Below are 57,017 nucleotides of genomic sequence, written 5' to 3'. Positions count from 1 at the left end.
CGCTATTGTGCGCACCTCCCGGCTCAGGTCGTCTCGACGGATAGGCGCGATGACGGTCCAGGCGGCGGCTGTGCACGCCGCCGCGACGCCCAGACACATCACGGCGTACCACAGACTGCCGATGGGATCCCCCTTGGCGGTAACGCCATTCGTTGCTCCGAAGTAGCCGGGTAGTGCGGTGGCCCACAGCAGCGTCATCACCGCCAAATAGACCCCGGCGTAGATCAGGATGGCCGGATGCGTGGTATAGCCGTTCGTGCCGTTGCGGCGCACAGCGAGCCACTGTGTGATGAGCACGGGCACCGCCACCGCCACCAGCACGATCAGCTCCAGCGCGTACACGACGCCGACGACGGTAGTGCTGCCCGATACCGCACCGGCAATGGTCGCGGGCAGTGGCAGCACCGCGGTACCGATCGAAGCAAGCACACCGATAACCACTGTGCGCCAGACAATCTGACCGGGAGTGAAGGAACGTCCTTCGTCCACGTGGCGGCCCACAAACAGCTGCGCACACAATGCCAGGGACATCGGCCACAGTGCCGCGAAGACCACGACACTACCCATCGGCACCGAATCGAAAAACGGTTTGTTCATCGGATTGTCCAGAGTCCATTCCCACCAACGCAATTGCGGGCCTAGGTGGTCGAAGATCTCGTAGAACGCATGATGCACCAAACCAACGCAGGCCGCTCCGGCCAACGCGCCATGGCGGCGAAAAACCCCGAGTGTCCTGACAATTTCAAAGGCCACGGTGGCCATCATCGGGTAGATCGCGATGATGTAGAGCGGTAGTCGGCCCCACAGAAAGTCCACCGTAAATACGTTGTGCGCGAACATCGTGTCCACGTGCTCACTGATGCCGAACGGCCCGGGGAAGTACAGCGGCGGCTCGATGATCAACAGATAGGCGATCGCTCCGAACCACACCACAATGTTCGTGGGATCGTGGTGGCGCCGTAGCCGGATGATCGCGTACACCAGCGCCAAGAGGGCTCCCGCGATCACCGTCAGCTCCAGGACCGGCAGCGTCCAGTTCTCGAGCGCGAATGGACTGCGCAACGCGGCGACCCCACCAGCGGTGTCACACGAAAATCCCAGCCGCGCCGCGAGATCGGCAAAGGTGGGCGCACACAGATCAGACATGCTCAAACGCCCACCCGTCCCGCTCGGTCGGCGGTGTACCACTGCGTGACTTCGTAACCGGCCTCGTACCGGGCGAACCATTCGTCGGCCAGCGCGGGCAGTTTCTCATGCGCTGGATTATGTCCCGGGATCTGACTGCGCACCGCTCCCGACATTGCCACCATCACCTCCCGTATCGGCAATTGACTGAACGCGTTCTCGATGGGCCCGTCGTAAGGCGCATCGATGAACGAGAGGCGTTGCAGCAGAGCCTTTTTACGCGCCTGCATACCGAACATCGACAACGCGTCGATCTTGCGATCCTCGAGGGGAACATGCTTGTTGAAGCCTTCGCAGGCGATGCGCAGCACCGCCCAGACATGCCTGAAGATCGACGGCGCCACCCGCATGCGATACCAGGGATCGGCGGCCACCGCGTCATAGATGATCAACGCCGAGCTGCGATGCTCTACCTCTTCGACGAAGTGCCACAGGAACAACGACGCAACGCGATCGTCACCCGGCGCGAACAACGTGTCGTCATGATCGAGCATCAGCTTGAACACCGGCGTGAACGTCGCCTCCAGGTCGGCGGTGTAGGCCAACCGGTACTTCAACGGCTTGTTCGCGGTCAGATCGTCGAAGGCGGCAATCACCTCATCCAGGGTCTCCTTGAGCCCCGGATAACTCTTGATCAGACCCTTCGCATGCTGGCGATGGCCCATGGAGTGCTGGCCCTCTTGCCGAACAAATGCCTCTGCCTCGGCGGCGATCTCCGGATCGGTGATCAACGGCATGGCCTCGGGGATCATCTGGCCGATCATCTTCTCGAATGCGATCGCCAGGAAGGAAACCGCGTTGGCCATGCTCGAAAACGCCGGGTTGGACTCGTTCCACAGGAACGGGACGTGGTGGTCGGCGAACGCAAACCGCAGCTTGCGCACGATGAGTTCGGTCATCGGAAGCACCTCGCTTAAACATACAATAAGACAGGTAGTTGTTGATCCGTATGATTACTGGAATGAGTCGCCGATGTCAACGGCGATATGCTGCATAGATGCCGGCGGCCGGGGAGTTCAGCGATGGCGCGTAGGCGAGGGTGGGACGGTCAACCCCCCAGCAGTGACCAGGAAGCTTCCGAACGGATCGTCGCCGCAGCGGTGAAGCTGATCGGCGAAACCGGGAAGGCCGTGAGCCTCGCTGATGTGGCGGCCGAACTCGGTGTCATTCGACAAACGGTCTATCGGTACTTCCCCACGGCCGACGCACTGATGCATGCCGCGTCCCTTGCGTCCGTCGACGGCTTCCTCGACCGGCTGGCGGAAGTGGTGCGCGGCATTACCGATCCCGCCGAGGCACTCACCGAAGGGGTGCTCTACACCCTGGAAGAGGTCACTCGCACACCGCATTTGGGCATCATGATGTCCGAACCGTATGCGCACTCACACACCAGCGACATGACGTCGGATGAGGCGCAGGCGTTCGGTCTACGCATGCTCGGCCGATTCGACGTCGACTGGGATCAGTACGGATACGACGATGGCGCCAAGCGTGGGCTCGTGGAGTTCGCGCTGCGCGTCATGCTGTCGTTCTTTGTCTCCCCCAATGAGGCCACGCGCTCTCGCGATGAGCTGCGCCGCTTCCTCCGACGGTGGCTCGGCGGCGCGGTGCTTGCGCAACCCGCTAATTAAACGCATTTTCCGTTTTAAATAATCGATTCTATCGTCTTTCGCAATCAGTTCTGACGGTCCTACCGTCGACTTATGAAGTCAATCAATCGACGCACAGTGCTCGGCGGTGTCGGCGTCGCGGGGGTCGCGGCCGCTGCCGGTGCCGGCACCGACTGGGCGTTCTCGACGCCCCGTTCCCACGACAAACCAGAGGACGTGACCGTGACCGATGATGCCGCCCGCTTCGGCGATCCCCGCATCCCCGCCGAGCTGAACACCGCACAGCCGCATCTGTTTCACCTCGGCGCGCTGACGCCACAAACCTTCGACGGAGGCGACCTACGCCAGGCCCACGAGGGCAACTTCCCGATCCTCACCGGACAGCAGGCGAGCATCGTCATGGTTACCTTGCAGCCGGGCGGAATCCGGGAACCGCACTGGCACCCCAGCGCCTGGGAGATCAACGTCATCACCAGTGGCGTGGCGAAGTGGACTCTGTTGGATCCGGAGGGGCATTCGGAGACCTTCGACGCCCATGTCGGTGATGTCGTCTTCGCGCCCCAGGGATCGCTGCACTACTTCGAGAACAAGGGCACCGAAGACCTCAAGCTACTGATTGTGTTCAACGCCAGTACAGCGGAAGGCAAGGACGACATCGGAATTGGCGCTTCGATCACCAAGTTGCCACCCGACGTGCTGGCCGCGGTATTCGGCGTGCCGACCGAAACCTTCTCGAAGTTCAAGAAGATCAACGAGTCCGTCACCATCCTGCGCAAACCGCAGACGTAGGCCCCCATTGCGCGGCCCACGGCGCTAGCGTTACTCCGCGTGCGGCGGGTGTCGTTGAGAACCAGACGCGCTTTGGTGTTGAGCCATCGCTGGATCGGCCTTGTCGGTGGACTCCTGGTGGTGATCGTCAGTACCAGCGGCGCTCTCCTCGTCTACCAGCCGGAACTGGTCCGGGCGCTACACCCCGAGATGTTCCACACCACACCGAGCGACAACCCGGCCGGTTTCACTCAGGCGATCGCCGAAGTACGGTCGCACTACCCCGAACTACAGCTTGCGAGTGCATCTCTCAAGGACGGGGTGTACCTGCTGCGCGCGTCCTCGGAAACGCATGACACGTTCTTCGTCGATGCCGGGACCGGTCTTCTCAACGGACGGCTCGATCTTGGCGCGGGCACACTGGGTTTCTTGGTCAACATGCACGATTGCGGGTTCACCTGCGAGGGCTACAGCGGATACCTGCCATTCCTCGCGCAGCCGTGTCCGCTGGCACAACTGGGTGCATTCGCCGGACTGTCGTGGGGTTCGGCGCTGCTGGCATTCGCAGCCGCCGTCCTACTCTTGTTGGTGATTCCCGCACCATTCATCTGGTGGAAAGCAATCCGTAAGCTCAGCAACGCTCTTCGCATCCGGTGGTCCGCGGGCCGGTTCGCTCGCGATTTCGATCTGCACGCCGTCATCGGCATCGTCGCCACCGTACCGCTGCTGGTATGGGCAGTGACCGGGTTGCAATTCGAGGCACCCGGGCTCACCAACCTCTGGTACTCATTGACTGGCGGACAACCTTCCGAACGGGCCTTTACCGGCGGCCACGGCGATGAGGACGTGACCGTCGAGCGCGCGATGGCCGTGGCGGAGAGCCACTTTCCTGGATCCGAGGTGACCTGGATCGGCATGCCCGACGAGGACAATCCGTACTACACGGTCGATCTACTAGACCCCGAGAGTGCTGACCTGCGAGCGCACAGCCTCAACTATCACGGGAACCGATCCATCGGTGTGGACGCCCACGACGCCGGCCATGTGCAAGTCCTGCGCGGAAAGCCCACGAGCGCATCGAACGCCATCGCCGACGAATGGGCCGGTCCTGCTGCCCATTTCGGCCTTGCTGTCAATGGCTACTGGCGTGCGATGTGGTTCGTCCTCGGGATGGCTCCCCTGCTGCTTGCACTCACCGGCCTGAGCACCTGGCAATGGCGCCGCAGGGCCCGGCTACGGACACGCGTCAGGAACGTACAGATTCCCGCGGCGGCCGGGCCAGCACCCGCGTCGGCCACCAGAACCACGTCCCCAGCAGCCGAACAAGTGAAGGCACGATAAACGAACGCACAATCAGTGTGTCGAGCAGCAGACCGATGCAGACGGTGGTGCCCACCTGACCGATGGTGCGCAGATCACTGGACAACATGGCCAGCATCGTGAACGCGAAGACCAAACCGGCCGACGTCACCACGCCACCGGTACTTCCCAGTGCGCGAATAAGTCCGGTGTTCAGCCCGGCGTGCGTCTCCTCTTTGAGCCGGGCAATCAACAGCAGGTTGTAGTCCGAACCCACCGCCACCAGGATGATGAAGGTCAGCGGCAGGATCAGCCAGTGCAGGGGTAGTCCCACGAGATGCTGCCAGATGAGCACCGAAAGGCCGAACGCCCCCGCGAACGAGAAGGCCACCGTTCCGATAATGACGAAGGGAGCCACCAGACTTCGCGTGATGACCATCATGATCAAGAAGATCAGGGTGAAGGCCGCGATAGCCGCGATAAGCAGGTCCGAGGCGGCGTACTCCTTGATGTCCTTGTTGTTCGACCCGGCGCCACCGATGTAGACCTTCGACCCGGCCAACGAGGTCTCTTTGAGCGCCGTCGTGATGGCGTCGGGGAAATCGTTGACGTGCTCAATACCTTCCGGCCCCATGGCATTACCCATATGGGTGACGATGAACCGGGCCGCCTTGCCGTCCGGAGACATCATCAGCGTCATCCCGGTTTTGATGTCTTCGTTGTCGAACGCTTCGTGCGGTATGTAGAAGAAGTCGTCGCTACGCGAGGCGTCGAAGTCATTACCGACGTTGATCAAGTCGTCGAAGGTCTGGTCCGTCGCCGTGGCCTGCAGATTCGTCTGACCGTAGGTGTTGACGATGAGCGCCTGCAAGGCATCCTGGTCATTGGCGGTGAGCTTCAGCAGCGCCACCATCTGCGGTAGCAGCCGGTCCACGACTTCCAGGGAGCCCACCGCATCCTTGATGTCGGCGGCCAGCTTGTCGATGCTGTCCAGCATGTCGAACAGGGATCTGAAGGACAAGCAGACCGGGATGTCGAAGCAGTGCGGTTCCCAGTAGAAGTAGTTGCGCAGTGGACGCATGAAATCGTCGAGGTTCGAGACCTTCTCATTCATGTCCTGGGTGACCTGCTGCATGTCCTCCATCGTGACGACGGTGTTGTGCATTTCGTCCGCCAGTTTTTGCGTCAGGTCGGTGGTCTGTCGCAGGACCGCGACGGAGTGCGCCATGATCTTGGCTTGCTGATCGGTATTGGCGTTCTGCGCCTTGGTAAACGGAAGCTGCTGACCGTTTCCGCTTCCCTGGGTCGTGAACAGGTACGGCAGGGACGCATGTTCGAGCGCGCGCCCCATGGGCCGGGTGATACTCTGCACCATCGCGACACCGGGAAGCCGCACCAGGCTCTTGGACACTCGGTCCAGGGAGATGAAGTCGGCCGAGTTGCGCATATCGTGGTCCGACTCGACCATGAGCATCTCCGTGAACAGCTTGCTCGGCGGGAAGTGTCTGTCTGCCGCCGCGAATCCTTCCTTGGCGGGAGCGTCCGACGGCTGATAGGCGCGGTCGTCATAGCTCACCTGGTAGGTCGGCACGAAGACCGCACCCACCAACACGGCTGCGGAGCTCGCCACCAAAATCGGTTTGGGCCAACGCACTACGCTCGCCCCGATGCGCCGGTACAGATGCGCCCTGGCTCTCTGCTTGGGATCGAAGAGGCCGAACAGACTGCCCAGGTGCAGCATCGCCGGCCCGAGGGTGAGCGCTGCCGCGATGGTCAACAACATGCCGATCGCGACCGCCGGGCCCATGGTGTGGAAGTAGTTGAGCCGCGCGAAGCTCAGGCACAGACCGGCTCCCGCGATGGTCAGGCCCGAGCCGATGATGACGTGTGAGACGCCGCGGTAGGCCGCGTAGAAGGCGTCCTCGCGATCCAATCCCGAGTTCCGTGCCTCGTGATATCGCCCCAGCAGGAAGATTCCGTAGTCGGTTCCGGCACCGAGTGTCAGCGAGATGACGATGTTGACGGCGAACGAGGACAGCTCGATATATCCGAAGTGTCCGAGAGTGGCGACAACTCCTCGCGCCACCAGCATTTCGACCAGAACTCCGAACAACGGCACCAGCATGGTGGTGACCGAGCGGTACACCATCAGCAGCATGAAGATGATGAGGAAGATCGTCACGATGGTGATGTTGTTCAGGCTGGAGTTCGCGACACTCAAGGTGTCCGAGGCGAGCGGCGCCGCGCCGCTGACATAAACCTTCAGCCCTGCTGGCGGCGTGTCCTTATCGATCATGTCCTTGACCGCTTCGACGGACTTGTTCGCCTCCATCTGGCCGATATCGCCGGCCAAGCGCAGCAACACAAAGGCGGACTTGCCGTCGAGACTCTGTGCCCCGGCCGCGGTGATCGGCTTCCCCCACGTATCCATGACGTATTGGATGTGTGCGGTGTCGTTCTTGAGCCTGCGCACCAGTCCGTCGTAGTACTGGTGGTCGGCCTCGCCGAGCGGCCGGTCCGCTTCGAGCACCAGCATGGTCAGGCTGGTGCTCGTGGACTCGTGGAATTTCTCGCCGATCTGCAACATCGCGCGCTGCGACGGGGCGTAGTGCGGAATCATCGGCCCGGCGAGTTCGGCCGCAACGTCTTCCACGTGCGGCACAAAGGTATTCGTCGTCACGGCGACGATGGCCCAGAACACGATGATCGGCACCGCAAAGATGCGGACCATCCGGGGAACGAAGGGACGCTTGACCTGATGCTCGCTCATGCCGACTTCACCCTGCACATCACGTTCGCGTCCGGATGATCATCGGACTGTTCGTCGCGGACAACGTCGTTCACTCGTATCCGGCAGCCGATCTGGCCTCCGTGTACCTGCGCCGAGATACTGCCGGACACCACGGTGAGAGTCGTTGTCTCCGTGTGAGACCACGGAAGCACGCTCAAGTCGACCTGGTGCGGATGACCGTCGATATCGATGTAGCTCAACATTCCGCCATTCCCGACCGAACCGAATACCTCGTACGTGAGCGTCTTGGGGGTGAACTCCGGAGGCGCCTGTGGCGGGTTCACGGTGAGCACGGGGCCAGGCGCGGACAATTCATGCACCTTGAACATCGATCCGCCGGCCACGCCGAGCGCGATGACGGCGACCAGCGGCATCCACGCGCGCGCCAGGACCGTTCTGCCAACCGAACGTGGACTCACCCGGCCACCTTTCCCCGACCTCGCGCCGCCCGTATGTCAATGAAGCTGACATGAGTACGGTGCAGAATGCTATCAGCAAAACCTGGGAATGCGAGAGTCAACTTCTCTCGCGCTACAAGTCCGTTAGGTGGTCGTCAGGACACCCGCGGCAGTCGCCCTTTCAGGCGTCTCATCCGGAGCACCTGCGCGGTGATGTTGATGGACGAGATCATGGGAATCACCCCGAGGAACGTTCGCTCGGAAGGCGTGGCTCCATGCAATTGCTCAAGACTGCCGAGCACGTAAAAACAGCCCAGACTGAAAATAGTGGCCGGGATGGAGAACGCCCACAACGACCCCCGGTCGGCAATCGCCTGACGGGCGAAGTGAAGTTCCTCCACCGACATCTGCTCACGTTTACGGACCTTCTTCAGCACAAACGGGTACCCGCCCACACTGTCGGCCAGCGGCGATGCCGTCTGCTTCCTGAGACGCGTGGTGTACACGAACATGCACGTGGCGAAGACCAGCAGTGCCACGAAGGCCAGGACCGCCAGGCAGCCGAAGAGGCGCCAGTTGTGCCCTAAGAAGTTCCAGTTCATTGCGCCGTCCCTTCGCCTCACTATCGAGGAATTCCTGTGCAGATATTCGGGGTTTCCCGGGAGCAAGTCAAGGTCCCTGACACTATCGACGACTCGTCAGGTATCTCGAACACCGCGTTGTGGGTGTGCTGTACTGGCGTGATGGCCGAGTCTGGCGAGCTCAACGAGGTGGTTGACGCGGCGCTCGAACGGGCCTTGCTCGGCGGCCCGCGCAAGTACACCCGCTCGCAGGTCTCCGAGCTGTCCGGGGTACCCGTCGAACGCGCCCGGAAGCTCTGGGTGGCACTGGGCTTCGCGGCAGCCGAAAGTGACGACGAGGTGGTATTCACCGACGCCGACGTCTCTGCTGTCCGCACCTTCTCGGCGCTGGGCACATCGGCGGCAGTCAACGAGCAGAGCCAAATTGCCGCGGCCCGCACGCTCGGGCAGGCCATGGCACGACTGGCCGAGTGGCAGGCGGATCTGCTCACTCGCGTAGTGGGAGAGCGCATCGCGGCGGAAGGGAGGGACGCGACGGCCAAGTCCAGCGCCGACGCCGCCGCGCAGACCATCTCGACACTGACGGCGATACAGGACTACGCGTGGCAGCGACACTTGGCCGCCGCGCTCCATCGAGCGAATGAATCTGGTAGCACCACAAGACAATTACTTGTCGGGTTCGCCGACATGGTCGGCTACACCCGCCTCTCGCGCCACCTGGATCCCGATGAACTGGCCAATCTGCTGGAGGCATTCGAGACCGCCCTCACCGAAGCGATCACCACACACGGGGGCTGGGTGATCAAGAACGTCGGCGACGAAGTCATGTTCGCGGCGCCGAGCGCGGACGCAGGCGCGCGGATCGCGGTCGCCATGAACACCGCGATTACCGAAGCCGCACAAACCATCCCGGACATGCCCCAGATACGTATGGGTATGGCGTACGGGCAAGTGCTGAGCCGCTACGGCGACCTTTACGGCACCGTGGTCAACGTCGCGGCGCGATTGACCGGCGTGGCCCGGCCGGGAACCATCCTGCTCGACGACGGTGCGGCCGAGGCTCTGGGCGACGACGGTGAGTTCGCCCTGCGTCACCTGCGCGGCGTGCGCGTCAAAGGCTTCTCCCGATTGGGCTCACACGCGTTGCGCGTGCGAAAGCGCTGACCTGTCCGGAACACACTGAACGGATACGAGAGGACATCACATGGCTGAGTACGTCGAGGAGACGGTCTTCGAAGCGCCACGCGACACCGTCTATGAACTACTTGCCGACCGCGAGGGGTACAACGAGTTCCTCCCTTTCACCGTGAAGCTGGTGCGCCCCGGCGCCACCGAGCGGCAGGGCGTCGGGGCGATTCACCGCATCGGCGTCGGCCCCGTCGGTGTCAAGGAAGAAATCATCGAACTCGTTGCTGGGGAGCTCATTCAGTACCGCGTGGTTGCAGGTCTGCCGGTGCGCTCGCATATCGGGACCATTACCCTCGCCGATCACCCCCGCGGCACGGCGGTGCGCTACTCGATGGAGTCCACTCCATTGATTCCGGTACCCGATGCGGTGATGGTCTGGGTGCTGCGTAAGTCAATGGCAAGCCTTGTTACCGGGGCGCGGCGTGAAGCGGCACGCCGCGGCTGAACCTTCAGCCGGCCGGGCTAGAGTCGCGGCGTGCCCAGGATCAGCGCCTCTTCCGTGGAAGAGCACCGCGAGCAGGTGCACCGTCGGGTCTTCGAGGCGTTCGCCCATCTGATGTCTGAGCAGAGCTTCGATGCCATCACCATGGCGAAGCTGGCCACCGCCGCGGGGATTGGGCGCACGGCGATCTACCACCACTTCGCCGACAAAGAAGCCGTCATCGTCGAATTCGCCTCACATGAGACGAGCCGCTACCTCGAAGGTTTACGCGCCGCGCTGGCCGATATCAGCGATCCGGCACAACGGTTGAGTATCTACATCCGGCACCAGCTTGAAACCGGCCAGCAGTTCCATATGGGGTTGGGCAACCAGCTGTATGGCGCATTGTCCCGGGATGCCGCGGTGGCGATCCGAGAGCATGTGGTCGCCGTCGAGGAAGTGCTGCTCGAGATCCTGGCGGAGGGGGTGGCTGCCGGGGCTTTCGTCGTCGAGGACCAGGCCGCGACGGTTTCCCTGATCCACGCGTGCCTGGCGCCACGGCATCTGCCGGTCGCCGCGATTGAACGCTTCGTGCTGCGCGCCTTGGGCGTGACCCCGTAGGCCCCACTTCCCCGAGTAGCCATGCTAGGTTTCTGACATCTTGTCAACATGATCTTGACAAGTTGTCACGTAAATCTCGAGGTCAGGAAGTCCGCCACATGACCCTCAGCTCTCCAACGGTTCCCGACGCCGCCGAATCGCTCTCGGTGGCGATGCGTGATGGTTCGCGCGCCGAACACGATGCCGCCGAACAATCGCCATTCCTCTCCGAATTGCTCGCAGGCAAGGTCAACGCCGCCGGCTACATCGACTATCTGCTGCGGCTACAGGTTGTCTACACCGCCATCGAAGACGCCGTGCGGATACATCGCGACGACCCCCTGGTCGCGGCGATCTACGACCCGGTATTGGAGCGGCATGACGCGCTCAACGCAGACTTGGAACACTGGGCACCCGGCGCGTCGCTGCAGGTGAATTCTCCTGCAGCGCAGGCCTATCAGGATCGTGTGGCCGGCTCCGACTGGAGCGGGGCCCTGTTGGCGCACCACTATGTCCGATACCTGGGTGACCTCTCCGGAGGCCAGGCCATTGGCCGCATGCTCGACCGCGCGTTCGGCCTCGGCGGGGCCGGGCTGTCGTTCTACGACTTCCCGATGCGGCCGAAGCCCTACAAAGACGCCTACCGCGCCCGCCTGGATGAGCTGGGGCTGAACGCACAGGAACGGGCACGGATCGTTGGCGAGGTCAAGGTCGCATTCGGTCTCAACCAGGCAATCTTCGACGAACTGACGGCCAACCTGAGCGCCTACCGGCGCTGAGTGGGCCGCCGCGCCCACCTCGACGCATTCGTCGCGCAAATTTGAGTAATGGACAATACATAATTCCGGCCAATAATTTGCATATGCAGTTCTTATTACACGCCTTTACTTAAGCGTACTTTCTTGACCGCGTTTATTGCCCATAAGAGGCTTTTCTCGATACACGAGGCCCGATTCGTACGCCACAAGAAGCTCGGTATGAACACATTCCCATCACGGTTGCATATCACCGAAACAAGCGATCAGTCGTAACCAGAATCCCCTTCTGAACTGGCAGTTAACAATAAGAATGCGGTAAGCGCGCTGGGGTCCCAAAACTTCTTAAGTCACGGACGCAGCCCTTTTTCCATATCAGCTTCATAACCTGCCAGATCTCGTCTGGACCCAATTTCCGGAGCGCTATAAAGTTCAACCAGAGAATTTCACCCGCGTGATTTACACGCACAAGCTAGGGAGTCGGGTCGGTGGCGATCAACTTCGATCGAGTAGTTATTCAAGTAATTGCCGGTGCTGGATTTGGCGTGGCCGCCGTAGTGCTGAGCCCCTACGCCACCGCAGCCCCGGTAATCGGCGGGCAGTACTCCATAGAGGACGGCGCTGGTAGCTCCGGTAAGGGTGCGCTAATCGGTGGACCCGCCGCCGGACCGGGACCGGTGGCCGGCGTGCCGATTCTGCCGGGGCCTGTCGCGGCACCTGCCGCACCCGTCGTGCCGGCCGCTCCCGTCGTCCCCGCCGCACCGATTGTCCCTGCGGCGCCAGTGGTTCCGGCCGCACCCGCTGTCGTACCGGCGGCGGCGCCCCTCGACGGTGGAATAGCCGCGGGGCCTGTTGGCGGCAAGGGTGTACCCGTCGCTTCTACGGTGCCGGGTGGTCCGACGCCGGGTGTACCGATTCCGGCCGGCCCGGAAGGCTACTAACCGCCAGATCCCACTCACGGACGATGCCGAGGCTCCCGAAAGGAGCCTCGGCATCGTTGCTATTTCAGACCTGGAGCGACGCATGCGCCACGCAGGAGTTGCCCTGCCTCACGGGGCGTGCGGTTACTCCTGCACAACCACCGGGTCGCCGACGTTGACGTTGTTGAAGTACCACTCGGCGGCCGCCGGAGCCAGACTGATGCAACCGTGGCTCACATTCTCATAGCCCATCGCCGGCACCGCCCACGGAGCCGAGTGCACAAAGAGGCCTCGGTTGGTGAAACGTACGGCATTCTCCACGTCGATCTTGTATCCGTCGGGAGCTGAGACGGGAATGCCAACGCTGCTGGAATCCATCAACACCGAGCGTTCCTTGCCCAAGACCGAATAGGTCCCCAGCGGAGTCGGATATTCCGGCCGGCCCATTGAGGCAGGGAAGACCCCCTCCTCACCCATCCGGGGAAGATGATGGGGCGCAGGCAATCCCGCACCCTCCGCGGGGTTCCGCCACACTCCTTCATAGGACACGGTGAACGTGTGCCGCGAAATGCTCGCGATGCCGATGAGGGCCGGACCCGTCGAAATCTCCGCGGGCTTGCCACCGACCATCAGCTTCACCGTGCTGTGTGACGGCCAGAATCGGTCTGGAATCCATTGCACGACGTTGTTATCGAGCCATTCGTACTTACCCGTCATGGGAGGCGTCGACGTGATTCCCAATGCACGCTCGGCGGCGTGCCGGTCGGCGATGGGACCATTGAATGTCACCACCACGGGGTGCGCGATACCTACCGGCTTATCTGGCGCCGGCGCAATCGATCTGACACTCAGATCAAGCGGCAGGCTGACTGCTGTCGTCTCGACGCCGACAGCGTGCCCGGCGAGTGTCGCGCCGACAACAGATACCGCCACAACTATGTGAAGAACTGCCCTCATCGGCCCGACCCCTCTGGGATGACTACTTCGTCATGAACGATGTGATCGTAAGTACGGGTCAACACCCGAAGTAGCGGGCGCGCTTACTCTTTCGGTAACGCGTTCCCCACGTTTTGATAACGAAAATGTCGGCCGATCGGTCCCGCTAACTGATCGCGCAAAGACTCCAAATTATGAGGCCTCATCAGGCGTTTTCTCCGGAAATGAGGGCGGTCAACAACGGGGCCATCAGCGCGACAATCTCGTCGTCGCTGGCGGCCGCCAAATCGGGCATATGCAAGAGATACCGCTGGCTTGCGATGCCCATCAACACGGCGCTCAACAATGCCGCTCGCAGCCTCGCGTCGGGCCGGTCGATGGTGGCCGCCACGGAGCTCACCGCATGGTCGGTTACCTGCTCGCGCAACAACTTCAGGGCATCCTCGCTGGTCATGCTGTTGCGCAGCAGCACGGCCATGGGGCCGTCCGGCTCGGCTGCCCATCCGGAAAGCAAGCCGCGTAGGTAGTTCTCCGCTGTTTCCGCAGGGTCCTCCACGGTGAGGTCATCTACCGGGATTCGCCAATGGACGGCTTCGCGAAAAAGGTTGCTCTTGCTCCCGAAGTACTGGATGACCGACGACTTGTCCACGTCGGCCGTGGCCGCGATCCCCCGAATCGTGGCCTTCTCGTACCCGACCTCGGCGAACACCTGCCGGGCCGCCGACAAGATGCGTTGCCGGGTCCGCTGTCCCTTGCGCTCGGGTGCAGGTGAAGACATAGGGACATCCTCGCAGGAATAAAAGTAGACAAGCGTTTAGTTATTGTGGTCGAGAGCATCGATACGAAGAGACAGAAGAATGACACAGGTAATCGACTGGGACGGCGCCTACCGCGAAGAGGACCAGCCTGCGTGGAACATCGGTGAACCCCAGCCCGAATTCACCGCACTCATCGACCAGGACGGCGTCGTACGCGGCGAGGTGCTCGACGCCGGCTGTGGATACGCCGAACTGGCACTGGCCCTGGCCGCGCGCGGACACACCGTCGTCGGGATCGATCTCACCCCCACCGCAGTCGAGGCCGCCACCGCCGCAGCCGCCGAACGTGGTCTGCACACCGCGACGTTCCAACAAGCCGATATCAGCTCGTTCACGGGCTACGACGGCCGATTCTCCACCATCTTCGACAGCGGCCTGCTACATGCACTACCCGCGGCACTACGGGACGGATACCTACAGTCCGCATATCGCGCGGCCGCGCCCGGCGCCTCGTTCTACATTCTGGCGTTCGGCACCGGCGCCTTCCCGGATCACGACGGGCCGGCGCCCACCCAGTTCTCCGAAGACCAGTTGCGCGATGTCGTCTCGAAGCACTGGCACATCGAGAGCATTCGCCCCGCGCGTCTGCAGGCAGGCACCGGACAGGCAAGTGTGCAGCTGCCCGGACATCTCGTGACGGCCCGCAAGGTCTGAGGCGGCCCGGTATGACCTTCACCCCGAGTGAACAGGAATTCCTGCGCCAACAGCCCATCGGTCGCCTGTGCACCGTGGGGCAAGACGGCGATCCGCAGATCAGGCCCGTCGGTGTACACCTCGGCACGGACGGCGCGACGATCGAGATCGTCGGTCACGCCTTGGCATCAACTCAGAAGTGGCGCAATGTGATCGGCAATCCGCGGGTGGCCTTCATCGTCGATGAGGTGGTATCGGTGAAACCTCCGCGGGCGCACGGCGTGGAGGTCCGTGGGACCGCGGAGGTGCTGTCGGGCCACGGCAGCACCGGCGGCAGGCTGAGCGGCGACATCATCCGCATCACACCGCACCGGATCATCTCGTGGGGAATCGACCACCCGGACACACGCGCCCGACACGTCTAGACCGCTCCATGTACTTGCCGCACGCCATCGGCCATGCTCTGCGGTATGCCTGTGACGATCGAGAAGCACGACCGGATCTGCGTGATCCAGCTGAACCGGCCGGAGAAGCGCAACGCCATCAACCCCGAGATGACACTGGCGCTGGACGCCGCCCTGAACGAGTTCGAAGACGACGACGACCTGTGGGTGGCGATACTCACCGGCTACCGCGAGGGATTCTCTGCGGGTACCGATCTCGCCGAGTCTTCCGGCCCACGCACCGAACGCGGCGGGGAGTACGGAGTGATCCGGCGATCGCGCCGCAAGCCACTGATTGCCGCCGTCGAGGGGATGGCCCTCGGCGGCGGGATGGAGATCGTGCTCGCCTGCGACCTGGTGGTGGCGTCGGCGGCGGCCACCTTCGGGCTTCCGGAGGTCCGCCGTGGGGTCATTGCCACCTGTGGCGGACTATTTCGCGCACAGCGCGCACTGCCGCTGAACATCGCGCGACAGATACTCCTCACCGGCGAGCCGATATCAGCTGATCGCGCCTACCAGCTCGGTCTGGTGAACGAGGTGACCGATGACGGCGCGGCCCTGCCATCCGCGATAGCACTTGCTCAGCGGATAGTGCTCAATTCGCCTGTGTCCGTAAAAGAGAGCCTGCTGGCGACACACAAGGCATTCAATGACGCCGACACCGCCGGCTGGCGCGACACCGAGACCGCATTGGCGGCAGTGCTGCGATCCGCGGATATGACAGAAGGAATCTCAGCGTTCTTCGAACGACGTCCACCCGAGTGGAAGGGAAAATAGCCCGCTACCTAATGAGCCGCGTTACGCGCCAGATCGATCGCGTACTGGTTGACGAAGGTGCCAGCCCGCGGGTCCCCACGATCACAGGAGCCGTCGGATTCACCGGGACGCTTGACCCACAGGTAGGCATCAACATTCGGGTTGCCGGTGGCCGTGGTCGGCGGGGTACCCAATGCACGACCGCTGGGGTTGCACCAGTAGAGCGCGTCAGCGGTGGGGCCGGCACCGTTGCGCGAGGTATCGATCACATAGTGCGCGCCATTGGTCATTCCCGAAATCGCGTCGCCGTAACCGATCTCCTCATCGGTGGTGAAGAAGTTCGCGGTGTTGAGGCTGAAGCCTCGCGCCTTGCTCACCCCGACGTCGTTGAGCCTGGCGGCCATGGTGTCGGCGCTCACCCAGCGCGAGTGACCGCCGTCCACGTACAGGGCGGTGGCCGGATTACGAGTCAGCGTGTCGACGGCGTAGCGCATCAAACCGAAGCGTTCCTGGCGCTGGTCCGCCGACAAGCAGTCGGCCATGGCCAGTGCGTCCGGCTCCAGGATGATCACTGCCGGACCGGAACCCACCGCGGATGCGACACCGTCGATCCAGCCTTTGTAGGCATCGGCCGACCCGAAGCCACCGGCGGCGAAGCTGCCACAGTCGCGGTGTGGGATCGCGTAGAGCGCCAAAACCGGTGTGGCACCGGAGGCCTGCGCTGCGCTGATGTACTTGGCATCGACGCTCGGGGACGAGACGTTATCCATCCAGTACGCCTGCGGCGTATTGGCGATGGTGGTCAGTTCGGGGCTCCCCGCACCCTGCGCTGCCCGCATGGCCGCCGAGTTGGGGTTGACGTAGAACCCCTGACCATCCAGCGGGTTGTCGGCCTTGGCCACCGGGCCCACCAGCACGCCCAGGCACATCGCGGCCAGGCAGGGGGCGATCCATCGGACTACAGCACCAACAGCTGAGGAAATCACCTCAGAAAACTAGCGGCCGCCGTCCATGATCGCCAGTCGCGTTGGCGTTACCTCAGCATGGTGTGCGCGGGATCGTCTACTTCCTGCTGGTCTTCACAAGCGCCCAACTCATTGACGAGTACGCAGTCATCTCCACCGTTCTGCATGCCGGGCGGATCCTGTATGCAATCACCGATGGCGTTCTCCTGCTCGCACATGACGCGGATCTGCGGCATCGCCTGCGCCGTGGGCAATGCGACCTGATAAGTGCTTGCCATTGCTATTGCAAAGGCCCCTGCGACGATTCCTCTAATAACAGTCACCGTGGTGCCCTCCCTTCTTTCCGTGGGCACAACCCCTGCCAACGATTTCTCGACAGCGGCGTGCGCGGGAGTCGGTGGTCAACGGTCTGACTTCGAGTTTACGACTCAACCAGCACGACGGAATGTGATCTCGATAATCCCGCCGATGGGTTCCCGTCACACCTGAGAAACCGTGTGTTTCCTCCGGTGACGCGAGCAGAGCGCACGATGCCAAAGCCGTCAGGGCGGTGCCGAAAGAACGGGAGATGGAGGACTTCATGATCGTGAAGTGGAAGCACGCCCTCAAGGCGGCCCCGGTGGTCGGCGTCGCAGCCCTGGCTGCCTACGACCTGACTCAGAAGCCGCACGCGTTGCTGCGGAACTTCCCGGTGCTCGGGCATCTGCGCTACCTGCTGGAAGAGATGGGCCCCGAACTGCGCCAGTACATCGTGACGAGCAATGACGAGGAACGTCCCTTCAGCCGCAATCAGCGTCGATGGATCTACGCGTCGTCGAAGCTGCAAAACAACTACTACGGCTTCGGCACGGACAACAATGTGGAATACACGCCGGGCTATCCGATCATCAAGCACCGGACGTTCGCCGATGTGCGGCCCGCCGCCGAACGCTCGTCCAGCGCCATCCCGTCGGCGAAGATTCTGGGCGGATTCCGGGGCCGCGCCAACGCATTCCGGCCGCGATCGGTGGTCAACGTGTCGGCCATGAGCTTCGGGTCCATGTCCGGCAACGCTGTCGAGGCGATCAATCGGGGCGCGGCCGCAGCCGGTTCCCTGCACAACACCGGCGAGGGCGGTTTGTCTCCGTACCACCGCAACGGCGGCGACCTCATCTTGCAGATCGGCACCGCCTACTTCGGCTGCCGCGATGCCCGCGGACACTTCGATATCAACAGGCTCAAAGATGTCGTTGCGTCCGGCCCGGTGCGGGCGATCGAGATCAAGCTCAGCCAGGGCGCCAAGCCGGGTCTGGGCGGCATGTTGCCGGGCGCGAAGGTCAGCACGGAGATCGCGCAGATACGCGGCATCCCGGAGGGTGTCGATTGCGCGAGCCCGTCCCGGCATAGCGAGTTCCACGACGTCGACAGCATGCTCGACTGGGTGGAGTTCATCGCCGCCGAGACCGGCCTGCCGGTCGGCATCAAGTCCGCGGTCGGCAACATGGACTTCTGGGATCAGCTGGTCGCGCACATGGCCTCCGGATTGCGCGGCGTCGACTTCATCACAGTCGATGGCGGAGAGGGCGGCACCGGAGCAGCGCCACTTATTTTCAGCGAATCGGTGGCCTACCCCTTCCGGATCGGGTTCGCCGAGGTGTACAAGCGCTTTGCCGCCGCGGGCATCACCGATGCGGTGACATTCATCGGCTCGGGCAAGTTAGGGCTGCCGGACAACGCGGTGGTCGCCTTCGCGCTCGGGGCCGACATGGTCAATGTCGGCCGCGAGATCATGCTGTCGATCGGGTGCATCCAGTCCCAGAAATGCCACACCGACACCTGCCCGACGGGTATAGCCACTCAAAATTCCTGGTTGACAAGGGGACTCGACCCGACGCTGAAATCCGAGCGGGCCGCCAACTACATCAAGACACTGCGTCGTGATCTGCACAAGGTGTCGGAGGCCTGCGGTGTGGAACACCCGGGCCTGATCACCACCGACGACCTGGACATCCTCGAAGGTGTCGGTTCCAAGACACCGCTACGCGAGGTCTACGGATATCGGGCCGACTGGGGCCTGCCCTCGGTAGCGGACCGGGCAGCGATCATCGCATTGATGAAGGGAAGCGACAGCAACCTCGTTCCAGCCCCGTTCTGACGAGTACCCGGAGGCAGCCGGCAACAGCGTCCATAACCGCAGAGCCGGCGCGCTAATGTGCTCTGGTCGACATCAGCGAACATGTCGATAGAAAAGTTGGACACATTCATGACTGCACCAGTAGACGCGTCGGCTCTCGAAGCACGAGTCGGCCACTACTACCAAATGGACGGCCCCTACCTGGTTGGCCGCGAAAAGGTGCGCGAGTATGCCCGTGCCGTGCAGGACTATCACCCCGCGCACTGGGACGTCGCTGCCGCCGCGGAGCTGGGTTACTCGGGAGTGGTGGCGCCGCTGACGTTCACCTCTACCCCCGCCATGGCCTGCAACCGTCGCATGTTCGAGTCGGTGGTGGTCGGGTACGACACCTACCTGCAGACCGAAGAAGTCTTCGAACAGCACCGCCCGATCGTCGCTGGTGACGAGCTGCACATCGACGTGGAATTGACGTCTGTGCGCCGAGTCGCCGGCCGAGACCTGATTACCGTGACCAATACCTTCACCGACCCGGCCGGCGAGCGGGTGCACACCCTGCACACCACGGTCGTCGGCGTCACCGCCGACGAGATCCATCCTGGAACGATGGCCGCCGTGCAGAAGGCGATGATGCACGATGTCGACTTCTCCGGAATCGGCACGTCCGAGGACGGCTACGTGAAGACGGTGCGGCCCGAGGGTGAGGTTCGGATCGCCGGAGACACCGCCCGCACCCCGGGTACGCCGTCGTTCGACGAGGTGAAGGTGGGCGACGAGCTACCGGTGCACCACACCCGACTGTCCCGGGGCGACCTGGTCAACTACGCCGGCGTGGCCGGCGATGCCAACCCCATTCACTGGGATGAGGAGATCGCCAAGCTGGCCGGCCTGCCCGATGTGATCGCACACGGGATGCTCACCATGGGGCTCGGTGCCGGATTCCTCTCCGCCTGGTCGGGCGATCCCGGCGCGGTCACCCGCTACGCGGTGCGGCTTTCCGCACCCGCGATCGTCTCGGCCGCCGAGGGCGCGGACATCGAGTTCGGCGGCAAGATCAAATCGCTGGATCCGGAAACTCGTACCGGCGTCCTCATCGTCACCGCGAAGTCCAACGGTAAGAAGATCTTCGGCCTCGCGACGATGAACGTCCGCTTCGGCTGATCTGACGGGCCCGAGCCTTCCGTTAGAGCTCCACAACACGGCCGTTGTCGACCATCCAGGAACGGTCTACCCGAACGTTCTGCAACATTCGACGGTCATGCGTCACCAGCAGCAGTGCGCCGTCATAGGTTTCGAGCGCCTGCTCAAGCTGCTCGATGGCGGGCAGATCCAGATGATTCGTCGGCTCGTCGAGAACCAACACATTCGTGCCACAAGCCTGCAGCAGCGCGAGTCCCGCACGGGTGCGCTCACCCGGCGAGAGCTCGTCGACCGGGCGTTCCACATGGTCGGCACGCAGCCCGAACTTCGCGAGCAAGGTCCGCACGTCGGCTGTCGACCAGGACGGCACCCGCTGCTCGAAACGATCGACCAGCCGGTCGGCACCGGTGAAATCGGCACGCGCCTGGTCGATCTCGCCGACGGCGACGTTGGCGCCCAGGCTCACCCGCCCCTGATCGGGCTGCTGTCGCCCCAGTAGCAGCCGCAGCAACGTCGACTTTCCTGCCCCATTGGGGCCCGTGATACCGATCCGCTCACCGGCGTCAACCTGAAGCGAGACCGGACCCAGGACGAAATCGCCTTGCCGCACCACGACATCGTCCAGAGTCGCGACGACAGAACTGGACCGGGGCGCGGCGCCGATGGTGAATTCGAGCGTCCATTCCTTGCGGGGTTCGACAACCTCCTCGAGGCGGGCGATCCGGCTCTCCATCTGACGCACCTTCTGCGCCTGTTTCTCGCTGGACTCAGAGGACGCGCGACGCCGGATCTTGTCGTTGTCCGGAGCCTTACGGATTGCGTTACGAACACCCTGGCTTGACCATTCGCGCTGTGTGCGGGCGCGTGCCACCAGGTCGGCCTTCTTGTCGGCGAACTCTTCGTATTGTTCGCGCCGGTGCCGACGCGCGACCGCACGCTCCTCCAGATAACTCTCGTATCCGCCCCCGAAAACGGTGGTGATGTTCTGAGCCAGATCCAGCTCGAGAACATGAGTGACACTGCGCGCAAGGAACTCGCGGTCGTGACTCACCAACACCACGCCACCGCGAAGATCCCGCACAAAATCCTCCAGCCGGGCAAGCCCGTCGAGGTCAAGATCGTTGGTCGGCTCATCGAGCAGAACGATGTCGAACCGCGACAACACCAGCGCCGCCAACCCGACGCGCGCCGCCTGCCCGCCCGACAAGGACGTCATCAGGGTCGTCTCCGGTCGCACCGCTTCCGTGCCGAGGCCCAGATCGGCCAGCACCGTGGGCAACCGCTCCTCGAGATCGGCTGCGCCCGAGGCGAGCCAGCGATCAAACGCGGCGGAGTACGCGTCGGCCGGATCAGAGGAGTCTTGAGCTTGGTCGGCCAACGCCGCGGCCGCCGCTTCCATGGCCAGCGTCGCCTCGACACATCCCGTACGGCGCGCGATGTAGGCGGCCACCGTCTCCCCCGGTATGCGTTCATGCTCCTGCGACAGCCACCCGATGAACGCGTCCGCCGGGGCGGCACTGACGGTGCCCTCGAGCGGTTCAAGATCTCCGGCGAGGATCCGCAGCAGTGTGCTCTTGCCGGCGCCGTTGGCGCCCACGACTCCGATCACATCGCCCGGGCCGACGGTCACATCGAGCCCCTCGAAGAGGGTGCGATGGGCGAAACCCCCAGCCACATTCTTCGCGACAAGCGTTGCCGTCATCGGTCCATCGTCGCATCACCCTGGGGCGATTGAATCCACGCACACCGGAGCCTCGAGCCTTGTTAGCATCACGCCGTGCACGACTCGTCGGCGTCCGATCAGCACGGTGCAACATCCTTCGTATCGCGACGTGACGCGCTCCGATACGCCTTGGCAGCGCCGATACTCTTGGGTCTTCCGATTCTCACCGCGCCGCGCGCCTCGGCGGACGGACTGCGGCTGATCGATTTCACCGAGCGGCTGGTCACTCCGGATCAGATCAAAGAGGCGGGTTACGCCGGTGCTCTCGTCTACGTATCCGAGCTGCGGCCGGGTGCGACCTTTGACTTCAAACCCGTCACCCGTGAGTACACCGACGGACTACGCGCGGCCGGGCTGCACGTCGTGAGCTGCTATCAATACGGCAAGCCGGGGTGGCCCACCCCGTCGGACTTCACCCGCGGCTACGACGGCGGTGTTGCCGATGCGCAGACCGCGCTACGTCTGCACGGCGCCGCCGGCGGTCCGGCGTCCGCGCCGATCTTCTTCAGTGTCGACGAGGACATCGACGAGAAGGCCTGGAAGACCCTGGCGGTCCAATGGTTCCGGGGCATCAACTCGGTACTGGGCGTTCGCCGGACCGGTATCTACGGGCACGCGCGGGCCTGTGCCTGGGCGATCGGCGACGATGTGATCGGGCATTCGACGACTGCCGGATATCGGTGGGCCTGGCAGACGCGGGCATGGTCGGCTGGGATGCGCGAGCCGGCCGCGGTCCTGTATCAAACCGCGGTCAACACCGAGGCCAATCCCGGGCCGCTCATCGACGACGTACACGTTGACGTCGACGATGTTCTAGCAACTGATTTCGGACAGTGGTCTTTGCCTCGGTGACGCACAAGGGCGCAGTTCCGGCCCGCCAGCGCGCCAGCCTCAGAGGAATCCGGCTCGAGTACCGCAACTAGATCAAAAGCGCCCTCACAGGGACCTCACAATTTGAAAGAAGGTTACGCTAACCTACATTGGCTGACCCGATTTCATGGCGCGGTCGGCGAGCACTGGAGAGGAGACGCCAGGTAGCCCGTCCGTGGTCCTGGAAACCGGTCAATGATGACTAACGAAATTGATTCCCGCACAGTCGATTCGATGGGCGAGGCGGGCAACGAATCATGACGGCCCCGCTGTGGATGGCAGCTCCTCCTGAAGTGCATTCGGCCTTGCTCAGCAGCGGCCCCGGCCCCGGATCGCTCTTCGCGGCGGCAGACGCCTGGCGCTCACTGAGCACTGAATACTCCTCGGCAGCAAACGAACTCACCACCACACTCGGTACGGTGCGGGCCGGCTCCTGGAACGGACCGAGCGCCGAGCAATACCAGGGCGCACATGTGCCCTACCTGAGTTGGCTGCAGCAGACCAGCGCCGTCAGCGCCGGGGTGGCCGCCCAGACCGAGACCGCGGCAACGGCCTATAGCGAAGCACTGGCCACCATGCCCACCCTCGTCGAACTCGCCGCGAACCACGCGACGCACGGCGCGCTGGTGGGTACCAATTTCTTTGGTATCAACACCATTCCCATCGCCCTGAACGAAGCCGACTACATCCGGATGTGGATACAGGCCGCCACCGTGATGAGCACTTATCAGGCCGTCTCCGAGACCTCGTTATCGTCAGCGCCGCCAACGACTCTCGCGCCACCCGTGCTCACGCCGGAGAGTCGTACCGTCGCACGGGCCGCGGCCCAGGACGCAACGAAGCCACCACCGATCGTGCCCGATCCGAACGATCCCATCGAGATGTTGCTGAAGAACTCGCAACACTTCCTGGGCATGTATCGCGCGCTCAAGGGACTGATCACCGACCCCGTCGGCACGATTGTCCGGATCATCATCGATTTCTCCACCAACCCGGCGGCAGCCTTGGTTACCTGGCAGCCGCTGTTCTTCGTATTCGCCTACGCCGCAACATTCGGCGTGATGGGAACGCCTCTCTACGCGGCAGTCTTGGGCCCCGCGGCAGGGATAACGCTCCCCCTCGCCATCACCCTGGCCGGACTGTCCCAGATGCCCGAAGTCCCGCCGGCCGATGTGCCGGCCGAGGCTGCCCCCGCGCGCGTTGACCAGCCGCACGCGGTCGCGATGGGCGGTGCGCCGGCGGCACCGGCGAGCAGCGCCGCACCCACCCCGAGCTCCACATCCACGGTGACGCCCAGCTCTGCCCCGGCGCCCACGCCACCTCCCGCCGGTGCCGAAGGCCTGGGTTACGCCGTTCGAGGCGACGGTCCCGGATTCGGGTTCGGACCGACCATGGGTCAGAGCACCGGGGCCACGGCACACGCGCCGAGCAGTGCCGTCGCGGCCGCTGCCGCACTGGCCTGCAACCCCGGAATGGCCAGGAGCCGCAGGCGACGTCGCAGGACCATCGAGGACCGCGGCTATCGCCACGAGTACGCCACCATGGACGACAACATCCCCTCCGGCCCTGACGATTCCGTCTCTGTCACCGCGTCCACCACCGGCAACGGACGGCTCGGCTTTGCGGGCGTCCACCCAACATCACCGACCATCGAGGCCGCCGGCCTGTCCACCCTCAGCGGGGACGTGCACGAGAACCGGACCATCCCGATGCTGCCGGGAACCTGGGACGCCGCGGACGGCGACCACGAGACACGCTGACAGCGCAAACACCAGTGTCTGGGCCGCCGGCTCATCCGCGGTAGCTCAGATGTCGGCGAAACCCATACCGCACAGGACGGTATCGACGTGATCGTCGTAGAGAGCATCGCAATCTGCGACAAGCTCCCCGAGGCTGCCGAATACTTCACCGGCGAGGTACCCAGTAATCGACGCCCACGCAAAGATCCCGATACCGACGATCGCCGGGTCGACCGGCAGGGCAGCGCCGTCACCGAACATTGCGGCGAGGAGCGGCCCCGGAGCCGACGGACGGAATCTTGTCCGATGCGGAACTGCCTCGCCTGCGCCCACCGCGCTGAGGTAAGCATCCATAAAGGATGCAATCACCCTCATTGCGGCAGGACCTGTTTCGGACGGTTGCGCGGCAAAACCCGGTATGGGGGTTCCGCTCAATAGTGCGAAATCCCCGGGGTATGCGAGCGCCCAGCGGCGCGCCGCCGTGAATGCCCCGCGCAATCTCGTCGCCGAATCTGCCTCGGGCACGGTCTTTTGGCCGTCGCTCATCGCCTCGGCGAGAGCACAATTGGCGTCAACGCATAGCGCAGTGATCAACGCCGCCTGCGTCTCGAAGTAGCGGAATAACGCAGCGGGCGCCATGCCCATCTCCCGCGCTATCCCCCGCAAAGACAGAGCGCCCGTCCCACCGTCCGCGAGCTGCTTTCGTGCGTGCGCCTTGATCTCGTCAGTTGTCTGCACGCGTTGTCGGGCCCGCCTCGTCGCAGGCACATCCGCAGCATTCATCCGGGTCGACACATCAAATCCTCACGCCGTGCTCACTTGTCTCCAAGCCTAGAGCGGAGTACGTCCATTCCTGCACCGGCGAGCTGAGCCAACGCGCTCGGGCGGCCTCCTACTGCCATCACAATTGCCTCGCCGGGACCGTAAACCTCAGGTCCGCTGCCGTAGGTCCACTCCACGTCAGTAGCAGCCCAGCGCAGTCCCCTGATTCGCCGCTTGGAATGAATGAAGGGGTCCGGATTGTCCAGCACTGTTCGCAGCGTGCCCTCGGGTACCGTGCGCGGACGATTCAACGGGCGTCGGATGTCTTGGTGATGAATGAGCAGGTCGGCAAGGACCAACTTTGGTTGGATCTTCGCCGAATAGCTTCTGTCGATGGTGGATTCGAAGATAGAGAGCAACACATCCGCCGACCATTCTCGCGCTCGGTCGAGGTAGAGCTGATTCAGCTTGTCGGCCGAGCCACGCACTCGAATGACTTCATAGGCGTACTTGGGCAACGGGGTTCCGTCATACAGCACATGGGCCACCACGTCGCGTACCCGCCAGCCCGCGCATAACGACGGCGACTCCCATTCCTGCGGGGACAGCTCACGCAGAAGTGCCGCGAGATCACGCTTCTCCTGCTGAACCATTGCGTACACTTCGGCGCGAGACATCCATACCTCCTGTTATCTCGTCACTCAGCGGAATCGCACTCGGATGAAGTTGCCCAGCCCATTTCGTCGCCAGCTGGAAAGCATCTTCGGCGTCGGCAGCCAAAATCGCTCCGGTATGGGTAATCCCGAACGCGTGGTGCGGGCAAGGCCCATCTCCCGCAGCCGTCGCACCAACGTCAGGACCGGCAGTGTGGGTTGATAGTCATAGTGGTGACGCCCCTGCGCAATCGAACCGGTTATCAGGCAAGCCATTTCCTCGGGTGACCGCGTGATTCCATCGATTCCGGGGTGTGCCGCTTTCCACTGGATTGCCGCATCCTCGGAGGCAAAGAAGCTGTTGTAGTCGCACCAGCCGACTACCCGATGCGGCATCTCACGAACCGGATATCCCAGGTGCACTCGCAGTGAATGTGGCTCGTAGTCCACGAGGAGACCATCGCGTCCGATAAGCCGCACAGGCTGTTTCGTCTGCCGGCACACGGAATCCACAATCACCTCGGCACCAGGGAATTGCCCCGATATCGCGCACGCTTCGACCGCGCATTCCGCATACCACTTCTGCTGGCCCGCAACGGTGATCGCGTAGTGGTTCTTGAATGTCGCGAATGGCCGGGCATACACCAGTTCGCCAAGCGGCGGCTGCGGCTCGGCGAGCACCTCGTCCTGGAATGTCACGGCGTCTGCGTGTTCTTCATCCTGGCGTGCGAGGCAGATTGCTCCCTCTAAGTCGCGCAGCAGCGGAGCCAGTTCCTTCTCGGGCATTGCGAACTCGGCGAGCAGCTCAGCGATTGTCGGCGCGGTTCCATGGCTCCGGACTTCGGTCATGACGCGCTGACGAACCAACCGTGCCCGGTCACTGAGTACTGCCACGTGCACCTCCATCGCAATAGTGAACACTGATCACTTTTCAATCACTGCACACAGTAGCGGCGCTTCCCCCGTTCGACAACCCCGCCTGCGCGACCACCCTTGAGACCTCTAATATGACCGTGTGGTCATATTGAGGCGCATGACCGTCACCACTTGAGAGGGAACCCGTGTCCGTTCGCCGTGCTGTCCAAGAGTTCGCCCAGCGCCGCACGCTGCTTCCCGACCGAGTCGACTCCATGCTTTCCGGCCCGGGCCGTGATGTCAGCGAGCTCACGGTTGTGATCACCGGAGCCTCCGCCGGGATCGGCCGAGAGAGTGTCACCCAACTGCGTGCTCGCGGAGCCCGGGTCATCGGCGTGGCCCGCCGTGTCGACGAGCTGCAAAAACTCGCGGCAGAGACCGGCTGCGAGTGGCGCGCCTGCGACCTGTCCGGCGAGGATGAAATCGCCCGACTGCTAGAGGATCTCACTGACCAAGACGTGGATGTATTGGTCAACAATGCCGGGCATTCGATCCGCCGTCGCATCGTCGATGCGTCCGGCCGGCTGCACGACTACCAGCGGACCATGGCGCTGAACTACTTCGCGGCCGTGCAGCTGAGTCTGGGTTTGTTGCCCGGAATGATCGAGCGCGAACGGGGCCAGTTCGTCAACGTCTGCACATGGGCCCTGCACGCCAACACATTTCCGCGGTTCTCCGCATACGCCGCCTCAAAGAGCGCGCTGGCCATCTTCGGACGCAGCCTCAACGCCGAGCGGCCGCACCCCCACGTGCACGCGACCAACGTGCATTTCCCGCTGGTCCGCACCGAAATGATCGCCCCTACAGCCGAATACGATGATGCTGCGGCATTGTCGGCCCACGAGGCCGGCCGCTGGATCCTGCGGGCGATAACCCATCAGCCGGTAGAGGTCAATCCCGCCGTGTTACGCGCATTGCTACCCGCAATCGATCTGCTGTCCCCGGCGGCTTCGGATAGCACCATCGCCTCGATTACGTAGGCCGGGCCGTGCGGCACTATTTCGCGCAAAGCAACAGTGTCGAATAGCCCTTCGAAACCATTGGTGCGCAATAGATCGCGCTCACGCCGGATGACTATCCGTCATGTTCTCGACTATTTGACGCTCTGCTCGGGAACTTCGCAGGCGATCAGGCTGCGGGCGTGTTTCAATTGCCTCACGCGCCGCGCGAGCGAGAAGGGGATTTCGTGTTCGTTATCCATCCCGCCCTTGTGACACGGCCCCTATGATGGACTGACGCAAACGGTCAAAAGGCCAGGCCGGTCGAATACTTGGGCACATTATGGATGCCGTTGGTGGCGCTCACTGTCATCATGGTCGTCGGTTTCGGAGTGAAGACCCGGCCCGGCATACCTGACAACTGAGGGATATCACCATGGCGCGCATCGACACCCATCACCACTGCATCCCCACCATGTACCGCGAGGTGCTACGGAACGCAGGTATTGACGAGGCCGGCGGACGAGCCCTGCCCGACTGGAGCCCCGAGGCATCTCTTGAGACGATGGCCGCGCTGAACGTGGCCACGGCGATACTGTCGGTGTCCACCCCTGGTACCACCTTCTTGCCCACCGCCACCGACGCCGCGGCACTGGCCCGCGACCTCAACGACTACACCGCGGCCGTGGTCGCCGATCACCCCGATCGGTTCGGCTTCTTCGCCACCGCTCCTATGCCCCACATCGCTGCCGCCGTCACCGAAACCATTCGCGCACTGGATGTTCTGCATGCCGACGGGGTGGTATTACTGGCCAACAACGACGGTGTGTACCTCGGCCAGAACGGGCAAGACGATCTGTTCGCCGCCCTCGACGCCCGCTCAGCCGTCGTATTCATCCACCCTGCAGACCTACCCGGCCCCGCTGTCGATGGCGTGTTGCCCTTTGCGGCCGACTTCCTCCTGGACACCACGCGCGCGGCATATCTTCTGGTACGCAACGGTATTCGCAGGAAATACCCAGACATCAGATTCATCCTCAGCCACGCCGGCGGATTCGTGCCATACGCCAGCCACCGCATGGCCGTCGCGATCACCAGCGACACCGGTGCAAGCCCCGCCGACTGTCTTGAGGACTTCGCCGGCTTCTACTTCGACACCGCGCTGTCTTCCAGCCCGGCAGCCCTGCCGTCCCTGCTGGCCTTCGCCGACCCCGGCCACGTGCTGTTCGGGTCGGACTGGCCGTTCGCACCACTGCCTGCCTCGCAGCTGTTCGCCGCGGGCTTGGAGAACTACCCGCTGGATGCCTCAACCCGCGCCGCCATCGATCACGGTAATGCGCTGGCGTTGTTCCCCCGGCTGGGCAGCGCGCCCGCTAGTGCGCCGCAGTCGCTGGCGGGAACCCTCCGGAACACCGTGCGGCGCACGATGATGCGCGGTGTCGCGCGTCTGATGGCGTCGCGGTGAGCCGCTATTACACCTCGTCGTTATCCGACGACAGCACCGAACCGCTCTGGTCGTGATCGCAGCCGACGCCCTGGTCTTCACATTCCATTCCGGTACCACTACTCGGCGCCTTTGGCGCAATGTTGGTCTTGTCCGAGTCATACGGTCCACTGATGTCCGAATCCGGGTTGTTGGGCCCGGAGTCATTGCTGGCCAATACAACTCGTGTTGGACTGACTGGATGATCCAAGCTTGACCCCAGCCCCATCCCGCCAACAGCGATAAACGCAGGGGCAATCACTGCCGCCGCCAACCAGGCGCGCCTCGACGGAAGACCCATGGCCCACTCCTCTCACAGATACCGCAGATTCGCGGTGTTAGTGAAAGTCTTCGGGAACTGAGGGGGTAAAACATCGCTGCTAACGGGTGTTCTGCTCTACCTGCTAACAGGTAGAGGATGGCATGGCATCCCGCATATCTGCGGGCCACATCGCGGGCCAGCCCGCACCGAATCACTCCTTCCTTCAAGACACCGATTGACCGCCATTCGGCGGATGGTTTACTCCCTCGCGCTGCGGATAGCGGCCGAGGACAATGAAGGTCATGTACGTGCCCCGGAACTTCGCGATGCGGGCTGAGGAGACGGCTGCCGCCCTCGCCACTGTCGATCTGGCCCACCTCGTCACCCATGACGACGACGGATACCTGGTGACGCCGGTTCCACTGCTCTACCGAACGGCGACCAACACACTGGTGGGTCATGTATCGCGGGCCAATCCGCATTGGCGGCGAACCGGCCCGTCCGTCGCGATATTTGCCGGGCCGCAGGCGTACATCTCGCCCAGTTTCTATGTCACCAAGATCGAGACCGGCAAAGTGGTGCCCACGTGGAACTACGAAGTCCTCACCGTGCATGGCACGCTCACCGCTCATGACGACCCGGACTGGGTGCGCGCCCTCGTCACCGAACTCACCGACCGGCACGAGCAGGGCCGGGATTCGCCCTGGGAAATTGACGACGCACCCGAGGCATTCACAAACGCGCAGATCCGCGCCATCGTCGGGATCGAACTGAGCATCGATCTCATCGAAGGCAAGGCGAAGATGTCGCAGAATCAGCCCGAACGCAATCGCGCGGGCGTCATCGAGGGATTGCGGCGGTCCGACGCGTTCTCCGACCAGTACATCGCTGAACGGGTAGCGGACCTGAATTCCGGGAGCTAGTGCACGTGGAATGCATCAGAACGTGCGACGATATGCCGGTGATTGAGGATCCGTCCGTGGCCCAGGCCCGTGTGCTGCTGACGTCTCTTGATGAGCACATCGACACGCTCACGCAGTCCATCGGCAAGGTCGAGCAGCGGATTCGGCATACCCCTCAACACACGGCGTCGTGGCGGCATCTGCGCCAGCGAATGGCCGCGATGCGTAAAGATCTGCACGAGGCCCACCGGATGGTCGACGGGCTACACCGCCGGTTCCCGGCTTCTCGTGCCACCCGCGTATCGACCAGCCATCCGCGCGATGTCACACACGTCTAGACCCGCATCACGTTTCTTGTTCAGCGGACCGCTTTGATCGGAAGCACTGCCAAACCGCCGAGAACTGACAACACCATTGACGCGATATAGAGGATGCTGAAATCGCCTTGAGTGCTGTGTAATCCGAGTAGCGCTGTCGCCAACAGGGGCACCAGCAGCTGCGGCAGCAGATAGGCCATTGCCACCACGCCAAGATCTTTCCCCGACGACTCCGTCTCAGGCAGCACCTCGGTCATCAGCGCCAGATCCACCGCGGCGTAGGCGCCCTGCCCTGCACCGATGATCGCTGCGCCAAGCAAAAGAGCATGGAAGTCCTTGAACAGCAGGAGAGTCACCAATCCGACCGCGGTGATGAGACAGGAAGTCCAGACGATGCCCTTGCGTCGGCCGGTGCGGTCCGACCACCAGGCAGAGACCGCCGCGGTGAGCATATTGGTGATCAAGAATGCGCCGATGATGACGCCGTATTTCGCGGCTGCCTCATGCTCGGACAACCCCAGCGTGCCCGCCACGATGTACAGCATGTAGACGGTCACCAGCAGCACCGACATGGTGACGAAGAGGCGGCAGATCCACGCCCACCCGAAATCCTGGTGCTTCCTTGGATTTATCCAATAGCTAGAAAGGATCTGTTGCCAATTCCGGGAGTCACCCTGCGTGCGGACCGTGTCGCGCAACACAACGGCGGCCGCGCCGTTGAATATCAGCGCCAGCACCGCCGGCAGACCGAACCACCACCGCGGATCGTTGGGTAGGACGTTGATGAAAATACTCCCGACCACCGGCGCCAGACTGGTCGAGATGCCGAACACTGCCGCGACACGTGCCCGAATCGCGACAGAAATCTGGTCCGCCAGCAGTGCGTTGAACACCACAAGCGTTGCAGCGAAACCCATCTGGGTAATGCACCAGCCAGCCACGACGCCCCCGACGGTCGGGGCTGTGGCCAATGTTGTCAGGCCCACCGCCCCCACCAGCGTGCCGCCGACCAGATATGGCCGGCGGATCCCGAATCGCGATGTCGATGTGTCGCTGAGATGCCCCAGCGGAGGCGTGACTACGATGATCGCAATTCCGCCGAGAGCCATGGTCAACGACAGTGCCTGCGTTTTGTGCCCTGGGTCGAGCTCGGCGAGCCTCAGTGGGATGCTCACGCCACCGGCGGCCAGGAGCGCGACCGCGGAGGCGAAGTAGGCGAGCAGGAAAACAGGCAGGAAGGCGCGCGGTTGCGCAACGCGGATGTCCGCCTCTGTGCGTGTATCAGGCGTTTCCGTGGCCATACAGTCCTCTCGAAGTTCTTCGCTAGACCACTGTATGCGGTGCGCGCGAGCACGGCCGGGGACGATCTCGTGCACATGGCCGAACAGCGTGCTCACTCCGTACAGTCGGAAGCGGCGTCCCCACCGGTGGCCGGGCACGTCACTGCGATGCGGGAGGTGTGATGGTGGGTACCCATCGGCGATTCGTCGTCTACGGCGCCGGGGCAATCGGCGGTGGTTTAGGTGCGCTCTTGACGAAGGCCGGCCATGAGGTTGTGCTGATCGCCCGTGGCTCCCATCTGACCGCCTTGCAATCCAGCGGGCTGAAGGTCGTCACTCAGGCCGGCGCCGAAACAATTCCTGTTGCCGCGGTATCCGGCCCGCACGAGGCATCGTTGTCGGCCAACGATGTGGTGCTGCTGGCGATGAAGAGCAACGACACCCCCTCCGCATTGAACGAGCTAGCGGCAGTTGCAGATCCAGACACTCCGATCGTCTGTGTGCAGAACGGCGTGGCCAACGAGCGAGCCGCGCTGCGCCGGTTCGCGAACGTGTACGGCATTTCAACAGTGTTCCCTGCAGTGCATCTTGAGCCCGGGGTCGTGGAGTTTCGGTCATGGCCGACACCGGCGATTCTCGACATCGGTCGTTACCCCGGGGGGATCGATGAGAACACCGAAATGATCTCCGCCGCTATCGAATCAACCGGATGTGGCTCGACTCCGCGTACGGACATCATGCGCTGGAAGTATGCCAAACTGCTGACCAATCTCGTCAACGCCATCGACGCAATAGCCGCGCCCGGAACCACCGCCACCCGGATCATGAGTCAGGCGCGCTCCGAGGGCGAGCGGGTGCTGGACGCAGCCGGGATCGAATTCGCCTCCGCCGATGAGGAACAACTCCGATTCGGCGAGCTACGGTCGAACACGGCACGAGTCAATGGTGCAGGCATCGGGGGTAGCTCATCGTGGCAGAGCCTGGCCCGCGGGGCCGGCCGGATCGAAGCCGACTACCTCAACGGAGAGATCGTGTTGCTGGCACGGCTGTACGGCATACCCGCGCCGGTCAATGAGTTCGTGCGCCGCATTGCCAACGGCTTCGTTCGCGATGGTCGGCCCGCCGGCTCCATGGCAGATGCCGAGCTACGTGCCGCATTCGACGTGGCCCTGAGCCGGTAGACGTTCGCCGATCAGGACGAACTCGTTCGTATCCGTAACATTTCGCACCATCGCAGGTAACACCCGACTTTTACGGTGGCTGCGTGATCGGCGCTCACGTTAGGCCGATCGCGTAAGCCGTCAACCGCGGGCGTAATCGTCACGCGGGGCACGCAGCGCGATGCGCTGTCTATGCAGTGGGCGGGCTCTGTCGTCGTCGTGGACCGCAGTCAGTTCCCGTGGCCGTACACGCCGAAATGAGAGGACGAGAGCCCGTGCCGTCATTGCCTAATGTTGAGCGACTCGAAGAGCTCGAGGACGCCCGCGACGCCGGTGGGCCCGGCCTCGCGGCGGGGAGCATGAGTGGGGTCGAACTCGTCGCACAGTCGACCGCGGGTATCGCACCGAGTGCCGTCATGGTCTCCGGTGCCACGCTCGTCGCGGCCAGTGCCGGCCCCGGCACGCTGTACTCCTACGCCGTCTCCCTGGGCGTGCTGCTCTTGGTGGGCTGGTGTGTGTCTCGGGCGGCCAAACTGCGACCGGGCGAAGATCTGTTGTCGCACATCACCGCAGCGTTCGGCCGGGCGGTCGGGTTCGTCGGCTCGACGGGCTTGGCTTTCGGCTACCTTCTTATCGCGGTCGGCTGTGTCGCTCAGTTCTCGCAGTACATGAAGCCACTGATCGCGGTGGCACCACCCGTCAGCGCGGGCGCCCCCGGCACGGCCATCGGTGTCACCGCCGTCCTGGAAATCGCGTGCGTCGTCGGCGCGGGCTTCATGATGATCCGTGGTGTGCGCGTCTCGGCATGGACCGGCGTCGTCCTCGAGGTGTTGTCCATCGGGGCGATCCTGCTGGTTTTGACCATGGTGCTGATACGGCACGGGTTTTCGATGGCTCCCCTCATGCCGACGGGCATCACCGCAACACAGGTGGTCGGTGGCATGGTGCTGGCGACCCTGGGGTTCGTCGGATTCGAGTCGGCGGCCTGTTTGTCGGTGGAGGCCAAGGACCCTCAGCGCACCATCCCGCGGGCGGTGACCGGCAGCGCCCTGCTCGCCGGGGCGCTGTACCTGTACGCGTCGTATGCGCAGATCGTGGGCTTCGACGGTGCGGACAAGCTCGCGCAAGACGCGACGCCCCTGAACACCCTGGCCGATGGGCTCGGACAGCATTGGCTCGCGCTGGCCATCGACCTCGGGGCGGTAGCCTCCAACTTCGCCTGTGTCACCGGATCGCTCACCGCGGCAAGCCGGGTACTGCGGTCGATGGGCGAATCAAAGCTGGTGCATGCCAAGATCGCTGCCACGCACCCCAAGCGTAAAACGCCGCATGTGGCCATCGTGCTGCTCAGTGCGGCCGCTTTGGTGACAGCAATAGGCTTGGCCGCCAGCGGAATAAACGAACTCGACGTATACTCCTACACCGGGACGCTCGGCACGTTCGGCTACATGGTCGCCTACATGCTCATGGGCCTGGGTATCCCCGTTCTGTTACGTCGACTCGCGCCCGAAGCCGGCATCACGATGGCCGTCCTCATCGGTGGAACCGCCACCCTCTGTCTGGCATATGTGTTCTACCGCAACGTCTATCCGATCCCTGACTGGCCGATCGACATCATGCCCTGGCTGTTCCTCGGGGTGCTCCTGGCTGCGGCCGCGTGGTATCTGGCGGGGCCCCGGCGTGCCGCCAACGCGCAATCCCCGACGATGACCCAGGCGGAGACGCCGGTGAGCGTGCATACAAGCTGAGCTACACGGCGCTCGTCGTGCGAACAGCCTCGTCACCACGGATACTCGACTTATGGCTGAGGTTACGGATCTTGCACCGATAGGCGCCGTCACCCGGACACAGGTGGGCAGGGAGGCCACCGAGCCGATGCGTGAGGACATCCGGCTGCTCGGGGCGATCCTGGGCGACACCGTGCGCGAACAGTGCGGCGACGCGGTCTTCGACCTCGTCGAACGGGCGCGGGTGGAGTCGTTCCGGGTGCGCCGATCGGAGATCGACCGCGCCGAACTCGCCGAGCTGTTCGACGGTGTCGACATCCACCAGGCCATCCCCGTCATCCGGGCCTTCACCCATTTCGCGCTGCTGGCCAATGTGGCCGAGGACATCCATCGGGAACGTCGTCGCATCATCCACATTGCGGCGGGCGCGCCGCCCCAGGACAGCAGCCTGGCTGCCACGTACCTCAAACTCGACGCCGCACAAATAGATTCGAGCCGTGTCGCGCACGCACTGACCGGAGCGCTGGTATCACCCGTGATCACCGCGCACCCGACGGAGACCCGCCGACGTACCGTGTTCGAGACGCAACATCGGGTCACCGAACTCATGCGGCTTCGCATGCACGGACTCTCGCAGACCGAGACCGGTCGCGATATCGAGAGTGAGCTGCAACGGCACATTCTGACGCTATGGCAGACGGCGCTCATTCGATTGTCCCGGTTGAAGATTCAAGACGAGATCGCCGTTGGGCTGCGGTACTACCAGGCGGCGTTCTTCGAAGTGATCCCTGAGATCAATGCCGAGGTCCGGACGGCATTGCGTCGCCGGTGGCCGGATACTCAACTGCTCACCGAGCCGATACTGCGGCCCGGCTCCTGGATCGGCGGCGACCGCGATGGAAATCCGAACGTCACCGCCGAGGTGGTGCATCTGGCGACGAGCAGCGCCGCGTTGACCGCAGTCACCTACTACTTCGAACAATTGGTGGCCCTGGAGCAGGAGCTGTCCCTGTCCATTCGGCTCGTCGCCGTCTCCCCCGACCTGATCGCACTGGCCGAGCAGGGTGGCGAGGCCGACCGCGCCGACGAACCCTATCGGCGGGCCGTGCGCGTCATCCATGCGCGCCTCACCGCGACCGCCGCGCAGATCCTGGACCAGATGCCCGAACACGATCTGGACCTGGGTCTGGCTCCGTACCTCACTCCGGAGGAGTTTCTGGGTGACCTCGACATCGTGGACGCGTCGCTGCGCGCCCACGGCAGCGTCGTGCTGGCCGATGATCGTCTGCACAGACTGCGAGAAGCGGTGCGGGTCTTCGGTTTTCACCTCAGCGGCCTGGACATGCGGCAGAACTCGGACGTCCACGAAGAAGTGGTGTCCGAATTACTCGCGTGGGCCGGTGTGCACCCCAACTATCGATCGCTGCCCGAGCACGAGCGCATCGAGGTACTCGTCACCGAACTGAGTACTCGCCGCCCGTTGATCGGCGAGGGTGCCGAGCTTTCCGAGCTCGCCCGCAAGGAGCTCGATATCGTCGCTGCTGCGGCGCGTGCCGTTCGGGTCTACGGTCCCGCGGCCGTGCCCAACTACATCATCTCGATGTGCCAGTCGGTTTCGGACATGTTGGAGGCCGCGATCCTCCTGAAGGAAGCGGGCCTGCTGGACGCCTCGCGGCCGAGGCCATACTGTCCGGTGGGCATCGTGCCGCTCTTCGAGACGATCGACGACTTGCAGCGCGGTTCGGCCATTCTCGAAGCGGCACTGGAACTTCCGTTGTATCGCGCCCTGGTGGCCGCCCGCGGCGAGAGCCAAGAGGTCATGCTGGGGTACTCCGATTCCAACAAGGACGGCGGCTACCTGGCCGCCAACTGGGCGCTCTACCGCGCCGAACTGGACTTGGTGGAGTCTGCGCGCAAGACCGGAATCCGTCTGCGGCTCTTTCATGGTCGTGGCGGCACCGTGGGCCGCGGCGGCGGCCCGAGTTACGACGCCATCTTGGCGCAGCCGCCGGGGGCGGTGTCCGGATCGCTGCGTATCACCGAACAGGGCGAGGTGATCGCCGCCAAGTACGCCGAGCCGCGCACGGCCCATCGCAACCTGGAGACGCTGCTAGCCGCAACCCTGGAGTCGACGCTGCTCGATGTCGAAGGTTTGGGCGAGGCAGCTGACACGGCGTACGAAATACTCGACGATCTTGCCGCCCGCGCCCAGCGCACCTACCGCGAGCTGGTGCACGAAACACCCGGTTTTGTCGAGTATTTCAAGGCGTCGACGCCGGTGAATGAGATCGGGGCGCTCAATATCGGGAGCAGGCCCACGTCCCGGAAACCCACCACGTCGATCGCCGATCTGCGCGCTATCCCCTGGGTGTTGGCCTGGAGCCAATCGCGCGTGATGCTGCCCGGCTGGTACGGCACCGGCACGGCGATCGAACAGTGGATCGCCGAAGGCGATGGACGGCTTGAGGTCTTGCAGCAGCTCTACCTTCAATGGCCGTTCTTTCAGACGGTGCTGTCCAATATGGCGCAGGTACTGGCCAAGTCAGACATGGGATTGGCGGCGCGCTATGCCGAACTCGTTGACGACGAAGCGCTGCGGCACCGGGTTTTCGACAAGATCGTGGCGGAACACGACAAGACCATCGCCATGCATCAACTGATCACCGGGCACGAGGACCTACTGGCCGATAACCCGGCGCTGGCACGTTCGGTGTTCAACCGCTTCCCCTATCTGGAGCCGCTGAACCACCTACAGGTTGAGTTGTTGCGCCGGTACCGGTCTGGAGACGAGGACGAGCTGGTACAGCGCGGCATCCTGCTGACAATGAGTGGGCTGGCCACCGCGTTGCGTAACAGCGGGTAGCCGCTTGGCCGTCGCGCTAGCGGTCCGTGGCGCGGCCGCCGTTCAGGCTTCCATCTGCTGAGCGTGGCGGTCTCGTCCTTTAAGATCGGCACTGCAGCCAGTGCAGTTCGGTGGTGGTGGTGAACCTTCACCCGTCATACCCCTTGTCTCCGTTCGACGTACGAATACCAAATAGCCTCGGTCGGGTGCTCGACGATCTTTGGGCTCACTGATCAATCTTCATCCGTCGTTGACACCGTGACACCCAAAGCATCGAAGATCCGGCCGTTAGCAGAGATCGCACGGTCGGCGGCCCGAATCTGATTGCGTCGAGCCCGGTCGCGCAGACCGTAGGGAATATCCTTGCCCGCCAACAGAAGCGCGCATTCCTCGGCGATATCGCATGACAGCTGACGCCACGCAGCGTCGACATCCCCGGCCGCATCGGCGGTGCGGGCTTTAGCGAACGGATCATCTCTGACCTTTTCGCCGGCTCACCGAGAAATGGGCCACGCTGTTCAGAGACCAGTAAGGCAAAGCCGTGACGTGACGGTGCTCCTGGCTCTTGCCTGCGCTATAAGTTCAGACCCCGCCGCCACGAATATGGCGGTGGGGAACCACGCGGCTAAAGCATCGTGACTCGCAACGGCCAGTCACGATGCAAGCTAGATCCCCGACATGGGGACCCGATAAAGGCACATGGACCGTTCGCCTACCGAGTAAGAAATTTGCCAGTTTGGATAAAGCTAAGCATCGTGGCGTCTAGGGGTGCAATTATCGTCCCACCAATGAGCGGGTTGCCCGAATCATCCATAATTGTCTGTGCGCAGGAATGCTCCAAACCTAGACCATGACCCATCTCGTGCATCATCATCTGCACCATTCGCTCGTAGTCATCGTTTATTTCGGGCAGCCTACTAGCATTGACGCGGATAGTATTGAGTTCCTCGGCGTGGCCTAGCTCTTCATCTGCATTCGCGGCACGATCGCTGAGATTTTTGGCAATGTACCAAGCCCTGGCTATTTTCTCCCCGACGTGGTTGGCGGCGTCTGGATCATCGGGGCTAACAATACTGTTGTTATTCAGCCCTAAGTTGAGACTGTTCAGGCCAAGATTTACCACCCCCAGATTCTCAAAAGAAATCACTAGATCGGGCTTCTGAGAAGAATCCGCATACGGTACAAATTGGGCTTTGGATTTCTTGTTCCAATTTTTCATTGCGTCATTCACCACGTTCGTGAGCTCAGACGCGTTTAAGCCGGACTCTTGCTCAACGGATTTCGTTATAGGTTTTATCTGGACAGTTATGTTGCCTTCTTTCTTGATGGGCGGCCACTTCGAGACAAATTGTTGGGCATTGGTTATTGCTTCTCCATTTTCTGCTTCCGCCATAGACTGAGCACATTGTCGTTCGTCGTCGTCATTGGATCGTTCAGGGCTAGTTTGAGCACGATCTTGATCGCCTGGCTCCTGCCCGGGTCGGTTTTGTTGCTGCTGGTTCAACTGGTCGCTGAAGTTCTTCCAGTCTTGGTTGATTGCCTGGTTGTCAGGGGCTTGTTTGTAGTTGATGGGTTGTTGTTCGCCGTTGGCTGCGCGGTTGTAACTGCCGTCTTGGTTCTGAACGGGGGATTGGCTTGGTTGGGCAGCTTGGCTGGGTTGGGGCGCAGCGCTGTTGTAGATAGAGATGCCGTTGTTCTGATCCAGAGGAGGCTGCCCGCGTCCGGGGTCATAGGAAGGCGTCGCAGGCATGGAGGGTGGGACGAATTCGGTGCCGCCTCCGGGTGGGCCCGAGGGCATTCCGCCGTTGCCTGGTCCGCCGCCGCAGTCTGGTGGGCAGTCGGCGCGCGCGATCGCCATCATGGGACTCGCGCCATCCGTGGATTCGGGCGCTGTGACCGGCAATCCGATCGCAGTCGCCACCATCGCGAAGACAGCTATCGCACCAGATGCGCGCCGGACTTTATGCGACATAGACGTCTGTGCGGGCCCAGCAGTTTGACTCTTAGATGTGTTCAAGGTGACCCCGTTAGTTCGTTGATCCGCAGTACACGTTGTTGTTGGACGCCAACCTGCGGGTGTTGGTGGCCGGCGTGATGGGTTGGCAGAGCGGTCCGGTGAGCATGTTGGCTTTAACCCAGGCCACTTCGTCGCTGGCGGCGCGCAGGCAGGTGTCGTACTGATCGCCCTGCTGCCCGAACGCCGAGGTGCAGTTGGTGGACATGTTGGAGAACAGGGTGTTGTTGCAGACATCGACCGAGGTGCCGCGTGGCGCGCCGTCCAGGCACATCTGCTGACGCATGCACGAGGGCGCGAAGTCCGCAGTACGGCCGTCGGGTGAGCGGTACTGACTCGGGCCTCCGGGGCACATGCCTGAGTGCCGTTCGGCATACAGCACCGGATCGACCCCAGCGGGCCGGTACTTGCCGTCGACATCAGTGACGTAATCGGTGGGGACTGTGATGACTTGGGGCGGGCTGACTCCCGCGGGCATACCGTTCCAGTCAGCGGTCAGCGCGCCGCTAGTCGGGGTGTTCGAGGCGCGGTAGGACAGTGTGATCTCGATAGGGAAGGCGAAGATATTCGCCTCGCCCAAGTTGATCAGGATGTTTGTCTGGTTAGGGAAACCCGGGCCGATGCCCGGCGATACCGTGACCGGAGCGCTGTGCGCGTCACGGGCCACCGGAATGGAGAACGTGCCGACGACCGTTGCCGGGCGACCCGGGTGAGCATCGGTTTCCACCAAAACGACATTGGCGCCCTGGCGCAGGTGCGTGCCCTCAGGGATGCGCACACCGACCTGCATATCCGACGGCGAGAAGATCGTCTTGCGGCGGATGATGATGTCACCACCCCCACCGGAGAACGGGATCACCTGGTAATCCACATCATTGGAGGTGTAGGTCGCTCCCCCATCACCGGACCACGCCGCAGCCTGCAGCGTCATCTCACCCGGCAGATGGATCGCGATGTTCTTGCCGGCCCAGGTGGTCGGGAAGAAGATGCCGTCTTTGGCGAACATCGGCACGGTGAAGTTCGACAACTCGCGAGCTGCGGCCAAGGGTTGGCCCATGCCGTTGCCCTCACCTTGCGGCGCCGAGGATGAGACTTTGGCTCCACCAATGTTGTTGATGCGCGGCGCATCCTGGGGCATCTCCCGCGGTGCAGGTAGCGGTGGCGGCGTCGGAACCGCGGGATCGGCATAGGCCCGGCTGGTTGTCATGACCGACCCCTCGGCGGGGATGACAACCAGCCCAACAGCAAGAAACATCAGCGCAATTCTGAAGATCATTGTCATCACAGATCTTTCGGCTCGCCGTAGACAGTCTGGGTGTCATTGCCGTTCTCGGTGCGGATCCGGAAGGTCGCGAACGACTGGATCTTCACTTGCCCACCACAGCCATCGGCCTCGACGTTCTGGTTACGCACCTGTGAGACCGCATGCATATTCCGGAAATTGATTCGGTCCATCGGTAACTGCGCCAGACCACCGGGCTTGAGCAGCACACGCATATAACCGCCGATGTGCTCCTGAGCACCCAGCGAGCCACCGGCCGACGCACCACCGAAACCGCCACCCTGCCCACCGCCGCCTTGCGAGCCGCCTTGCCCGCCGCCATAAGCTCCGCCATAGCCCTGGCCGAACACCGACTGGTTCAACGTCAAACCGAGGTCGCCGCCGAGTTCCACCCCCGAGGAGGAGTCGGTGCGGCAGCCCACGAAGTATCCGGTCTCCAGCTGTGCGTCCTGAATGACCGCTGAACCCGCACCCGAGATCGTGGCCTCGGCGCGATACGACACCCGGGCTTGCCACGAGTTGCTCGCACCGGCGATGTTGTCGATGTGATCGATTACCTCATTGGTCATCGTCAACCCGACAGTCCACCCGTCATCGGTGACGAACTGCTGCTGCTGATCCGGCATCACCTGAGGGTCGGCAACCGCATAGGGCGCACCGATCAAGATCACGGCCGCAACTGATGCAGATGTTGCGACGGCAGCACCACGCTTCACGTGCTTGCGCGCTAATGAACTAGTCAACCGCATATCTCCCCGTCTTGACACAGCCGCCGAGCTGGATGCCACGGTTTGCGGTGGCACACGCAGATGTATATCAGTCAACGATTGCTCTAGCAATACTTACTGGAAAAACTATGTTTGTAGTGCGGTTACTGGTCAAGGATTGCGGTACGTTGTCCGGCAGGCGGGAAAGTCGACGAACGGATGGGGAAGATGGCTGGCAAGGATGACGGACTACAGGTTGCTGAGGACATGCGCCGCGAGAGCCTGGCCGCTAAACTCACCAAGTTGTACGAGGTGATGAGTCCCGCCGGTGAGCCACCATCGGACGCGACAGTCGCCGACGGAATCTTCGAGAAGACCGGGGTCCAGATGAGTGCGCCGTACTTGTGCCTGCTGCGCACCGGCAAGCGCACCAACCCGACAGTGCAGAACGTTCAGGCCATCGCCGAGTACTTCGGTGTGCCTGCCTCCTACCTCATCGACACCGGCGCCGATGCCGCGATCGAATCCGAGCTTCGCCTTGTTAAAGCCATGCGCGACAACGGTGTCCGTGATATCGCCGCCAGGCTGTCCGGGCTGACACCCGAGTCGATTGGGAATCTCGCCGGCATTGTCGATCGCCTGCGTGAACTCGAAAACCTGCCCCCGATCGGACCCCCCGATGAAACTGCGACGTAAACGCCCGCAACACAATGGATCACCCGCAGCCGATATGCGTCGGCTCATCGGCGAGCTTCCGGTACCTCATCCCTGGGATCGGGCGGCTTTCGTCCGGACGGTCGAACAACTGCGGGGTCGCCGAATCACGCTCCTGCCCGTGGACGGTGCGTTACTGACAGGCAGCGCGTGTGGTCTCTGGCTGGTCCGCGAACACGACGACGTGGTGCTCTATCAGGACGGAACCTCTCGGCTACACGCCGACCAGATCATCCTGCACGAACTCGGCCACATGCTGCTCGGTCACGACAAAAACGCGAAAACTGATACAGGGCACATGGTTTCAGCGCTCACGCCCCACCTGGAACCGGCCGCCGTCAAAGCCGCACTCGGTCGCAGCGCCTACGACACCGCCGCCGAACACGACGCGGAAATGTTCGCAAGCCTCATCCTCAGTCACTCGCCAAGAGAACGAAGCCTCGCGGATATCCTGCTGGGTAACGAATGACCAACGCGGTACCGGGCTTTATCTCGTGGCCGGTCTTGGCCTGTTTTGTCCTGGTGCTGGCATTTCGACTGCGCTGGCTGGGCGCCGGGTTCGCCGCCCACCACCGGAACAGAGTGCTGATCTTCGTCGCAGCCACTCAGGTAGCCACCGAACCGAGTGTGCAACACCTGCTCGCGGCGGCCATACCCTGCCCTGCGACCAGCCTGTCCCAGATCCCGTTCGCCCTGCTCTTCTTGATCAGTCCCGAACTGATCGGATTCATCGCGATGATCGATGACACCGACCCTGCAGTCCTCGCACTCGGCTACCGCTATTACCGGATCGCAACCTTTGTCACCATTGGGGTGATGGGCGTCATCGCCACCGGCCCACGTATTCGCCACCAGCCCATCGCCTTGGCCGGTGACAATTCCGAAGTTCTTGCCGCCCTTGCCTGGTCGGTGCTCTCCATCACTGCCGCAGCCATGATCTTCCGACTCCTGGTCCCCAAACTTCGCCAAACCCACAAGACCGCTGCCCAACGCATCATCGCCGGTGAACTCGTCGCTCTTGTCGGCGCCATCTGCCTACCCGGCCTGGGCATATTCACTCTCGCCCTGCTCGAACGTCTACACCTGGCCAACACCCTCCAACTGCGCCAAACCATCTACTCGCATGCCGCATTCGTCGCTCTCCTTGTGGCGCTGCCCCTTGCCCTTGGCCCATGCTTCGTAGCCGCGCAAGCCCTCTTGCATCGAGACACCAACGGCCGCACATGGCGAAAACTCCAACCGCTGTGGACCGACCTCACCACCGCCTACCCCGACACCGTCCTCAACGCGTCCCCACAACGATTCCAACCGGTCACCGACTTTCAGTTGCACCGGGTCGTCATCGAAATCCATGACGCTCTCCTGCAACTGACCCCGCGCATCACCGAACTCACCGACACCGACCGACGGCAATTGGCCCAAGCTCGTGGACCGGCCAGTCTCGCTCAGAGCGGGCCGCAGGCACTGCAGATCGCCAAGGCAATCGCACACCCTTCCGCCGCCAACTCCACACCGACGGGTAGCGCACCCCTAGCGACCACCGCCACCCGCGAAGACGAGCTCACCCAACTCATCGACATCGCAGCCTGGTGGCCGACAGTCACGCACATTGCACAAAAACAGAGTCAGGTTCGGTCGTATTCGTAAGTTAGCAGACTATTTAGTTTGCCAGTAAGCTCGCAGCGTGTAACTGTTGACTGATGTAGCTATCGGCGCTTACGGTCGTTCCCAGGGCCCGGTTCATGGTCAGACAACCGGCCTCTCTGATGGTCGCGAAAGGATGCGCGTGGTGATCAATGTGCCTGATCAGCCAGTACGGGGTCTGGATCCGTACGTCCTGTATGTACACGACCTGCTCGGATTCGGGGTCGTGGATCAGCACACCACAACCACCATCACGGTCCGCAACACCAGTGCCGAAATGCGTGTCACCGATAATCGTTGGCCGGTGGAGTCCATCATCACGCGCCCCGTACGTGCGGAGGTTTGGGACCGATTCGTCGACGCCGTACTCGCAATCGTGCAGACCGCGCCCTCGTCGCCTGCACGAACCAAGCAGGGGTATCCGATCGATGTCCACTACTCGCTGAGCTACCTGGGGACACACACGGTCTATCCGACTGTGCACGTACATGCGGTCAACAACGCCGCCGATGCGACCGCAGAGGCGATCACCACAGCATTCGCGCCCATTCGGCAACTGTTCGAGGCTGTCGGACCCAGTCGGCTCGCCCCGGCTGTCGACTTGTAATCGCTGATCCGTGTATGCCTCGGCGAGATGTGATCGCGGATTCTGTTTGCTAGCTTTATCGCAGGTGGGTGCCTCTCGGCGCTCAGGCATCTACTTTTGGGGGTACACGGTGAAGGTTGTCTGGCTTGCCGCCGTGTTGGTGACGGCATCTCTTACCGCACAAGCTTGTTCAGATTCGCCGGTGCGCGCACCGGCGGCGGATTCCACGGACTCGGCTCCCGCTGATTCGCTCGACACCGGAACATATCCGTTGACACCCGGACCGGCACTGGGCAAGGCCGAATCCGATGTGGTCGGGCGGCGAATCGAAGCGCAACGGATGTCGAGTGCGGTGGTCGGCCCCTGGGAGGTAGACCCCGATCTGAATCGCAAGGACATGCCCAACGCCGTCATGAAGGCCGAGGCCTTGGACGATGTCTTCAGCCGCGAGGCGGCGAATATCGCGATCACTCACGGTTATGTCACGGGATTCGCAAATGCCCGGTCCACCAACGACTCTGCGATACCGCATGACAGACGGCTGAAGAATTTCGTCATGAGATTTCCCGACGCCGATGCTGCGGCAGCTGTCGCCCCGTTACTCTCATCCGCGGATCGATTTGGGCCAGGGCCGGTCTCGCCGATTTCCATCGCGGGTCACCCCGATACGCATGCGATCGCGGGAGTAAGCGACAAGGGCAAGCAGGCGGTGGCGGCCTTCACTGCTCGGGGTCCCTTTGTGTTGTACCAGTGGGGTGATGCGTCATCAACTCAGACCGCCGCGCAGATCGTCAGTGCGACGCTGGACAAACAGATCCCCGCCATCGACCAGTTCCAACCCACCGATGTCACGGAGTTGGTCAACCTACCGCGCGATCCGTCGGGATTGGTGTCACGCACCATCCAGCAGAAGGAGCAGAGAAGCATCAACTCGGCGTACGCGTACGACCGACGCGGCTCGCTGAATTTCGCGCTCGATCCGATTGCCATGGCCGCGATCGAAGACGACGCGGGGGTTGAGCTGATGTCCGCAGGCGTCGCAACGGTCTTCCAGACCAAGGACGCCGCCGCGGCGGCCCGTATGGTGGCCGCGTTGATCACGCTCGCAGCCAAGGGCCGACCCGGTCAAGCGGGCGCCACACCTACCGATCCCATTCCTAATCTGCCCGGTAGCCAATGCGTGGCGGACGAGAACAGCAACACCTGTTACGCGACGGTGGACCGTTACGTCATCGAGGCAGGACAACGCGAGCTCCTCGACGCGCAGCAGCTTGCCGCGGCGCAGTATCGGGTCTTGCAAAGCAAGTAGATGCCGGCCGTCACTCCTCACGACGCGCTGTCGATGAACTGATACTGAAGGCAATGATGGCCTCCAGGTCGCGGCCGCAGTCGATGATGAGCAGGGCGACGAGCGATGCCCTGCTCGGAGTGGCGATCGGAGGATCGTCCATCCGGCCGACGGCCCGGGCCGCCGCAGCAGCCGCCGTGGCGGTATCCCCGGATACCAGAGAAGACAGACCGCTGGCCAGATCGCGCACAGCTGCGGGCAATTCATCCGGTAAGTCCTCGCCGGCCCGCAGTGCGGCATCGGCAGTACGGGCGAGGTTGAGCACGGTGCTGGTGAGCAGCGCAATCTGCGTGGCCTCTCGTTCCAGGATCTCGACCACGGGTCGAAGTGCCCTCCTGCGGGGGGCTACGCGTATCACCTGACCGGCCGTGGCGCGCGCCTGTGCGATGCCGGCCAGATCCTGGTTGAGGCGCTCGGCTTCGGCACCGATCCAACCGGCATCGCCGGATTCACGTCCCCAGTCCTCGACCATGCGTGCCAATCGAGTGAGCGTGTCTGCCATGGCCGCAAGCGTTGATCCAATGGCTGTGCGCAACAGAGCCACTGGGTTGGCGGGAAACAACAACACGCTGACCACGATCGCGATACCGCCGCCGACCAAAGCATCGAACAACCGTTCAGCGCCGGTGCCCCCGTGCGGCAGCGTGATGATCAGGATTGCAGAGACCGCGGTCTGGTTGAAGAACATCAGGCCCTGGGCGATGAAGCCCTGGGCCAGAATGACCGCCAAACACAGCGAGACGAGCACGGCCCCCACCACTGCGAATGCACTGGTACCCAGGAGCGCCTGCACCGCAACGCCGATTCCGATTCCCAAGCTGACCCCGAAGATCATCTGCAGGGCCCGCTGGGCGCGCAGCACGGTGCTCGCGCTCAAACAGACCGCAGCGGCAACGGGGGCAAAGAACGGTTGCGGGTGTCCCATCAGATCGTGGGCGATGAACCAGGCCAGTCCGGCCGCGATCGAGGCTTGCACGATGGCCCACGCAAGACCGCGCAGGCGCCGTACCGCCGAGCTCGTTGCCGAACCGATCCGTGCGATCACAGTCCGATGACTCCTCCAGGTCCGACGCCGTCAGCCGTACAGTACGTCCCTGATCAACTGTGCCGCCTAGTCGAGCAGCTCCGCCCGCCGATTCCGAACGTTCGATCGCGCTGTTACGCCTGCTCGGGTGCGTGTGCGGCAAGTTGCGATGCCATAGCTTCCACCGACTGAACCAGATCGAGGTACGGGATGTTGGGGTCACGTTCGTGGTAAATCGCAGTGACGATGATCGGCAGTGTCACGGCCGCCTCCGGGTAGTTGTCGATATCCATGCGCGCCACCGCCTCGCCCACGGGCACACCCTGGTCATAAAGCCGCGTCGCGTCTGCGTACAGCGTGGACCAGAAACCGATCCCGCGATCGATAGCCGCATTGATATCACCGCCGACGAGCACCGGACCATGGCCGGCCACGACTTTCTGTGCCCCGAAAGCGCGGATGCGCTCCAGCGCGGCAATCCAGTTCGGGATAGAGCCCGACCAGGTAACGGCAACGACATTGCGCGCCAATAGATCTCCCGCATATAGCACGCCCAGCTCCGGTAGGTAGGCGATTGCGTCCCCCACGGTGTGGGCCGGACCCAGCTCGTGGAGTTCGACGTCGAGATTGCCCACTCGCACCGCCTTCTCCCCACAAAACGTGGTGTCGGCGGGACGTACCCGCACCTCGTCGAAGTTGAATGGCCGCGTCAAGGGTTCCAGCACATGCAGCGCGGCACCGGGTTTGGTGCCTGCACCAAGGATCTCCGCTGTGAGATCGGCGTGCTCTTGGGTCATCAGCGCACTGGCAGCCTTTGTGGTGATGATCTCGGCATCGGTGGGAAACACCTGATTGCCGAAGAAGTGATCGCCGTCGGTGTGCGTGTTGAACACATACCGCACCGGCGCGGCGGCGATCAGCTCGTCCATATCGGCACGCATCGCCTGCGCATGCTGCACGTCGTAGAGAGTGTCGATAACCAGTGATTCGCCGGCACTGACCACCAGACCCGCATTCGCCAGCCCGAAGCCCATGTCGCCGGAGAGGAACACATGCGCCCCACCGCCGAGTTCGAAGAGCCCCTGCTGGAACGGGATTTCATCTGTCATCATCGGTCCTTCGCTTGTTCTTCCTGCAATTTGGCGGTGGCTCCAGCCAGAATGCCCGGGCCTGCGATGCCATCTCTCTCAGGGATGATGCCCAGGGTGTTGATGAACATCGCCGTCATCACGTAGTGCCCAGCGAGCAGGGTTATCTCGGCGATTTCGTTGTCGGAGAAGAACTCCTGCATCTCTGCGGTGTCCGATCCGCCGCCCTTGATCCGTGTCAGCAGGTCGTCGACGAAGGCGACGAGCACGTCGATACGACGTTCCCCGAACACCTCGGCCCCGTCCAGGACCGCGTCGATGACCGAATCCGGCACGCCGGCCACTCGTGCTTCGGGCACGTGGTGATGAATCTCGTACTGGGCCTTGGTCACCGCACCGATCCGCAGGATCACCAGCTCACGGACTTCCGGCGACAACGCGCCCGTGCGGAAGGAAAGCCCCAGCGCCAGATACGGTTTGCCACTGGCTTTGGTCATAACCAGCCCTCGGGAGAGGCTGGCCGGAAACAAGTCATAGACCTCCCGTTGCACGGGATCGAGGTCTGCCACATTCGGCAGCGAGATAGCCATGATGCTCCATTCGCGGTCGCGCCTGCGCACCGTCGGAATCAATAAGAAACGGTGCGTACCTAATATCGTCAGGATAGCCCCGCGCGATAAGATACGCAACGTGCCTAAAAAATCGCCGGATCCGACTCCCGGGCCCGCTGCACGACGCCGGGACGACGTGCTGCTGTCGGCGATCCGCGATGCCGCCTGGGCCGAGCTGATAGATCACGGATACTCAGGCGTCACCTTTGAAGGTGTAGCCCGCCGAGCCAAGACGGGAAAGCCAGTCCTGTACCGCCGCTACGGCTCTCGGGCACAGATGGTGACCGATGCGCTACCGACTCTTCGCATCGAGCTCGTCGAAGTAGCACCAACCGAATCCCTTCGTGGCGACATCATGGCATTGGTCGAAACGATCGTCGAAACGTGGCAGCACATCGGAATCGATACCTACCGCAGTCTTATCGCCGAAGCCGACGAGGCGACGCTGCTGACATTCCAGGCGAAGGTGGCCGCAAGGGCGGATCAGACCATCCGCCGTGCCCTGGACGCCGCCCGCGAGCGAGGCGAGATAGGGACCGCCACCATTTCCGATCTGGTAGCCACCAGTATCTTCGCCCTCGTGCGCAACGAACTGTTCTTCGCGCGCAGGAAGATTGACTCCGGCACGCTCGCCGAGCTGGTCGACTCGGTCTATCTACCGGCGATCGATGCCGCATCGCGCAGATCTGGCATGTAGACACCCTGCCGCCGTTCCCCGCCACCCACAACGTCCTCAACTACCGTCGACCTGGTGAAGGTATCGGGATCGCGCGTCGCCCGGACCGGTGCCGTCGTCACCGTCCTCCTTGCCTTTGCGGGGGTGCCCTCGTGCGGACATTCGGTGCCTCCGATCACCGCACCGAGCGTGGTTCCCACCGGTCCATTTGCGCCGGTCACCCGGCTGGTGAACGACGCGGTCGCCGCACCGCAACTGCCCGGTGCGGTGGTTCACATCGGACACGGCGGCAAGATCGTCTTCCGGCAGGCTTTCGGGTGGCGCAAGCTCCCCGATGAACCTGGCCTGGACGGGTCGCCCGCACCCGCCGAACCGATGACCGAAGACACGATTTTCGACATCGCCTCGTTGACCAAGCCTCTTGCGACAAGTGTGGCCTTCCTGCAGCTGTACGAGAAGGGCCTGGTTCACCTTGACGAACCCCTGCAGAACTACCTGCCGGACTTCAACCCTGCCGATGATCCGCGGCGCGCCCAGGTGACCCTTCGCATGCTGCTCACGCACACCTCGGGCATCGGAGGTGACCTGAGCCATCAGGGCCCGTGGGGGCTGACACAGGCAGACAAGGCCGACGGCATACATCGTGCGCTGACCGCACCGTTGGCATTCGACCCCGGCCAGACGTTCCACTACTCCGATATCAACTTCATCATCCTCGGCGCATTGATCGAAAAGATCACCGACGTGCCGCTGGATATCTATGTGCAGGACAGCGTCTTTACGCCGTTGGGCATGGCCGACACACGCTACCTGCCGGCAACCAAGGCATGCGGTGAGTACCAAATCGTCGGTACGGCAATTGCTTTCGATAAGAACGTGCACGCTGCCACGCCCTGCCCGCCGGGCACCTGGAACACCGCTCTGTTGGCACGCATCGCGCCGACTGCTCATGACGAAGACACCCCCGACATCAACCCCAACTACGACCATCTGATTCGCGGCACCGTGCACGACCCCACCGCACGCCGGATGGGCGGGGTGGCCGGCAGTGCCGGTGTCTTCGCGACCGCCGACGATGTCGGCAGATATTGCCAAGCGCTTCTCGATCGTCTCGCCGGGCGCCCGAGCCTGTTCCCGCTGAAGCAATCGACGCTGCAATTGATGACGACTCCGCAGCAGCCCGGCCATACCGCCGCGCAACTCGAGGCCGCCAACACCGCGAACCGCGAGGCCATCCAAAAGACGCCCAACCCAACAGATCCCCTGCTCGCGCCGAACTATCCGGCCATCGCGGGGCAGAACCTGCGCGGCTTCGGCTGGGATATCGATACGGAGCTGTCCAAACCGCGCGGAATGCTCTTTCCCATCGGCAGCTTCGGCCACTCGGGCTTCACCGGCGTGTCGGTGTGGATGGATCCGGGGTCCGATACCTACGTCATCATCCTGGCGAACGTCATCCACCAGCGCGGCGGTCCACCCATTGTGAGGCTGAGCGGCGATATCGCCACAACAGCTGCGCACGTTCTACATCTGTACAGCAACTAGTCGGACCAACCGTCGAGAACGACTGCGCCCGTATCGATCACGAGATCCTTCGCCTTGATACAAGAACGTTATGGGACGTCCCGGCGAGGCTACATCTTTCACAGCAGTCACATTGTTAACTTGCAGCGATGCAGGACTCGTCGGGGACCAACGACTCTCAGCGCTCCTCACGTCCGGTAACCCGACGTGACGCACTGCGCTACGCCACAGCCGTGTCAGCACTGGCCGGGCTGAGTGCGGCATCTCTTGGTGCCGGCATACCCACGGCATCAGCTGCCGCGCCCACATTGATCGACTTCGCCATGCGCCAGATTCCGGCAGACCAGATCAAGGCTGCCGGGCACGCGGGAGTGATCAACTACGTCTCGACATCACGTCCCGGCTCCTCCATGGGCGCCAAACCGATCACCCGGCCCTACGCCCAGGCGCTCACCGCGGCCGGGCTGGTGATCGTCAGCAACTTCCAATACGGAAAGCCCGGCGGGACAGCACCTTCAGACTTCACGCGCGGCTTTGACGGCGGTGTCGAAGATGCGCGCACCGCGTGGCAGCTGCATACGGCGGCCGGCGGCGGCCAGAGTGCGCCGGTCTTCTTCTCCGTCGACGACGACATCAACCGCGGCACCTGGAATGATGTTGCTCTGCAATGGTTCCGGGGCATCAATTCGGTGCTGGGGGTGCAGCGCACCGGCATCTACGGCGGCGTCAATCCGTGCCAGTGGGCCGCCGCCGATGGCGTGATCGGCAACTCGCGCTCACCTGGCCACGTGTGGGCCTGGCAGACAAGGTCCTGGTCTCGCGGTCAGGTCTTCCCCGGCGCGGTTCTCTACCAACGCATCGTGAGCACCGCGTCCAACCCAGGCCCGGTAGTTGGCGGGCTCGAAGTCGACGTCAGCGACGCCCTGGCCCAGGATGTCGGCCAATGGAACTTTCATCAGTGACGTCGTAGACCACTGACCTGACGGGCACGGAGCGCCGAGCCGAAGGCCACCCGATGCGTTTGTCGTAGGCTCGTGGCATGCCCAGCGTCGAGCTCGATGGTCAGCGCATCTTCTACACCGATACCGGCGAGCAGGACCTTCCCGTAGTGCTAGGAACCCACGCAACGCTGATGGACACGGTGTCACTTGAGCCCCTGACCGCATCCATCGCAGCCGCCGGGTACCGGGTGGTGGCCTTCGATCTGCGCGGCCACGGCCAAACCGTCTACGACAAGACGCCTTACATGATCGAAGACATGGCCGCCGATGCGCTGGGCTTGATGGATCACCTTGGAGTGCAGTCATTCACCTTCCTCGGTGAAGGACAGGGTGCCGTACTGGCACTTCGCACCGCGTTGGCCGCACCCGACAGAGTCGGACGGCTGGTGTTGATCGGGCCGACCGCCGCAGCACCCGATGCCGCCGAGAACGGCGCGTTGCACGCGGCAATGGAGATCTGGTGCACTCAAGGACCTGAACCGGCTGTCTACCGTCTGGTGGCCGAGTTCGCCACAGGCACACCCGAAGACGCCGAAGCCTTATTCGGGCGGTGGCAGCGTTCTGCGTGGGCCGATTACCGCGAGTCATCCAACGCATTGGCGAATCGAACCGACTTCGTCGACCTACTGGGCAAGATTGAGTGCCCCGCGTTGGTTCTGCACGGCACCACGGACTTCTTTGTGCCCCGGGAGCTGGGCGAAACTGTCGCTCGCAACCTCGGTGGCCCCACCGCATTCGAGCCCATTGAGGGTGAACGGCAATCGATCAGTATCGCGTTCGATCCCCGTGTGGCCCAGCACGTTACAACATGGCTAGCGGGAACCCACACCTAGCAGCAACGATCCGCTGGACTGCGGGTTGTGCCACGTGCGCATATCCAGAATCTGGACTGTTCCACCAGAGTCGTTGATGACCCATGCCCGCGTGTCGGGGTCGATCGGTATGGGCTGCTGCCACTGGCGTTGAAACACCGATATTGGCATGAGCGAATTGATGATTCGTGTGAGCGCCGGATCTTTGGGGTTTGCCGCCAGACTCCAGCGGAGCCATCCGACACACCATTCAGATGTCTGTTCCCAGTTGTCGATGACTTTCCGCGACTTGACCGAGTGATAGTGCCAGTGGATGAAATTGGGTGTCATCCACAGGCCGGGAAACAGCTGCTGGAACTCGCTGTTGGCATGGACAATGGTCCACCCTGGCGTTATCCACGCCGCCGGGTGCGGCATCAACGACTCCAGGTAGCCCTCGATGTTCGGTGGGGGAGTTCCGCTGTCGTACATCGTCCTTCCCCCCAGTAGATGCAGGTATCGGCTTTCCCAGGGAGACAATTCCAGAGCCGTGGCCAATGCGGCAAGCGCCTTGAGCCCGGGCATACGAGTCCCCAGCTCAATTTTCTGTATCAACGCCTCGCTGTACCCCATGGCATCGGCCAGGCCGCGCTGTGTCATTCCCGCGCGCTCTCGCGCACCCTTTACCAGCACCGCAAGGTAGTTAGCGTCGGACACGTACAAAAAGTACGCCCTCGCATCTCTTGACTGCCAATCGAGCCCAATGGTTGTTTAGCTGTAAGCCATTTCAGGACCACCCACGCATGGGCGGAAAATACGGAGTTCGCGCTCTTTCGCGGTGGTCCCCGGCGGCCGTTCGAGGGGTCGGCCGCCAGGGATCATCCCGGGGAGGCTGACAATCCGAAGAGATCGGGCAGGCGCTAGCTCAGGGACATACGGAGTTCGGCATATGCGTCGACAAGTGCGTCGAGCGTGAACCGCCTATTGAGCCCGCTTGGATTAGGTAGCACCCACGTCGTCACGCCCGCGACGCTGAACGGCTGTAGTCCGAACGCGATATGTGGATCTTCGAGCATGGCCACCACCGCGCGCTTCCCGAGAAACGCCAACGACCGCGGTCTGAGGTTGCGAATCTTCTCCTCGAAATCCGGTCGAGCGGCACGGAATTCGCTCACCGTGATGTCGTCGGCCCGCGGCGTGGCGCGACTCACCGCAGCGGTGATGCCACACCTATACGTCAGTAGTTGACGCTCGTCCTCCGGGCGTAGCCGAATGTCGGTGAACCCGGCCCGATAGAGCACTTCCCAGAAACGGTTACTCCGGTTCGAGAAGTTATGTCCGTCGGCCACCGCGGTAGAGGCAGGGTTGATCCCACAGAAAACGACATCGAGCCCAGGAGCGAGAAGGTCGGGAGAGTACTGGCCCACAGCTGTAGGCTCTCAAATCTGTTGGTTGCCAACGACCCTTTGACCCGAATTCTTATGTACGTCTGTCGAGATACAGCGAAAATCGACAGGACCGGGGCCGCGCGTCAGAAAGTGACGGTCGGCGGAGTCTCGTTGCCGGCCGGCGCTTTGTAGAAGTCGCGCTGCTTCACGCCCGCTAGTCCGGAAAAGAACATCCACGGGATAGTTGCAATCGACGTGTTGAGCTTGGCCGCAGCATCGTTGTAGTACTGACGCGCGAACGACAGCTGATTCTCGGTGTCGGTCAACGCTCGCTGCAGCTCAATGAAGTTGGCCGACGCCTTCAGGTCTGGATAGGCCTCCGCGACCGCGAGAACATCGACGATTGCCTTGTCCAGCTTCGCCTGTGCCGCCGACTTCTCGTCGACCGTCCCGCCTTGAGCCGCCTTCTGCACCTCCGCGCGCGCCGCCGTCACATTCTCAAGAACACCGCGCTCGTGCTGCGCATACCCCTTGACCGTGTTGACGAGATTCGGAATGAGATCGGCTCGCCGGGTGAGCTGGACGTCGACACCACCGAGCGCCTCGTTGACCCCAACGTTCTGCCGACGAAGCCGGTTGAATCCGACAACGACGAAACCGGCTAACAACACGAGCACAACGATGATGATGATCGTTACCAGCATGCGGACTCCTTGACCGAATGAAATGTGAACGAACGAATCTCGGTGGACATTGCCACCACACCCAGCCTGACGGCGCCACCAGTTTCAGCGGCGAAATACTCGGCAGCGGCCCTTACCATGACCCGCCGCCTCCGCCGCCGCCCCCGCCACCGCTGAAGCTGAAGCCTCCGCCACTGGACGAGCTGGACTGACTCGCTTCGTATGCACCGATCGAGGATCGCAGAGAAGACTCGAATCCGGCGAACGCAGTGCTTCCACCGAAAAGGCCGTGCGGAGTCGTCGGGCCAAAGTACCAAGACGGGGCCGGCGGCTCCTGTCCGGTCGAGAGCTTGTATTTCTTGGCCCATTCGTCGGCGCATCCGAATGCGACCGCATACGGGACGAAGGCCGTATACAGATCTTTCTGGGCACTGAAATCAAACCGGTCCTGCGCTGACGGCGTCGATAGCAGGCGATAGAAGCCTCCCGCCCGTGCCCATTGCTCCCGGCCTTTAGCGGTGCGGCGGGTTTCGACCTCGGCGAAAAGCAGCCCCATGCCGCCGATCCCGAACCCAAGGAATGGCAACGCCCAGATCGTCGCGCCACCAGGGCGGATGAACACCAACAGCACTGCGACCACCCATGCGGCCAGCACCAAAAACCGTCCGATCTGCTCAGACAACTGGTTGGTGACCAGTCCCTCACCGCGTGCCCAGGCCTTGGTGTCCTCGGCAATGTCCTCCGATGTCGACCGGAGCGTGCTTCCGGCCGTCACCGACCCGTCGGCGCCGAAGGCCCCACCAGCATTCTGCACGCCGAGGGCAAGCCCAACCTGGCGGGTGACTCGGTCGACACCATCCCAATCGCCACCCTGAGCTTCAATGCGCCACGTGGACCCCTCGGTCTGTCGAATCGTGGTAAGGCCGCGCTGAGCCTGATGAAGCAATGTCGCCACCAACGCGTTGGCGGGCACCTGTTCGCGCATCACATAACAGGTCTGCACTGGGCCAAGGCCGGGTGGCGGTTCGTAAGCGACTGGGTATCCCGGAGGCTCTTCCCGGCCGCGCCAGGACCACGCCCAGCCCACACCGAGGCCGATCAACGCGAGGATCCCCAGCCCGCTAGCCACTACCCGTGACTGTCCCAACACGCCGTCATAGGGTGGCGTCCACGGCAAGCTCACCCGATCGGGCGCCGGCAGATCCTGTGCGGCACGGATAGTGACCGGAGTCCGGGGCGCCAGGACGCCGGTCCGGATCGTGAGACTATCGGTGCCGACGCCGGTCAGTTCGCACTGCCCGGAATCGTCGTAACCGTACGCACAACGAACGTCGGTGGCGGGCGTGGGCAGCTTGACCCTTACCTCGGTCCGGTCAAATCTCACTTGCCAGCCACCGGCGACGACCTTCCAGTAGAAAGACGCTCGATCCCGGTCGGCCGGCCAGCTTCCAGATGCCCGAGCGGCGGCGCCGGCAGTGCTCGGAGAAAGCACACCCCGAATTCGGTAACTGATCACATAGACGTGCTCGCCTGGGGTAAGGGTCCGGTCCGGGTCGCCAATCTTGGCGACCCGAAAGGCGCGCCCCTGCTGCCACACGAGATCGGTCGGCTCGTCATGCCCATCGCGAGTGACCTTGATGTCGTAGGGAATAAGTCGCACATGATCGTCGGACGGGTCGCGGACATCCCAGAATCTGAAAATTCCATGACGATCATCAGGGAAGGATCCGGTGAGGGTCTCGGTAGCAGTCAGAGTTCCCTCCCGGTCGACACTCAAGTCAGCCCGATAATCAGTCACGATCACCGGGTCCAGGACGGCGGACGAATCCGTACCTCCCAGGTATTCCAGGACCGGCCACAGCAACACCCCGGCCGCGATCACTGTCGCGATAAGCGTGGCGGCGACCACCGTCAGTGGATTTCGCCTGACTACTAGTCGACTTGACCAGAACCTCCCCATGCAAGCAGCGTACGGGGTCACACTCGGCGGCGAGTTAACTATCCGGGCAGCCGCAGACAGGCGTGTCGACCTCTTCGATGATGACT

Annotated in this window: 56 protein-coding genes and 2 pseudogenes (1 of these 58 running past the window's edge); 32 read left to right on the top strand and 26 right to left on the bottom strand. The window is 62.9% G+C overall.

The features are described 5' to 3' along the window. Both B4393_RS07295 and B4393_RS07290 read right to left on the bottom strand, forming a co-directional pair. On the bottom strand, nucleotides 1–1,146 hold the 5' portion of the coding sequence (locus B4393_RS07295) for a DUF7802 domain-containing protein (RefSeq protein WP_078333565.1). 21 nt of this gene lie to the left of the window's left edge; the window shows 1,146 of its 1,167 coding nt (coding positions 1–1,146); its start codon is at nucleotides 1,144–1,146; its stop codon lies off the left edge, out of view. A 2-nt stretch (nucleotides 1,147–1,148) separates the two neighbouring features. Beyond that, a complete protein-coding gene (locus tag B4393_RS07290) occupies nucleotides 1,149–2,084 on the bottom strand; it encodes a metal-dependent hydrolase (RefSeq protein ID WP_078333564.1) in 936 nt (311 codons plus the stop codon). A gap of 123 nt (nucleotides 2,085–2,207) precedes the next feature. Here B4393_RS07290 and B4393_RS07285 point away from each other — a divergent pair, with 123 nt between their 5' ends. The 3 genes from B4393_RS07285 (at nucleotide 2,208) to B4393_RS07275 (ending at nucleotide 4,904) form a co-directional block, all read left to right on the top strand. Next, nucleotides 2,208–2,816 (top strand): TetR/AcrR family transcriptional regulator, encoded by a 609-nt coding sequence (locus B4393_RS07285; RefSeq protein WP_078333563.1) that lies wholly within the window; start codon nucleotides 2,208–2,210, stop codon nucleotides 2,814–2,816. Between the two features lie 72 nt (nucleotides 2,817–2,888). After that, nucleotides 2,889–3,584: a cupin domain-containing protein gene (locus B4393_RS07280; RefSeq protein ID WP_078333562.1), complete on the top strand. Its 696-nt coding sequence runs from the start codon at nucleotides 2,889–2,891 to the stop codon at nucleotides 3,582–3,584. A gap of 48 nt (nucleotides 3,585–3,632) precedes the next feature. Continuing rightward, nucleotides 3,633–4,904 carry a PepSY-associated TM helix domain-containing protein gene (locus B4393_RS07275; RefSeq protein ID WP_078333949.1) on the top strand — a complete coding sequence of 424 codons (1,272 nt, stop codon included), beginning with the start codon at nucleotides 3,633–3,635 and terminating at the stop codon, nucleotides 4,902–4,904. Here the strand turns inward: B4393_RS07275 and B4393_RS07270 are convergent. The 3 genes from B4393_RS07270 to B4393_RS07260 form a co-directional block, all read right to left on the bottom strand. Then, nucleotides 4,810–7,593, bottom strand: coding sequence for an MMPL/RND family transporter (locus B4393_RS07270; protein WP_070939155.1), 2,784 nt, complete (start codon nucleotides 7,591–7,593; stop codon nucleotides 4,810–4,812). The genes B4393_RS07275 and B4393_RS07270 overlap by 95 nt on opposite strands. A 35-nt stretch (nucleotides 7,594–7,628) precedes the next feature. Next, a complete protein-coding gene (locus B4393_RS07265; protein ID WP_078280891.1) occupies nucleotides 7,629–8,027 on the bottom strand; it encodes an MmpS family transport accessory protein in 399 nt (132 codons plus the stop codon). Between the two features lie 179 nt (nucleotides 8,028–8,206). Next, nucleotides 8,207–8,653: a hypothetical protein gene (locus tag B4393_RS07260; RefSeq protein ID WP_078333561.1), complete on the bottom strand. Its 447-nt coding sequence runs from the start codon at nucleotides 8,651–8,653 to the stop codon at nucleotides 8,207–8,209. A gap of 141 nt (nucleotides 8,654–8,794) precedes the next feature. On the opposite strand from B4393_RS07260, the gene B4393_RS07255 reads away from it, so the two are divergent. From B4393_RS07255 to B4393_RS27770, 5 genes are all read left to right on the top strand, one after another. Further along, complete coding sequence (locus B4393_RS07255; RefSeq protein WP_078333948.1) at nucleotides 8,795–9,796, top strand: adenylate/guanylate cyclase domain-containing protein; 1,002 nt, start codon at nucleotides 8,795–8,797, stop codon at nucleotides 9,794–9,796. Between the two features lie 40 nt (nucleotides 9,797–9,836). Then, a complete protein-coding gene (locus tag B4393_RS07250; RefSeq protein ID WP_078333560.1) occupies nucleotides 9,837–10,265 on the top strand; it encodes an SRPBCC family protein in 429 nt (142 codons plus the stop codon). 30 nt (nucleotides 10,266–10,295) lie between these two features. Next, on the top strand, nucleotides 10,296–10,862 hold the full coding sequence (locus B4393_RS07245; RefSeq protein WP_078333559.1) for a TetR/AcrR family transcriptional regulator: 567 nt from the start codon (nucleotides 10,296–10,298) through the stop codon (nucleotides 10,860–10,862). A 98-nt stretch (nucleotides 10,863–10,960) separates the two neighbouring features. Beyond that, entirely contained in the window at nucleotides 10,961–11,620 is a 660-nt protein-coding gene (locus B4393_RS07240) for a biliverdin-producing heme oxygenase (protein WP_078333558.1), read from the top strand. A gap of 464 nt (nucleotides 11,621–12,084) precedes the next feature. Continuing rightward, nucleotides 12,085–12,537 carry a hypothetical protein gene (locus B4393_RS27770; RefSeq protein ID WP_078333557.1) on the top strand — a complete coding sequence of 151 codons (453 nt, stop codon included), beginning with the start codon at nucleotides 12,085–12,087 and terminating at the stop codon, nucleotides 12,535–12,537. Nucleotides 12,538–12,660: 123 nt separating this feature from the next. Here B4393_RS27770 and B4393_RS07230 read toward each other — a convergent pair whose 3' ends face one another. Together B4393_RS07230 and B4393_RS07225 are read right to left on the bottom strand one after the other, a co-directional pair. Beyond that, complete coding sequence (locus B4393_RS07230) at nucleotides 12,661–13,455, bottom strand: L,D-transpeptidase (protein WP_078333947.1); 795 nt, start codon at nucleotides 13,453–13,455, stop codon at nucleotides 12,661–12,663. Nucleotides 13,456–13,657: 202 nt separating this feature from the next. Then, on the bottom strand, nucleotides 13,658–14,230 hold the full coding sequence (locus tag B4393_RS07225; protein WP_078333556.1) for a TetR/AcrR family transcriptional regulator: 573 nt from the start codon (nucleotides 14,228–14,230) through the stop codon (nucleotides 13,658–13,660). 79 nt (nucleotides 14,231–14,309) lie between these two features. Here B4393_RS07225 and B4393_RS07220 point away from each other — a divergent pair, with 79 nt between their 5' ends. The 3 genes from B4393_RS07220 to B4393_RS07210 are packed head-to-tail and all read left to right on the top strand — an operon-like array spanning nucleotide 14,310 to nucleotide 16,123. Further along, nucleotides 14,310–14,924 carry a class I SAM-dependent methyltransferase gene (locus B4393_RS07220; RefSeq protein ID WP_078333555.1) on the top strand — a complete coding sequence of 205 codons (615 nt, stop codon included), beginning with the start codon at nucleotides 14,310–14,312 and terminating at the stop codon, nucleotides 14,922–14,924. Between the two features lie 11 nt (nucleotides 14,925–14,935). Beyond that, entirely contained in the window at nucleotides 14,936–15,328 is a 393-nt protein-coding gene (locus tag B4393_RS07215) for a PPOX class F420-dependent oxidoreductase (RefSeq protein ID WP_078333554.1), read from the top strand. A gap of 45 nt (nucleotides 15,329–15,373) precedes the next feature. Next, complete coding sequence (locus tag B4393_RS07210) at nucleotides 15,374–16,123, top strand: enoyl-CoA hydratase-related protein (protein ID WP_078333553.1); 750 nt, start codon at nucleotides 15,374–15,376, stop codon at nucleotides 16,121–16,123. An 8-nt stretch (nucleotides 16,124–16,131) separates the two neighbouring features. Here B4393_RS07210 and B4393_RS07205 read toward each other — a convergent pair whose 3' ends face one another. Together B4393_RS07205 and B4393_RS07200 are read right to left on the bottom strand one after the other, a co-directional pair. Further along, a complete protein-coding gene (locus B4393_RS07205; protein WP_191988852.1) occupies nucleotides 16,132–17,088 on the bottom strand; it encodes a glycoside hydrolase family 6 protein in 957 nt (318 codons plus the stop codon). A 47-nt stretch (nucleotides 17,089–17,135) separates the two neighbouring features. After that, the gene (locus tag B4393_RS07200) at nucleotides 17,136–17,345 is read right to left on the bottom strand and encodes a hypothetical protein (RefSeq protein ID WP_078333552.1); all 210 of its coding nucleotides are present in this window, start codon (nucleotides 17,343–17,345) and stop codon (nucleotides 17,136–17,138) included. Nucleotides 17,346–17,647: 302 nt separating this feature from the next. On the opposite strand from B4393_RS07200, the gene B4393_RS07190 reads away from it, so the two are divergent. Both B4393_RS07190 and B4393_RS07185 read left to right on the top strand, forming a co-directional pair. Further along, nucleotides 17,648–19,201 carry an FMN-binding glutamate synthase family protein gene (locus B4393_RS07190; protein WP_078333946.1) on the top strand — a complete coding sequence of 518 codons (1,554 nt, stop codon included), beginning with the start codon at nucleotides 17,648–17,650 and terminating at the stop codon, nucleotides 19,199–19,201. 108 nt (nucleotides 19,202–19,309) lie between these two features. After that, nucleotides 19,310–20,338, top strand: a complete 1,029-nt coding sequence (locus tag B4393_RS07185) for a fused (3R)-hydroxyacyl-ACP dehydratase subunits HadA/HadB (RefSeq protein ID WP_078281247.1) — start codon at nucleotides 19,310–19,312, stop codon at nucleotides 20,336–20,338. Nucleotides 20,339–20,360: 22 nt separating this feature from the next. Here the strand turns inward: B4393_RS07185 and abc-f are convergent, their stop codons facing one another. Then, a complete protein-coding gene (gene abc-f, locus B4393_RS07180; RefSeq protein WP_078333550.1) occupies nucleotides 20,361–22,019 on the bottom strand; it encodes a ribosomal protection-like ABC-F family protein in 1,659 nt (552 codons plus the stop codon). Between the two features lie 75 nt (nucleotides 22,020–22,094). Between abc-f and B4393_RS07175 the strand changes: the two genes are divergently transcribed. Next, nucleotides 22,095–22,892, top strand: a complete 798-nt coding sequence (locus tag B4393_RS07175; protein ID WP_078333549.1) for a DUF1906 domain-containing protein — start codon at nucleotides 22,095–22,097, stop codon at nucleotides 22,890–22,892. A 275-nt stretch (nucleotides 22,893–23,167) separates the two neighbouring features. Then, nucleotides 23,168–24,670: a PPE domain-containing protein gene (locus B4393_RS07170; protein WP_078333548.1), complete on the top strand. Its 1,503-nt coding sequence runs from the start codon at nucleotides 23,168–23,170 to the stop codon at nucleotides 24,668–24,670. Nucleotides 24,671–24,715: 45 nt separating this feature from the next. Here B4393_RS07170 and B4393_RS07165 read toward each other — a convergent pair whose 3' ends face one another. Genes B4393_RS07165 through B4393_RS07155 form a run of 3 tightly spaced genes read right to left on the bottom strand, consistent with a single transcriptional unit; the run spans nucleotide 24,716 to nucleotide 26,958 of the window. Then, nucleotides 24,716–25,444: a TetR/AcrR family transcriptional regulator gene (locus B4393_RS07165; protein WP_078333547.1), complete on the bottom strand. Its 729-nt coding sequence runs from the start codon at nucleotides 25,442–25,444 to the stop codon at nucleotides 24,716–24,718. Between the two features lie 20 nt (nucleotides 25,445–25,464). Next, nucleotides 25,465–26,088 carry a maleylpyruvate isomerase family mycothiol-dependent enzyme gene (locus B4393_RS07160; RefSeq protein ID WP_078333546.1) on the bottom strand — a complete coding sequence of 208 codons (624 nt, stop codon included), beginning with the start codon at nucleotides 26,086–26,088 and terminating at the stop codon, nucleotides 25,465–25,467. Between the two features lie 24 nt (nucleotides 26,089–26,112). Continuing rightward, complete coding sequence (locus B4393_RS07155; protein ID WP_078333945.1) at nucleotides 26,113–26,958, bottom strand: alkylmercury lyase family protein; 846 nt, start codon at nucleotides 26,956–26,958, stop codon at nucleotides 26,113–26,115. Nucleotides 26,959–27,125: 167 nt separating this feature from the next. Between B4393_RS07155 and B4393_RS07150 the strand changes: the two genes are divergently transcribed. The 3 genes and pseudogenes from B4393_RS07150 to B4393_RS07145 all read left to right on the top strand — a co-directional run bounded on the left by B4393_RS07150 (nucleotide 27,126) and on the right by B4393_RS07145 (nucleotide 29,382). Beyond that, nucleotides 27,126–27,959: an SDR family NAD(P)-dependent oxidoreductase gene (locus B4393_RS07150; protein WP_078333545.1), complete on the top strand. Its 834-nt coding sequence runs from the start codon at nucleotides 27,126–27,128 to the stop codon at nucleotides 27,957–27,959. 286 nt (nucleotides 27,960–28,245) lie between these two features. Next, nucleotides 28,246–28,312: pseudogene (locus B4393_RS28505) on the top strand (MmpS family transport accessory protein); the annotation flags it as partial. Nucleotides 28,313–28,353: 41 nt separating this feature from the next. Continuing rightward, entirely contained in the window at nucleotides 28,354–29,382 is a 1,029-nt protein-coding gene (locus B4393_RS07145; protein WP_078333544.1) for an amidohydrolase family protein, read from the top strand. A gap of 7 nt (nucleotides 29,383–29,389) precedes the next feature. Here B4393_RS07145 and B4393_RS07140 read toward each other — a convergent pair whose 3' ends face one another. Further along, nucleotides 29,390–29,629: a hypothetical protein gene (locus B4393_RS07140; protein ID WP_413816139.1), complete on the bottom strand. Its 240-nt coding sequence runs from the start codon at nucleotides 29,627–29,629 to the stop codon at nucleotides 29,390–29,392. A 335-nt stretch (nucleotides 29,630–29,964) separates the two neighbouring features. Between B4393_RS07140 and B4393_RS07135 the strand changes: the two genes are divergently transcribed. Then, nucleotides 29,965–30,585, top strand: a complete 621-nt coding sequence (locus B4393_RS07135; protein WP_078333944.1) for an FMN-binding negative transcriptional regulator — start codon at nucleotides 29,965–29,967, stop codon at nucleotides 30,583–30,585. Nucleotides 30,586–30,623: 38 nt separating this feature from the next. Further along, nucleotides 30,624–30,902 (top strand): hypothetical protein, encoded by a 279-nt coding sequence (locus B4393_RS07130; RefSeq protein ID WP_236743128.1) that lies wholly within the window; start codon nucleotides 30,624–30,626, stop codon nucleotides 30,900–30,902. A 20-nt stretch (nucleotides 30,903–30,922) separates the two neighbouring features. Here B4393_RS07130 and B4393_RS07125 read toward each other — a convergent pair whose 3' ends face one another. After that, the gene (locus B4393_RS07125) at nucleotides 30,923–32,182 is read right to left on the bottom strand and encodes an MFS transporter (protein ID WP_078333942.1); all 1,260 of its coding nucleotides are present in this window, start codon (nucleotides 32,180–32,182) and stop codon (nucleotides 30,923–30,925) included. A gap of 161 nt (nucleotides 32,183–32,343) precedes the next feature. On the opposite strand from B4393_RS07125, the gene B4393_RS07120 reads away from it, so the two are divergent. From B4393_RS07120 to ppc, 3 genes are all read left to right on the top strand, one after another. After that, nucleotides 32,344–33,342: a ketopantoate reductase family protein gene (locus B4393_RS07120; protein WP_236743127.1), complete on the top strand. Its 999-nt coding sequence runs from the start codon at nucleotides 32,344–32,346 to the stop codon at nucleotides 33,340–33,342. Between the two features lie 254 nt (nucleotides 33,343–33,596). Beyond that, nucleotides 33,597–35,069, top strand: coding sequence for an APC family permease (locus B4393_RS07115; RefSeq protein WP_078333542.1), 1,473 nt, complete (start codon nucleotides 33,597–33,599; stop codon nucleotides 35,067–35,069). A 52-nt stretch (nucleotides 35,070–35,121) separates the two neighbouring features. Next, nucleotides 35,122–37,911, top strand: a complete 2,790-nt coding sequence (gene ppc, locus B4393_RS07110; RefSeq protein WP_078333541.1) for a phosphoenolpyruvate carboxylase — start codon at nucleotides 35,122–35,124, stop codon at nucleotides 37,909–37,911. 236 nt (nucleotides 37,912–38,147) lie between these two features. Here ppc and B4393_RS07105 read toward each other — a convergent pair. The 4 genes and pseudogenes from B4393_RS07105 to B4393_RS07090 form a co-directional block, all read right to left on the bottom strand. Further along, a pseudogene (locus B4393_RS07105) lies at nucleotides 38,148–38,384 on the bottom strand (3-hydroxy-9,10-secoandrosta-1,3,5(10)-triene-9,17-dione monooxygenase oxygenase subunit); the annotation flags it as partial. Between the two features lie 218 nt (nucleotides 38,385–38,602). After that, nucleotides 38,603–39,751, bottom strand: coding sequence for a matrixin family metalloprotease (locus B4393_RS07100; protein ID WP_236743126.1), 1,149 nt, complete (start codon nucleotides 39,749–39,751; stop codon nucleotides 38,603–38,605). Nucleotides 39,752–39,917: 166 nt separating this feature from the next. Then, nucleotides 39,918–41,186: a hypothetical protein gene (locus B4393_RS07095; protein WP_078333539.1), complete on the bottom strand. Its 1,269-nt coding sequence runs from the start codon at nucleotides 41,184–41,186 to the stop codon at nucleotides 39,918–39,920. Beyond that, entirely contained in the window at nucleotides 41,186–41,812 is a 627-nt protein-coding gene (locus B4393_RS07090) for an MspA family porin (RefSeq protein WP_232783679.1), read from the bottom strand. The genes B4393_RS07095 and B4393_RS07090 overlap by 1 nt, the downstream gene beginning before the upstream one ends. 348 nt (nucleotides 41,813–42,160) lie before the next feature. Between B4393_RS07090 and B4393_RS07085 the strand changes: the two genes are divergently transcribed. From B4393_RS07085 to B4393_RS07065, 5 genes are all read left to right on the top strand, one after another. Next, nucleotides 42,161–42,589, top strand: coding sequence for a helix-turn-helix domain-containing protein (locus B4393_RS07085; RefSeq protein ID WP_109420831.1), 429 nt, complete (start codon nucleotides 42,161–42,163; stop codon nucleotides 42,587–42,589). 34 nt (nucleotides 42,590–42,623) lie between these two features. Further along, a complete protein-coding gene (locus B4393_RS07080) occupies nucleotides 42,624–43,076 on the top strand; it encodes a regulator (protein ID WP_078333538.1) in 453 nt (150 codons plus the stop codon). Continuing rightward, complete coding sequence (locus B4393_RS07075; RefSeq protein ID WP_078333537.1) at nucleotides 43,073–44,254, top strand: MAB_1171c family putative transporter; 1,182 nt, start codon at nucleotides 43,073–43,075, stop codon at nucleotides 44,252–44,254. Before B4393_RS07080 ends, B4393_RS07075 begins: the two co-directional genes overlap by 4 nt. 151 nt (nucleotides 44,255–44,405) lie before the next feature. Further along, nucleotides 44,406–44,858 carry a hypothetical protein gene (locus B4393_RS07070; protein ID WP_133052513.1) on the top strand — a complete coding sequence of 151 codons (453 nt, stop codon included), beginning with the start codon at nucleotides 44,406–44,408 and terminating at the stop codon, nucleotides 44,856–44,858. Between the two features lie 64 nt (nucleotides 44,859–44,922). Then, a complete protein-coding gene (locus B4393_RS07065) occupies nucleotides 44,923–46,146 on the top strand; it encodes a DUF7373 family lipoprotein (protein ID WP_236743125.1) in 1,224 nt (407 codons plus the stop codon). Between the two features lie 10 nt (nucleotides 46,147–46,156). Here B4393_RS07065 and B4393_RS07060 read toward each other — a convergent pair whose 3' ends face one another. From B4393_RS07060 to B4393_RS07050, 3 genes are all read right to left on the bottom strand, one after another. Further along, complete coding sequence (locus B4393_RS07060) at nucleotides 46,157–47,230, bottom strand: FUSC family protein (protein ID WP_078333535.1); 1,074 nt, start codon at nucleotides 47,228–47,230, stop codon at nucleotides 46,157–46,159. A gap of 113 nt (nucleotides 47,231–47,343) precedes the next feature. Next, on the bottom strand, nucleotides 47,344–48,318 hold the full coding sequence (locus tag B4393_RS07055; protein ID WP_078333534.1) for an MBL fold metallo-hydrolase: 975 nt from the start codon (nucleotides 48,316–48,318) through the stop codon (nucleotides 47,344–47,346). Continuing rightward, nucleotides 48,318–48,887 (bottom strand): carboxymuconolactone decarboxylase family protein, encoded by a 570-nt coding sequence (locus B4393_RS07050; protein ID WP_078333533.1) that lies wholly within the window; start codon nucleotides 48,885–48,887, stop codon nucleotides 48,318–48,320. Before B4393_RS07050 ends, B4393_RS07055 begins: the two co-directional genes overlap by 1 nt. Nucleotides 48,888–48,987: 100 nt before the next feature. On the opposite strand from B4393_RS07050, the gene B4393_RS07045 reads away from it, so the two are divergent. From B4393_RS07045 to B4393_RS07030, 4 genes are all read left to right on the top strand, one after another. Then, nucleotides 48,988–49,605 (top strand): TetR/AcrR family transcriptional regulator, encoded by a 618-nt coding sequence (locus tag B4393_RS07045; RefSeq protein WP_236743124.1) that lies wholly within the window; start codon nucleotides 48,988–48,990, stop codon nucleotides 49,603–49,605. Nucleotides 49,606–49,656: 51 nt separating this feature from the next. Further along, entirely contained in the window at nucleotides 49,657–51,129 is a 1,473-nt protein-coding gene (locus B4393_RS07040) for a serine hydrolase domain-containing protein (protein WP_078333531.1), read from the top strand. Nucleotides 51,130–51,257: 128 nt separating this feature from the next. Continuing rightward, nucleotides 51,258–52,070, top strand: a complete 813-nt coding sequence (locus B4393_RS07035; protein ID WP_078333530.1) for a DUF1906 domain-containing protein — start codon at nucleotides 51,258–51,260, stop codon at nucleotides 52,068–52,070. A 77-nt stretch (nucleotides 52,071–52,147) separates the two neighbouring features. Then, nucleotides 52,148–52,942, top strand: a complete 795-nt coding sequence (locus B4393_RS07030) for an alpha/beta fold hydrolase (RefSeq protein WP_078333529.1) — start codon at nucleotides 52,148–52,150, stop codon at nucleotides 52,940–52,942. Here the strand turns inward: B4393_RS07030 and B4393_RS07025 are convergent. From B4393_RS07025 to B4393_RS07010, 4 genes are all read right to left on the bottom strand, one after another. Next, nucleotides 52,922–53,617 (bottom strand): helix-turn-helix domain-containing protein, encoded by a 696-nt coding sequence (locus tag B4393_RS07025; protein WP_078333528.1) that lies wholly within the window; start codon nucleotides 53,615–53,617, stop codon nucleotides 52,922–52,924. The genes B4393_RS07030 and B4393_RS07025 overlap by 21 nt on opposite strands. Nucleotides 53,618–53,820: 203 nt before the next feature. Then, nucleotides 53,821–54,327, bottom strand: coding sequence for a G/U mismatch-specific DNA glycosylase (gene mug, locus B4393_RS07020; RefSeq protein ID WP_078333527.1), 507 nt, complete (start codon nucleotides 54,325–54,327; stop codon nucleotides 53,821–53,823). 104 nt (nucleotides 54,328–54,431) lie between these two features. Continuing rightward, nucleotides 54,432–54,992, bottom strand: coding sequence for a LemA family protein (locus tag B4393_RS07015; RefSeq protein WP_078333526.1), 561 nt, complete (start codon nucleotides 54,990–54,992; stop codon nucleotides 54,432–54,434). Nucleotides 54,993–55,104: 112 nt separating this feature from the next. After that, nucleotides 55,105–56,931, bottom strand: coding sequence for a DUF2207 domain-containing protein (locus B4393_RS07010; RefSeq protein ID WP_236743123.1), 1,827 nt, complete (start codon nucleotides 56,929–56,931; stop codon nucleotides 55,105–55,107). Nucleotides 56,932–57,017 lie beyond the last annotated feature (86 nt).

Source organism: Mycobacteroides franklinii (genome assembly GCF_002013895.1).
In the GTDB taxonomy this organism is placed as follows: domain Bacteria; phylum Actinomycetota; class Actinomycetes; order Mycobacteriales; family Mycobacteriaceae; genus Mycobacterium; species Mycobacterium franklinii.
Note: the sequence above shows the minus strand (reverse complement) of the source record. Positions and strands in the feature narration are given on the sequence as shown.

Bases quoted from the DNA above. Each gene is read 5' to 3' on its own strand.
- B4393_RS07090 (WP_232783679.1), bottom strand. From the start codon at position 41,812: ATGCCGGATCAGCAGCAGCAGTTCGTCACCGATGACGGGTGGACTGTC.
- abc-f (WP_078333550.1), bottom strand. From the start codon at position 22,019: ATGACGGCAACGCTTGTCGCGAAGAATGTGGCTGGGGGTTTCGCCCAT.
- B4393_RS07280 (WP_078333562.1), top strand. From the start codon at position 2,889: ATGAAGTCAATCAATCGACGCACAGTGCTCGGCGGTGTCGGCGTCGCG.
- B4393_RS07120 (WP_236743127.1), top strand. From the start codon at position 32,344: ATGGTGGGTACCCATCGGCGATTCGTCGTCTACGGCGCCGGGGCAATC.
- B4393_RS07210 (WP_078333553.1), top strand. From the start codon at position 15,374: ATGCCTGTGACGATCGAGAAGCACGACCGGATCTGCGTGATCCAGCTG.
- B4393_RS07215 (WP_078333554.1), top strand. From the start codon at position 14,936: ATGACCTTCACCCCGAGTGAACAGGAATTCCTGCGCCAACAGCCCATC.
- B4393_RS07240 (WP_078333558.1), top strand. From the start codon at position 10,961: ATGACCCTCAGCTCTCCAACGGTTCCCGACGCCGCCGAATCGCTCTCG.
- B4393_RS07035 (WP_078333530.1), top strand. From the start codon at position 51,258: ATGCAGGACTCGTCGGGGACCAACGACTCTCAGCGCTCCTCACGTCCG.
- B4393_RS07125 (WP_078333942.1), bottom strand. From the start codon at position 32,182: ATGGCCACGGAAACGCCTGATACACGCACAGAGGCGGACATCCGCGTT.
- B4393_RS07095 (WP_078333539.1), bottom strand. From the start codon at position 41,186: ATGACAATGATCTTCAGAATTGCGCTGATGTTTCTTGCTGTTGGGCTG.
- B4393_RS07015 (WP_078333526.1), bottom strand. From the start codon at position 54,992: ATGCTGGTAACGATCATCATCATCGTTGTGCTCGTGTTGTTAGCCGGT.
- B4393_RS07225 (WP_078333556.1), bottom strand. From the start codon at position 14,230: ATGTCTTCACCTGCACCCGAGCGCAAGGGACAGCGGACCCGGCAACGC.
- B4393_RS07200 (WP_078333552.1), bottom strand. From the start codon at position 17,345: ATGGCAAGCACTTATCAGGTCGCATTGCCCACGGCGCAGGCGATGCCG.
- B4393_RS07085 (WP_109420831.1), top strand. From the start codon at position 42,161: ATGCGCCGCGAGAGCCTGGCCGCTAAACTCACCAAGTTGTACGAGGTG.
- B4393_RS07270 (WP_070939155.1), bottom strand. From the start codon at position 7,593: ATGGTCCGCATCTTTGCGGTGCCGATCATCGTGTTCTGGGCCATCGTC.
- B4393_RS07285 (WP_078333563.1), top strand. From the start codon at position 2,208: ATGGCGCGTAGGCGAGGGTGGGACGGTCAACCCCCCAGCAGTGACCAG.
- B4393_RS07055 (WP_078333534.1), bottom strand. From the start codon at position 48,318: ATGACAGATGAAATCCCGTTCCAGCAGGGGCTCTTCGAACTCGGCGGT.
- ppc (WP_078333541.1), top strand. From the start codon at position 35,122: ATGGCTGAGGTTACGGATCTTGCACCGATAGGCGCCGTCACCCGGACA.
- B4393_RS07170 (WP_078333548.1), top strand. From the start codon at position 23,168: ATGACGGCCCCGCTGTGGATGGCAGCTCCTCCTGAAGTGCATTCGGCC.
- B4393_RS07185 (WP_078281247.1), top strand. From the start codon at position 19,310: ATGACTGCACCAGTAGACGCGTCGGCTCTCGAAGCACGAGTCGGCCAC.
- B4393_RS07265 (WP_078280891.1), bottom strand. From the start codon at position 8,027: ATGCCGCTGGTCGCCGTCATCGCGCTCGGCGTGGCCGGCGGATCGATG.
- B4393_RS07080 (WP_078333538.1), top strand. From the start codon at position 42,624: ATGCGTCGGCTCATCGGCGAGCTTCCGGTACCTCATCCCTGGGATCGG.
- B4393_RS07250 (WP_078333560.1), top strand. From the start codon at position 9,837: ATGGCTGAGTACGTCGAGGAGACGGTCTTCGAAGCGCCACGCGACACC.
- B4393_RS07135 (WP_078333944.1), top strand. From the start codon at position 29,965: ATGTACGTGCCCCGGAACTTCGCGATGCGGGCTGAGGAGACGGCTGCC.
- B4393_RS07075 (WP_078333537.1), top strand. From the start codon at position 43,073: ATGACCAACGCGGTACCGGGCTTTATCTCGTGGCCGGTCTTGGCCTGT.
- B4393_RS07255 (WP_078333948.1), top strand. From the start codon at position 8,795: ATGGCCGAGTCTGGCGAGCTCAACGAGGTGGTTGACGCGGCGCTCGAA.
- B4393_RS07100 (WP_236743126.1), bottom strand. From the start codon at position 39,751: ATGATGGCGATCGCGCGCGCCGACTGCCCACCAGACTGCGGCGGCGGA.
- B4393_RS07145 (WP_078333544.1), top strand. From the start codon at position 28,354: ATGGCGCGCATCGACACCCATCACCACTGCATCCCCACCATGTACCGC.
- B4393_RS07190 (WP_078333946.1), top strand. From the start codon at position 17,648: ATGATCGTGAAGTGGAAGCACGCCCTCAAGGCGGCCCCGGTGGTCGGC.
- B4393_RS07290 (WP_078333564.1), bottom strand. From the start codon at position 2,084: ATGACCGAACTCATCGTGCGCAAGCTGCGGTTTGCGTTCGCCGACCAC.
- B4393_RS07220 (WP_078333555.1), top strand. From the start codon at position 14,310: ATGACACAGGTAATCGACTGGGACGGCGCCTACCGCGAAGAGGACCAG.
- B4393_RS07140 (WP_413816139.1), bottom strand. From the start codon at position 29,629: ATGGGGCTGGGGTCAAGCTTGGATCATCCAGTCAGTCCAACACGAGTT.
- B4393_RS07160 (WP_078333546.1), bottom strand. From the start codon at position 26,088: ATGTCTCGCGCCGAAGTGTACGCAATGGTTCAGCAGGAGAAGCGTGAT.
- B4393_RS07010 (WP_236743123.1), bottom strand. From the start codon at position 56,931: ATGGGGAGGTTCTGGTCAAGTCGACTAGTAGTCAGGCGAAATCCACTG.
- B4393_RS07050 (WP_078333533.1), bottom strand. From the start codon at position 48,887: ATGGCTATCTCGCTGCCGAATGTGGCAGACCTCGATCCCGTGCAACGG.
- B4393_RS07260 (WP_078333561.1), bottom strand. From the start codon at position 8,653: ATGAACTGGAACTTCTTAGGGCACAACTGGCGCCTCTTCGGCTGCCTG.
- B4393_RS07030 (WP_078333529.1), top strand. From the start codon at position 52,148: ATGCCCAGCGTCGAGCTCGATGGTCAGCGCATCTTCTACACCGATACC.